The organism is Rhodanobacter glycinis (assembly GCF_006438785.1).
GTDB lineage: Bacteria > Pseudomonadota > Gammaproteobacteria > Xanthomonadales > Rhodanobacteraceae > Rhodanobacter > Rhodanobacter glycinis_A.
Genome location: NZ_RCZB01000006.1, coordinates 113,376 through 171,046, shown reverse-complemented (window position 1 = coordinate 171,046; position 57,671 = coordinate 113,376). Strand labels below are relative to the sequence as shown.

General features: G+C 65.7%; 49 protein-coding genes (2 of these 49 cut by a window edge). 24 read left to right on the top strand and 25 right to left on the bottom strand.

The features are described 5' to 3' along the window. Positions 1-195, top strand: the 3' end of a protein-coding gene (locus EAH75_RS17860; RefSeq protein WP_140653910.1) for a GatB/YqeY domain-containing protein. 252 nt of this gene lie to the left of the window's left edge; only the last 195 of its 447 coding nucleotides appear in the window; the start codon falls outside the window, past its left edge; it ends in the stop codon at positions 193-195. A gap of 4 nt (positions 196-199) precedes the next feature. On the opposite strand, the gene EAH75_RS17855 is transcribed toward EAH75_RS17860, so the two are convergent. Further along, positions 200-502 carry a hypothetical protein gene (locus tag EAH75_RS17855; RefSeq protein WP_140653908.1) on the bottom strand — a complete coding sequence of 101 codons (303 nt, stop codon included), beginning with the start codon at positions 500-502 and terminating at the stop codon, positions 200-202. A 156-nt stretch (positions 503-658) separates the two neighbouring features. Between EAH75_RS17855 and EAH75_RS17850 the strand changes: the two genes are divergently transcribed. After that, the gene (locus tag EAH75_RS17850) at positions 659-829 is read left to right on the top strand and encodes a DUF1328 domain-containing protein (protein WP_140653906.1); all 171 of its coding nucleotides are present in this window, start codon (positions 659-661) and stop codon (positions 827-829) included. A gap of 1 nt (position 830) precedes the next feature. Here EAH75_RS17850 and EAH75_RS17845 read toward each other — a convergent pair whose 3' ends face one another. Beyond that, complete coding sequence (locus EAH75_RS17845; protein WP_170212242.1) at positions 831-1,466, bottom strand: GNAT family N-acetyltransferase; 636 nt, start codon at positions 1,464-1,466, stop codon at positions 831-833. Between the two features lie 85 nt (positions 1,467-1,551). On the opposite strand from EAH75_RS17845, the gene dnaG reads away from it, so the two are divergent. The 3 genes from dnaG (at position 1,552) to EAH75_RS17830 (ending at position 4,594) form a co-directional block, all read left to right on the top strand. Further along, the gene (dnaG, locus tag EAH75_RS17840; RefSeq protein WP_140653904.1) at positions 1,552-3,291 is read left to right on the top strand and encodes a DNA primase; all 1,740 of its coding nucleotides are present in this window, start codon (positions 1,552-1,554) and stop codon (positions 3,289-3,291) included. A gap of 71 nt (positions 3,292-3,362) precedes the next feature. Further along, positions 3,363-3,983, top strand: a complete 621-nt coding sequence (locus EAH75_RS17835) for a DedA family protein (RefSeq protein WP_140653902.1) — start codon at positions 3,363-3,365, stop codon at positions 3,981-3,983. 8 nt (positions 3,984-3,991) lie between these two features. Next, positions 3,992-4,594: a bile acid:sodium symporter gene (locus EAH75_RS17830; protein ID WP_140653900.1), complete on the top strand. Its 603-nt coding sequence runs from the start codon at positions 3,992-3,994 to the stop codon at positions 4,592-4,594. On the opposite strand, the gene mgtA is transcribed toward EAH75_RS17830, so the two are convergent. The 6 genes from mgtA to EAH75_RS17800 form a co-directional block, all read right to left on the bottom strand. Then, positions 4,576-7,233, bottom strand: a complete 2,658-nt coding sequence (gene mgtA / locus EAH75_RS17825; RefSeq protein ID WP_140653898.1) for a magnesium-translocating P-type ATPase — start codon at positions 7,231-7,233, stop codon at positions 4,576-4,578. The genes EAH75_RS17830 and mgtA overlap by 19 nt on opposite strands. A gap of 151 nt (positions 7,234-7,384) precedes the next feature. Further along, positions 7,385-7,630 carry a hypothetical protein gene (locus EAH75_RS17820; RefSeq protein ID WP_140653896.1) on the bottom strand — a complete coding sequence of 82 codons (246 nt, stop codon included), beginning with the start codon at positions 7,628-7,630 and terminating at the stop codon, positions 7,385-7,387. Positions 7,631-7,937: 307 nt separating this feature from the next. Then, positions 7,938-8,840, bottom strand: coding sequence for a heme o synthase (gene cyoE / locus EAH75_RS17815; protein ID WP_140653894.1), 903 nt, complete (start codon positions 8,838-8,840; stop codon positions 7,938-7,940). A 2-nt stretch (positions 8,841-8,842) separates the two neighbouring features. Further along, a complete protein-coding gene (locus EAH75_RS17810) occupies positions 8,843-10,018 on the bottom strand; it encodes a COX15/CtaA family protein (RefSeq protein WP_140653891.1) in 1,176 nt (391 codons plus the stop codon). Further along, positions 10,018-10,590 carry a hypothetical protein gene (locus tag EAH75_RS17805; RefSeq protein WP_140653889.1) on the bottom strand — a complete coding sequence of 191 codons (573 nt, stop codon included), beginning with the start codon at positions 10,588-10,590 and terminating at the stop codon, positions 10,018-10,020. Before EAH75_RS17805 ends, EAH75_RS17810 begins: the two co-directional genes overlap by 1 nt. Then, complete coding sequence (locus EAH75_RS17800; protein WP_140653887.1) at positions 10,587-11,348, bottom strand: SURF1 family protein; 762 nt, start codon at positions 11,346-11,348, stop codon at positions 10,587-10,589. Before EAH75_RS17800 ends, EAH75_RS17805 begins: the two co-directional genes overlap by 4 nt. Positions 11,349-11,407: 59 nt before the next feature. Between EAH75_RS17800 and EAH75_RS17795 the strand changes: the two genes are divergently transcribed. Next, the gene (locus EAH75_RS17795; RefSeq protein WP_140653885.1) at positions 11,408-11,623 is read left to right on the top strand and encodes a twin transmembrane helix small protein; all 216 of its coding nucleotides are present in this window, start codon (positions 11,408-11,410) and stop codon (positions 11,621-11,623) included. Positions 11,624-11,830: 207 nt separating this feature from the next. On the opposite strand, the gene EAH75_RS17790 is transcribed toward EAH75_RS17795, so the two are convergent. The 4 genes from EAH75_RS17790 to EAH75_RS17775 form a co-directional block, all read right to left on the bottom strand. Next, positions 11,831-12,718, bottom strand: a complete 888-nt coding sequence (locus EAH75_RS17790; RefSeq protein WP_140653883.1) for a cytochrome c oxidase subunit 3 — start codon at positions 12,716-12,718, stop codon at positions 11,831-11,833. Positions 12,719-12,985: 267 nt separating this feature from the next. Further along, the gene (ctaD, locus tag EAH75_RS17785; protein ID WP_140653881.1) at positions 12,986-14,602 is read right to left on the bottom strand and encodes a cytochrome c oxidase subunit I; all 1,617 of its coding nucleotides are present in this window, start codon (positions 14,600-14,602) and stop codon (positions 12,986-12,988) included. A gap of 78 nt (positions 14,603-14,680) precedes the next feature. Then, positions 14,681-15,619, bottom strand: coding sequence for a cytochrome c oxidase subunit II (gene coxB / locus EAH75_RS17780; protein WP_140653879.1), 939 nt, complete (start codon positions 15,617-15,619; stop codon positions 14,681-14,683). 20 nt (positions 15,620-15,639) lie between these two features. Continuing rightward, entirely contained in the window at positions 15,640-16,080 is a 441-nt protein-coding gene (locus EAH75_RS17775) for a DUF2244 domain-containing protein (protein ID WP_140806412.1), read from the bottom strand. 292 nt (positions 16,081-16,372) lie between these two features. On the opposite strand from EAH75_RS17775, the gene putA reads away from it, so the two are divergent. Further along, on the top strand, positions 16,373-19,528 hold the full coding sequence (putA, locus tag EAH75_RS17770) for a bifunctional proline dehydrogenase/L-glutamate gamma-semialdehyde dehydrogenase PutA (protein WP_140806396.1): 3,156 nt from the start codon (positions 16,373-16,375) through the stop codon (positions 19,526-19,528). Positions 19,529-19,651: 123 nt separating this feature from the next. On the opposite strand, the gene EAH75_RS19665 is transcribed toward putA, so the two are convergent. Next, positions 19,652-19,837, bottom strand: coding sequence for a hypothetical protein (locus EAH75_RS19665; RefSeq protein ID WP_161596316.1), 186 nt, complete (start codon positions 19,835-19,837; stop codon positions 19,652-19,654). A 60-nt stretch (positions 19,838-19,897) separates the two neighbouring features. Here EAH75_RS19665 and EAH75_RS17760 point away from each other — a divergent pair, with 60 nt between their 5' ends. The 5 genes from EAH75_RS17760 to EAH75_RS17740 all read left to right on the top strand — a co-directional run bounded on the left by EAH75_RS17760 (position 19,898) and on the right by EAH75_RS17740 (position 27,494). After that, on the top strand, positions 19,898-20,983 hold the full coding sequence (locus EAH75_RS17760; RefSeq protein WP_140806395.1) for an AraC family transcriptional regulator: 1,086 nt from the start codon (positions 19,898-19,900) through the stop codon (positions 20,981-20,983). A gap of 148 nt (positions 20,984-21,131) precedes the next feature. After that, positions 21,132-22,367, top strand: a complete 1,236-nt coding sequence (locus tag EAH75_RS17755; RefSeq protein ID WP_140806394.1) for a parallel beta-helix domain-containing protein — start codon at positions 21,132-21,134, stop codon at positions 22,365-22,367. A 1-nt stretch (position 22,368) separates the two neighbouring features. Then, on the top strand, positions 22,369-23,550 hold the full coding sequence (locus tag EAH75_RS17750) for an SO2930 family diheme c-type cytochrome (RefSeq protein ID WP_140806393.1): 1,182 nt from the start codon (positions 22,369-22,371) through the stop codon (positions 23,548-23,550). A gap of 67 nt (positions 23,551-23,617) precedes the next feature. Next, the gene (locus EAH75_RS17745) at positions 23,618-26,077 is read left to right on the top strand and encodes a TonB-dependent receptor (protein WP_140653868.1); all 2,460 of its coding nucleotides are present in this window, start codon (positions 23,618-23,620) and stop codon (positions 26,075-26,077) included. 7 nt (positions 26,078-26,084) lie between these two features. Then, positions 26,085-27,494: a coniferyl aldehyde dehydrogenase gene (locus EAH75_RS17740; RefSeq protein ID WP_140653866.1), complete on the top strand. Its 1,410-nt coding sequence runs from the start codon at positions 26,085-26,087 to the stop codon at positions 27,492-27,494. 81 nt (positions 27,495-27,575) lie between these two features. On the opposite strand, the gene EAH75_RS17735 is transcribed toward EAH75_RS17740, so the two are convergent. After that, entirely contained in the window at positions 27,576-29,072 is a 1,497-nt protein-coding gene (locus tag EAH75_RS17735) for an OmpP1/FadL family transporter (protein WP_140806392.1), read from the bottom strand. 321 nt (positions 29,073-29,393) lie between these two features. Between EAH75_RS17735 and EAH75_RS17730 the strand changes: the two genes are divergently transcribed. Then, entirely contained in the window at positions 29,394-29,687 is a 294-nt protein-coding gene (locus tag EAH75_RS17730) for a YcgL domain-containing protein (RefSeq protein ID WP_140653862.1), read from the top strand. A gap of 82 nt (positions 29,688-29,769) precedes the next feature. Then, the gene (locus tag EAH75_RS17725) at positions 29,770-33,222 is read left to right on the top strand and encodes an ankyrin repeat domain-containing protein (RefSeq protein WP_140653860.1); all 3,453 of its coding nucleotides are present in this window, start codon (positions 29,770-29,772) and stop codon (positions 33,220-33,222) included. Here the strand turns inward: EAH75_RS17725 and EAH75_RS17720 are convergent. The 7 genes from EAH75_RS17720 to EAH75_RS17690 all read right to left on the bottom strand — a co-directional run bounded on the left by EAH75_RS17720 (position 33,198) and on the right by EAH75_RS17690 (position 41,767). After that, entirely contained in the window at positions 33,198-34,325 is a 1,128-nt protein-coding gene (locus EAH75_RS17720) for a glycosyltransferase family 9 protein (protein ID WP_140653857.1), read from the bottom strand. The genes EAH75_RS17725 and EAH75_RS17720 overlap by 25 nt on opposite strands. 96 nt (positions 34,326-34,421) lie before the next feature. Further along, positions 34,422-36,251, bottom strand: a complete 1,830-nt coding sequence (locus tag EAH75_RS17715) for a monovalent cation:proton antiporter-2 (CPA2) family protein (protein ID WP_140653855.1) — start codon at positions 36,249-36,251, stop codon at positions 34,422-34,424. A gap of 75 nt (positions 36,252-36,326) precedes the next feature. Further along, positions 36,327-37,583: a hypothetical protein gene (locus EAH75_RS17710; protein ID WP_140806390.1), complete on the bottom strand. Its 1,257-nt coding sequence runs from the start codon at positions 37,581-37,583 to the stop codon at positions 36,327-36,329. A 90-nt stretch (positions 37,584-37,673) separates the two neighbouring features. Then, positions 37,674-39,878, bottom strand: coding sequence for a peptidyl-dipeptidase Dcp (gene dcp, locus EAH75_RS17705; protein ID WP_140653850.1), 2,205 nt, complete (start codon positions 39,876-39,878; stop codon positions 37,674-37,676). Positions 39,879-40,004: 126 nt separating this feature from the next. After that, the gene (locus tag EAH75_RS17700) at positions 40,005-40,352 is read right to left on the bottom strand and encodes a hypothetical protein (RefSeq protein WP_140653848.1); all 348 of its coding nucleotides are present in this window, start codon (positions 40,350-40,352) and stop codon (positions 40,005-40,007) included. Between the two features lie 54 nt (positions 40,353-40,406). After that, positions 40,407-41,084: a dethiobiotin synthase gene (gene bioD / locus EAH75_RS17695; protein WP_140653847.1), complete on the bottom strand. Its 678-nt coding sequence runs from the start codon at positions 41,082-41,084 to the stop codon at positions 40,407-40,409. Continuing rightward, complete coding sequence (locus EAH75_RS17690) at positions 41,081-41,767, bottom strand: TMEM175 family protein (protein WP_140653844.1); 687 nt, start codon at positions 41,765-41,767, stop codon at positions 41,081-41,083. The genes bioD and EAH75_RS17690 overlap by 4 nt, the downstream gene beginning before the upstream one ends. A gap of 59 nt (positions 41,768-41,826) precedes the next feature. Between EAH75_RS17690 and EAH75_RS17685 the strand changes: the two genes are divergently transcribed. Beyond that, complete coding sequence (locus EAH75_RS17685) at positions 41,827-42,318, top strand: GAF domain-containing protein (RefSeq protein ID WP_140653842.1); 492 nt, start codon at positions 41,827-41,829, stop codon at positions 42,316-42,318. 93 nt (positions 42,319-42,411) lie between these two features. On the opposite strand, the gene yihA is transcribed toward EAH75_RS17685, so the two are convergent. After that, positions 42,412-43,071, bottom strand: coding sequence for a ribosome biogenesis GTP-binding protein YihA/YsxC (yihA, locus tag EAH75_RS17680; RefSeq protein WP_140653840.1), 660 nt, complete (start codon positions 43,069-43,071; stop codon positions 42,412-42,414). Between the two features lie 116 nt (positions 43,072-43,187). On the opposite strand from yihA, the gene EAH75_RS17675 reads away from it, so the two are divergent. The 5 genes from EAH75_RS17675 (at position 43,188) to EAH75_RS17655 (ending at position 46,984) form a co-directional block, all read left to right on the top strand. Next, positions 43,188-43,970, top strand: a complete 783-nt coding sequence (locus EAH75_RS17675; protein WP_140653837.1) for a c-type cytochrome — start codon at positions 43,188-43,190, stop codon at positions 43,968-43,970. Between the two features lie 64 nt (positions 43,971-44,034). Continuing rightward, on the top strand, positions 44,035-44,916 hold the full coding sequence (locus tag EAH75_RS17670) for a thiol:disulfide interchange protein DsbA/DsbL (protein ID WP_140653835.1): 882 nt from the start codon (positions 44,035-44,037) through the stop codon (positions 44,914-44,916). A 69-nt stretch (positions 44,917-44,985) separates the two neighbouring features. Beyond that, positions 44,986-45,636 (top strand): thiol:disulfide interchange protein DsbA/DsbL, encoded by a 651-nt coding sequence (locus EAH75_RS17665; RefSeq protein ID WP_140653833.1) that lies wholly within the window; start codon positions 44,986-44,988, stop codon positions 45,634-45,636. Between the two features lie 125 nt (positions 45,637-45,761). After that, positions 45,762-46,574, top strand: a complete 813-nt coding sequence (locus EAH75_RS17660) for an endonuclease/exonuclease/phosphatase family protein (protein ID WP_140653831.1) — start codon at positions 45,762-45,764, stop codon at positions 46,572-46,574. Further along, positions 46,571-46,984 carry a hypothetical protein gene (locus tag EAH75_RS17655; RefSeq protein WP_140806389.1) on the top strand — a complete coding sequence of 138 codons (414 nt, stop codon included), beginning with the start codon at positions 46,571-46,573 and terminating at the stop codon, positions 46,982-46,984. Before EAH75_RS17660 ends, EAH75_RS17655 begins: the two co-directional genes overlap by 4 nt. Here the strand turns inward: EAH75_RS17655 and EAH75_RS17650 are convergent. Further along, a complete protein-coding gene (locus EAH75_RS17650) occupies positions 46,901-48,445 on the bottom strand; it encodes a glycoside hydrolase family 17 (RefSeq protein ID WP_241668987.1) in 1,545 nt (514 codons plus the stop codon). The two genes, EAH75_RS17655 and EAH75_RS17650, sit on opposite strands and share 84 nt — an antisense overlap. A gap of 177 nt (positions 48,446-48,622) precedes the next feature. Between EAH75_RS17650 and EAH75_RS17645 the strand changes: the two genes are divergently transcribed. Together EAH75_RS17645 and EAH75_RS17640 are read left to right on the top strand one after the other, a co-directional pair. Then, positions 48,623-50,668, top strand: coding sequence for a transglycosylase SLT domain-containing protein (locus tag EAH75_RS17645; RefSeq protein WP_140806387.1), 2,046 nt, complete (start codon positions 48,623-48,625; stop codon positions 50,666-50,668). Between the two features lie 28 nt (positions 50,669-50,696). Next, positions 50,697-51,635 carry a complex I NDUFA9 subunit family protein gene (locus tag EAH75_RS17640; protein ID WP_140806386.1) on the top strand — a complete coding sequence of 313 codons (939 nt, stop codon included), beginning with the start codon at positions 50,697-50,699 and terminating at the stop codon, positions 51,633-51,635. A 15-nt stretch (positions 51,636-51,650) separates the two neighbouring features. Here EAH75_RS17640 and EAH75_RS17635 read toward each other — a convergent pair whose 3' ends face one another. Next, on the bottom strand, positions 51,651-53,255 hold the full coding sequence (locus EAH75_RS17635) for a tetratricopeptide repeat-containing sulfotransferase family protein (RefSeq protein ID WP_140806385.1): 1,605 nt from the start codon (positions 53,253-53,255) through the stop codon (positions 51,651-51,653). Between the two features lie 121 nt (positions 53,256-53,376). On the opposite strand from EAH75_RS17635, the gene EAH75_RS17630 reads away from it, so the two are divergent. Both EAH75_RS17630 and EAH75_RS17625 read left to right on the top strand, forming a co-directional pair. Further along, the gene (locus tag EAH75_RS17630; protein WP_140806384.1) at positions 53,377-54,606 is read left to right on the top strand and encodes a multifunctional CCA addition/repair protein; all 1,230 of its coding nucleotides are present in this window, start codon (positions 53,377-53,379) and stop codon (positions 54,604-54,606) included. 67 nt (positions 54,607-54,673) lie between these two features. After that, complete coding sequence (locus EAH75_RS17625) at positions 54,674-56,902, top strand: LTA synthase family protein (protein ID WP_140806382.1); 2,229 nt, start codon at positions 54,674-54,676, stop codon at positions 56,900-56,902. A 76-nt stretch (positions 56,903-56,978) separates the two neighbouring features. On the opposite strand, the gene EAH75_RS17620 is transcribed toward EAH75_RS17625, so the two are convergent. Next, positions 56,979-57,671 carry the 3' portion of a class I SAM-dependent methyltransferase gene (locus tag EAH75_RS17620; protein WP_140806381.1) on the bottom strand. It continues 501 nt past the right edge of the window, so the window shows 693 of its 1,194 coding nt (coding positions 502-1,194); the start codon falls outside the window, past its right edge; the stop codon is at positions 56,979-56,981.

Here is a 57,671-nt window from a genome sequence, read left to right as displayed (position 1 = left end):
GTGATCGAGACCTACCTGCCGGCCAAGCTGGACGAGGCCGAGATCGACGCACTGATCGCCGCAGCGATTAGCGACACCGGCGCCAGCTCGGCCCGCGACATGGGCAAGGTGGTGGCTGCGGTGAAGGAAAAGGCCGCCGGCCGCGCCGACATGGCCGTGGTCTCGGGCAAGATCAAGGCACGTCTGGCCGGCTGAGGCCTCAGCCCGCCCGCGCCGTCAGCAACAGGATCAGCGCCAGCAGCACCAGCAGGCCGGCGATCACGGCCAGCGCGATGACACGGCGGCGCCGACGCAGGCGCTGCCAGTTCGCCAGATCCAGGAAGTAACGCCCCTCGCCCGGACAGCGCAATACCGCGTGGCCGACCAGCTGATGCCAGGCCATGCCCGGCTTCAGCCCCAGTTGCTCCGAGCTGCGCGCCTGCGCTGCGCCGGTGGCCCCGGCATGCTCGAACGCGCGCACCAGCGCCCGCTGCTTGTGCGCCATGATTGCCGTGATCACCATGCCTGCCGTTCCTGTCCGCGTGGCCGCGCAGCTTGCCGGCCTGTGCGCCGGCTGACAAGCCGGCCATGCGCCGCGTTCACGCCCACTTCGTTACAAAACGCCGACGACCCGCCGGACATCCCGCCGCGCGGCCGATCACCGTAACCGGAGAAGCACATGCTGAAGTGGGCCATCATTTTCGCCATCATCTCCCTGATCACCGGCTGGCTCGGCTTCGGCGGGGTTGCCGGCGCCACTGCCACCATCGCCAAGGTGCTGTTTGCATGCTTCGTGATCCTGTTCCTGCTGGCCGTGCTGGCGGTGATCGGCGTCTTCCACATCCTCTGACTCAAGCCGGCGCATGCCACTGCATGCGCCGCTGGTCCGGCACCCGACCCTGTGCATTCGCCAGGGTCGAGCGGCGTTCGCCGACAACCGCAAAGCCCAGCCGCTGATACAGCCGCTGGGCGGCCGGGTTGGTCGCCGCCACATCCAGCACCACCGGCCCGCTGGCAGTGATCGGCCGTGCAGCCAGCAGGTGCTCGACCAGGACCGTACCCGCGCCCTGCCCGCGCGCAGACTCGCTCACGCCCAGGTGCCCGAGGTAATACATGGCGCCGGCCGGTGGCGGGATCACCGATTCCACCTTCAGCCCCCTCACGACCACCCCGGCCGCATGGCGCCAGCCGTAATGGCCGAGAATCTGCCGCGCCGCGGCCAGCATGAACGACCACTTCGTGTCCCCGCCAAAACCCGCCCCGGCCGCCACCACCACACCATCGAGCACACCGACCACATGGTTGCGCCAGCCGAATTCGCCCGCCCCATCGGCAAACGCCCGCCGCAGGAACGCCTGCGCATCGCCCACCCCCGACACCGAGAACACGTAGTCGAACGCGGCCGGGCCGGAACTGTGGATCAGCGGCACCGCGGCCGCCACATCGGCCGCTGCGGCCGGGCGGAAAGTCAGTCCAGCCAGCGTCATCGAACATTCCCCTGCGACATTCCGTCCGAGGTTAACGCAATCCGGCCGAACCTCCCCGCTGGCAACCGACTAAACTAGGTCGCTTATGCGTGGCCTGATTCCCGACAGCTTCATCGATGAACTGCTTGCCCGCGTCGACATCGTCGACGTGATCGAGCGGCGGGTGCCGTTGAAGAAGGCCGGACGCGAGTGGACGGCGTGCTGTCCGTTCCACAACGAGCGCACGCCGTCGTTCTACGTCAGCCCGGCCAAGCAGTTCTTCCACTGCTTCGGCTGCGGGGTCAGCGGCAGCGCGATCAAGTTCCTGATGGACTTCGATCGGCTGGAGTTTCCCGACGCGGTCGAGGAACTGGCGCAGACAGTCGGCCTGACCGTGCCGCGCGAAGGCGGCCGCGACGCCGTGCCGCGCGAGGACAAGACCGACCTGTATACGCTGCTCGACGACGCCGCCAGCTGGTACGAGCGCGAGCTGCCACGCAGTGCCGAAGCCCAGGCTTATTGCAAGAAACGCGGGCTGGACGCCGACACCATCAAGCGCTTTCGCATCGGCTGGGCGCCGGCCGGCTACGACGGCGTGATGAAATCGCTGGGCAACAGCGACCGACGACGCGAATTGCTCGATGAAGCCGGCATGCTCGCCACCGGCGAGCGTGGCAAATACGACCGTTTCCGCGAGCGGCTGATGTTCCCGATCCTGGACCGCCGCGGTCGCGTGATCGCGTTTGGCGGACGCGTGGTGCAGGTCGCGCCGTCATCGGGGCAGGCACCGCCGAAATACCTCAACTCGCCCGAGACGCCACTGTTCCACAAGGGTCGCGAGCTGTTCGCGCTGTGGCAGGTGAAGCAGGCCAACGCGAACCTGCTGCGGATCGTGGTGGTCGAAGGCTACATGGACGTGATCGCGCTGCACCAAGCCGGGCTGCCGATCGCGGTGGCCACGCTGGGCACGGCGACCACGCCGGAACACACCGAGGTGCTGTTCCGTGCCGCGCCGGACGTGGTGTTCTGCTTCGACGGCGACCGCGCCGGCCGCGCCGCCGCGTGGAAGGCGCTGGAATCGGCGCTGCCGCGCCTGCGCGACGGGCGCCAGGCGTACTTCCTGTTTCTGCCTGATGGCGAGGATCCGGATTCGCTGGTGCGCAAGGAGGGCAAGGACGGCTTCGAGAAACGCATCAGGGAAGCGATGCCGCTGTCGGAATATTTCTTCAACGAACTCTCGCACGACGTCGAGATGGGTAGCCTGGACGGTCGCGCGCGGCTCGCCGAGCGCGCCCGCCCGCTGATCGCGAAACTCCCCGACGGCGCGTTCCGCGACCTGATGGCGCAGGAGCTGGAAAAGCGCAGCGGCGCCCGCGCGATGCTGCAGGCCGACCCGGCCGCACACCGCGCCGTGCAGCGGCCCACGGCAGTGCAGCGCAGCCTGGTGCGCAGCGCGATCTCGTTGCTGCTGGCGCAGCCGGGCCTGGCCGATCAGGTCGAGAAGCCCTATCGCTTCCTGCGCCTGGACAAGCCCGGCGTGGAACTGCTCGCCGAATTGCTCGACATCGCACGCTCGCGACCGGGCATCAACTCCGCGATGCTGGTCGAACATTTTGCCGAGCGACCGGAATATCCCTCGCTGCAGAAACTGATGGCGACGCTGTCCGTGGGCGAACCGGAGAGCCAGCGCATGGAATTCATCGAGGCACTGGAGCGCATGGAACACCAGTCGCTGATCCAGCGCCGCGATTTCCTGAGTGCGCGACGCGGTGAACTCAGCGATGCCGAGAAGGCGGAATTGCGGACGCTTCTGCCATTGCGCGAACAAACGAGCACCAAGGCATGATGGTGCGCATCGCCACGATGGTCCCTGCGTCGGACAGCACATGGAACTGCGCACAAAAGGCCGGGGTATAGATGGACCTGCTGCAGCAACTGATCAGGATCTTCGCCGAGAACGGCTATGTCGCGGTGTTCATCGCGTTGATGATCTGTGGCGCCGGCCTGCCGTTGCCGGAGGACATCACCCTGGTTGCCGGCGGCGTGATCGCCGGGCTCGGCTACGCGAACGTGCACGCGATGTTCGCGCTGGCCATGTTCGGCGTGCTGTTGGGCGACGCGGCCATCTTCATGCTGGGCCATCATTACGGCGCACGCATCCTGCAATGGCGCTTCGTGGCGCGCGTGCTGACGCCGGCACGCTACGCCACGGTGCAGGAGAAGTTCGACCGCTACGGCAATCGTATGCTGTTCTTCGCGCGTTTCCTGCCCGGCATGCGCACCACCGTCTACCTCACCGCCGGCACCACCCATCGGGTGTCGTTCCTGCGCTTCCTGCTGATCGACACGCTGGCCGCACTGATCAGCGTGCCGTTCTGGGTGTACCTGGGTTTCTTCGGCGCCGACAACCACGAGTGGCTGGTGAAGTGGATGCATCGCGGCCAGAGCAGCCTGTGGGTGCTGGTCGGCATCGTGGTGCTGATCGGGCTGGTGCTGTGGTGGCGGCATCGCCGTCGCGTGCGTTGCGGGCTGGATTGAGTCGCCGCATGTCGTTGCGTCGTCTTCGCCCCGACAACTTCACCCTCATTTTGCTTGGCACTGTGCTGCTGGCCTCGCTGCTGCCGTGCCGGGGACAGACGGCGCGGATATACGATGGCGCGACAGACGGCGCGATCGCGCCGCTGTTTTTTCTGCACGGCGCCAGGCTGCCGCTGCTCGGCCTCACCGACCAGGGCACGATCCTGCTGGTGGTGTACACCGCGTTCAGTGCCGCGGTAGTCGGAGGATTGTGGCGTGATACCCCGATCTCCGCGCTGCTGTCCACGCTGGCCGCGTGCGCGTTGCTGCTGGCGCTGGTGATGCTCACATTGACCTGGGCCGCGCGCCGGCTTGGCTTTTTGCGCGAGGATGAAGTCACCATCGTGTTCTGCGGTTCCAAGAAGAGCATGGCCAGCGGCATCCCGATGGCGAAGATCCTGTTCGCCGGCCAGCTCGGCGGCCTCGGCGCGCTGGTGCTGCCGCTGATGATCTTCCACCAGCTGCAGTTGATGGTGCGCGCGGTAGTGGCGCGGCACTATGCCGCGCGAGGTTCGGCACCGGCCACGCAGGACGATCGCGAAGCCGATCGACGCTACAGCCAGCGCCCGTAACGGCGGATGTAGATCACCTTCATCAGCTGGGTCAGTACGCAATAGCTCACCAGGGTCAGCGCCAGCCATGCGAAGTACACGGGCGGCAGCGGCACCATGCCGATCTTCGCGCCCAGCGCGCTGAACGGAATCAGCATGCCGATCACGATGATCGCGAGGGTGAGACCGAGCACCGGCGCGGCCGCCACACTCTGCAGGAACGGGATGCGGCGAGTGCGGATCATGTGCACCACCAGCGTCTGCGACAGCAGACCCTCGATGAACCAGCCGGACTGGAACAGCGACTGATGCGCCGGCGAGTTGGCACCGAAGTAGTGCCACATCAGCCAGAACGTGGTGAGGTCGAAGATCGAGCTGACCGGGCCGATCCACGCCATGAAGCGGCCGATGTCGCCGGCGTCCCACTTGCGCGGCTTGCTCAGGTATTCCTCGTCCATGCGATCGAACGGGATCGACAGCTGCGAGATGTCATACAGCAGGTTCTGCACCAGGATCTGCAGCGGCAGCATCGGCAGGAACGGCAGGAACGCGCTGGCCACCAGCACGCTGAACACGTTGCCGAAGTTCGAGCTGGCGGTCATCTTGATGTACTTCATGATGTTGCCGAAGGTGATCCGCCCCTCGATCACGCCTTCCTCCAGCACCATCAGGTTTTTTTCCAGCAGGATGATGTCCGCGGACTCCTTGGCGATGTCGGTGGCGGTGTCCACCGAGATGCCGACATCGGCATCGTGCAGTGCCGGCGCGTCGTTGATGCCGTCGCCGAGGAAACCCACGGTATGGCCCAGCCGTTGCAGCGCGCGCACCACCCGCGCCTTCTGCAGCGGCGACATCTTGGCGAACACGGTGACGCGCGCCACCAGTGCATCCAGCGCGGGGTCATCCAGCGCCTCGATATCCTTGCCCTGCACGGAGTGGGTGACATCCAGGCCGACTTCGCGACAGATCTTGCGCGTCACCGCCTCGTTGTCGCCGGTGATCACCTTCACCTCGACGCCATGACTGTGCAGCGCGCGGATCGCAGTGGCCGCGGAATCCTTCGGCGGGTCGAGGAACGCCAGGCAACCGACCGCGATGAGCTCGCTCTCATCGGCTACGCCGTAGGCGCGCTGATGCGCCGGCTGCCGCCGCACCGCAACCACCAGCACGCGCAGGCCGTCTTCGTTAAGCCGGTGCGTCATCGCCTTGATCTCCTGGCGGCGCGCGTCGGTCATCGGCTCGGTGACGTCGCCGGTTCTCGCGTACGCGCAGATCGACAGCATTTCCTCGACCGCACCCTTGCAGATCAGCAAGTGTTCGCCGTTGCCGCTGGTCACCACCACCGACATGCGCCGGCGCTGAAAGTCGAAGGGAATCTCGTCCACCACCCGGTAGCTCATCGCCGCCGCTTCCAGATCGCGATGTTCCAGCACCGCCTTGTCCATCAGATTTTTCAGGCCGGTCTGGAAACGGCTGTTGAGATAGCCGTATTCGAGTGCCTCGTCCGATTCCTCGCCGTCGAGATCGAGGTGCCGTTCGAGCACGATCTTGTCCAGCGTCAGCGTGCCGGTCTTGTCGGTGCACAGCACATCCATGGCGCCGAAGTTCTGGATCGCGTTGAGCCGCTTCACCACGACCTTGCGCCTGGACATCGCCAGCGCACCCTTGGCCAGGTTCGCGGTGACGATCAGCGGCAGCATCTCCGGAGTCAGCCCGACCGCGATCGACAGCGCGAACAGGAACGCCTCGGTCCAGTTGTGCTTGTCCAGCCCGTTGATCAGGAACACCACCGGCACCATCACCGCCATGAAACGCAGCAGCAGCCAGCTCACACTGCTCACGCCGCGATCGAAGCTGGTCTGCACGCGCTGCCCGCTCATGCTGTGCGCCAGCGAGCCGAGATGGCTGCGCGCGCCGGTCGCCACCACCACGGCACTGGCGGTGCCGCTGACCACGTTGGTGCCCATGTAGCAGACGCTGATCAGATCCAGCGGATTGCTGTCGCTGCCGCCGTCGACACGTGCACGCGTGGGCACGGGCGCAGACTTCTCCACCGGCAAAGATTCGCCGGTGAGGATCGCCTGGCTGATGAACAGATCCTTCGCTCCCAGCAGGCGCAGATCGGCCGGCACCATGTCGCCGGCGGCGAGGTGCACGATGTCGCCAGTGACCAGCTCGACCACCGGCACCTCGATCTGCTCGCTGTGGCCGTCGGAGGCGCGCCGCGTCACCGTGGCCGTGTTGCGCACCATGGCCTTCAGCTTTTCGGCGGCGCGCGAGGAACGGTATTCCTGGGTGAAACTCAGCACCACACTGATGCCGACCATCACCGCAATGATGATCGGTCCGGTCAGATCGTTGCCGTCGGTGAACAGCTGCACGCCAGCCAGCACCAGCAGCACCACGATGAACGGGTTCTTGAACGCGCGCAGCAATTGCAGCGACCAGTGCGGCGGCTTCTCGTGCGCCACCTCGTTGAGGCCATCGCGATGCAGTCGCGCACCGATCTGCTCCGCGTCGAGACCCGCCAGCGTGGTGCCCAGCTTCTGCAGCAATGCTTCGGCGTCACAAAACGCCTGCTCTGCCGCGACTGCGGCCGATGGTCTGGGTGCGCCCTTGCCCGCCATCCTGGTGGCGGATGGGTTGGAAATCCTGCTCATGATTCGTTGCCGTAGGTCGGAATGCCGATGTCGCGAAGCGCCGCCGGACTCAGCCCGCCGTCACGCTACGATCCGTGGCCGCGCGCGCGGCCCACACCAAATCACCCCGTTGAAACTGGGGGAGGCCAGCCCTTGCGGTGGACGACGGCGATCATCCGCGTCCTGCGCCGAGGCGCCGATGACGCGGTGCCTTCAGAAACGACGCAGGCTCGCGCCGCGACGCCAGCGGCCGTGCGACGACACGCATCAGATCGACCACCACAGCGCCATCGCCAGCCGGATGGGACAGCGGTGCCGGCACAGTCACGCTGAATCCGTGCGACGCGGCGGCGCCGCGACCGGTTACGGTACGAAGGCCTGCAACACACAGGCGGAAAAAATCGCGAAGGAGCTTCATCGGCCCATCTCCTCGTAACGACGCCAACGGCGTCGTCAGGGATGGGCCAGGCTTTCCCTAGTGGAAAGCACCAGCCGACCGCAGGCGGTCGCCGCAGGTGTTCAATTTGTTATGCGGCGCCGGCACCCGAAGCGAGCGGATGTCGACGTTGCGACTAGGGTAAACGTCCATATGCCTTGTTTTGTCAGGACTGGGAACCGACCGACGCAGCGCGCCGGAGGGCGCGCGCATTGTCGTGCTGCGCTGCGCAAGTGTCAATGAGCAAGTTGTTGTTTTCCTCACGTCGGTGTGGATGGCGTGAGGCACGTCAGATGACCTGCTGCAGCACCAAACCCTGCCGCACGATCGGTTCGGCCAGCCAATGATCGGCCAGCAGGAACGCGAACAGCGCCATCAGGTAGACGATGGAATAGTTGAACACCTTCATCGCGTACAACTCGTCAGGCGGATTCAGCAGGCGCACTGCGTAACACAGGAACGCCATACCCAGCACCGCAGCGCCGCCCAGATAGATCAGGCCGCTCATGCCGGTCAGTGCGGGTAACAGGGTCACCAGCACCAGCAGCACGGTGTAGAACAGGATGTGCCAACGCGTGAAGACGACGCCGTGGGTGACCGGCAGCATCGGCACCTGCGCCCGCGAATAATCATCGCGACGGAAAATCGCCAGCGCCCAGAAATGCGGTGGCGTCCACACGAAGATGATCAGGCACAGCTGCAGCGCATACGGATGCAATGCCCCGGTCACTGCAGTCCAGCCCAGCACCGGCGGGATCGCGCCGGCGAGACCACCGATCACGATGTTCTGCGGGGTGGCGCGCTTGAGGAACGCGGTGTAGATCACCGCGTAGCCGATCAAGCCGGCAAACGTCAGCACCGCGGTCAGCGTGTTGACCAGCAGTATCAGCACCAGCATCGAGGCAATACCAAGCCCCATGGCAAACACGAATACCTGGCGCGCATTGAGATGCCCGGTAGCCAACGGTCGATGTGCCGTACGCACCATCACCTTGTCGATGCGCTGGTCGATCAGCTGGTTGAATGCCGCTGCCGAGGAGGACGCCAGCCAGATCCCCAGCGTGCCAAACACCAGCGCACGCCACGACGGCATCCCGGGCACGGCGAGGAACATGCCGATGACCGCGCAGAACACCAGCAAGGCGACGATGCGCGGCTTGGTCAGTTGCAGATACTCGCGAAAAACGCTCATTTTCAGTGTCGCCCCAACGACAGGAACATCGATTCGTCATGCCGGCGTTGCGTACTCGCCAGCGTGGCCAGCAAGGTGAACAGCAGCAACGCCGCGACGCCATTGTGCGCGGTGGCCACGGCCAGTGGCAGCCCCAAATACACATTGCTGATGCCGAGCAGCACCTGGCTCACCAGCGCCAGCGCAATCGCGATGCCGCACAGACGCAGGCCGCGCTGCACCAGTTTGATCGACAGCCAGCCGAGATAGCAGAACACCACCAGCGCGCCGAGCCGGTGCACCAGCTGGATCGCGCTGCGCGCGGCCATGTCGAGCACGCCGCCTTCGTAGTTGACGCCGATCCCGCGCCACAGCACGAAACCCTGGTGGAAGTCCGTCGGCGGCGCCCATTGACCGAGGCACTGCGGGAACGAGCCGGGACCGTAGCCGCAGGCGAGCGCTGCGTAGTTGGCCGAGGTCCAGCCGCCCAGGGCAATCTGGCAGAACAGCAGCGCGATGCCGATCACCACCCAGCGACGCAACCCGGCCGTGTCGTCATCCAGCGCCGCCACGCCAGCAAAACGCAGCGCGGCGTAAGCCAGCAGCGCGAACGTGGTCATGCCACCGAGCAGGTGACCCATCACCACGATCGGCTTCAGCAGCAGCGTCACTGTCCACATGCCGAGCATCGCCTGGAAGATGATCACCGCCAGCGCCAGCACGCTGATCCTCCATGCGCTGGGTCGTTGCAGCCGGGCCGCCGCAAACAGTGGCAGCGCGATCGCGCAGCCCGCCAGCAGCGACGACCACAAGTGTTCGCCAAGCATGTACAAGCCCACCCCGATGGCCGCGAACGCGGCACCGACGAGCACCGCCAGTAGCGCGCTGCGCCGGCGCCAGCTTGCAAGCACCGCCAGCAGTAGCACCATCACCCCGAGGGTGCCGGCAAGGAAGCGGTGCACCTGCTCACGCCAGGCCTTGTGCGCCTCGTACGGGCGGTCCGGAAACGCCGCATCGGCGTGTGCCACCGCCTGCGCATGCTGCGGCCAGGTTGCCTGGCCGTAGCAGGTCGGCCAGTCCGGACAGGACAGGCCGGCATTGGACAGCCGCACGAACGCGCCGAACATCACCAGCCCGAACGCGAATACCGCGGCAAGCACGGACAATCCGCGCAGGACTTTCACGATACGCAGTGACATCACTTGATCACCTTCTGCATGTCGCGCAGCAGGCCGGGACCATCGAAACCGGCCGGATAGAACGACAGCGCGGTACCGTTGGATTCCACCAGGAGCGCGCTGACGCTATCCGGCGTGGTCGGCCGGTATTCGGCCAGCTTGCCGTCGACATCGCTGCCCAGCGACCAGTAGGCCTGCATGGCGGCGCGGCGAGTCGCATCCGCCGGCGGCGCACCAAGGTAGAGCAGACGCAGCCGCGACTGGTTGCGATTGAGCATGACGCGCGCCTTCGCCAGCCCGGTCAGCACCTCGAAACAGTGCGCGGCGCAGTCCGGGCCAGCCAACACCACCAAAGTCAGCCGCGGCTCGCTGTCGCGCCACGCATAGGGCTGGCCATCGGTCAGTTGCACCGGCAGTTTCTCGTCGACAAAATTGCGCTGCGGCTGGATCGGCTGACCGTTCCCCTTGACGCCCGGCTGCCAGCCGCTCCAGCTGAGCAGGCCGGCGACGATCATCGGCGCGGCGAACACCAGCGCGATCAGAAGCAGAAACATGCGGCTGCGGCGCAACGCAGCGGGATCAATTGGTTTCATCGGACTTCATCATCATTCGGATAGCGGGATTCGCGCGGTTTGCGCTTGCGATTGAGCACCAGCAGGATCACCACCGCCGCAAGGGCGAACGAGAACCACTGAAAGGCATAGGCGCGGTGCCGCGCCGGTGGCATCGAGGAAAGGTCGAGCGTGTGCACGCGCACGTAGATCGAGGCCGGATCGGCATCCAGCGCCAGCATCCGCGGATACAGCGGCTGGCCGAGATCGCGGGCAATTTCCGCCGGGTCCAGGAAGATGCTTTCCTTGGGCCATTGGAGCTGCCGCGCCAGCGCATCACCACCCATCTCGAAACCAACCGGCGGCGGCGGCACGTAGAGCCCCTGCAACGTGACATCGGTGCGTGGCAGCGGCGGCAGATCAGGTATCTGCCGGGTGCCGTTGCCAGTCAGAAAGCCCATATCCACCAGCAGCAGTGTGTGCGGCTGATCGCGCACGACGAATGGCGCGAAAACTTCCACGCCACCACGGCCATCATGCCTGGGATTGTCCAGCAGGTAGATCCGGTCAGGGAGATAGTGGCCGGTTACCCGTACCCGTGGAAAACCGTCGGCCGGCGGCGTCGCCGCCACCGTGGCGAAATCCTGCCATGGCGCCGTGGCCGATGCGGCATACCGCCGCAGAAGTGCTTCCTTGAAGTCTGCGCGATGCAGCTGCCAGATGCCCAAACGCATGAACAGCAAGGCGCCAGCCGCCGTCAGCAGCAAGGCCCACCACGGTGGCCGCCGAAAATGGATCACGCGGCGAGCCCGCCGGTGGTCGCTATACTGCCCAGGTCGAAATGGATCGGATCAATCACGTGGAAACCGTCTACAAAAGTGCGCTGGTGGTTCTGCTGCTGGTGGTGATCTTCAGCCTCGGCCAGGCGCTGTACTTCATGATGACCGACAAGGACGACGACAAGCGCACGGTGTGGGCATTGACCCGTCGCATCGGACTGTCGCTGCTGCTGATCGGCATGGTCGCGCTCGGCATCTGGATGGGTTGGCTGCATCCGCACGATGTCGGCCAGTGATTGTAGCGGCTGCGCCTTCAATGCGCCCTGTTCGCGACAAATTGCGCACCGCGGTTCGGAGCTGCGACAACGGCTGAACTGCCGCATCGTCAAACAAAAAAACCCGCCATTGGCGGGTTTTTTTGTGGCGCGGTGTATCTGCCGCTCTTTTTTGAAGAGCCTGGCCGCGACTGGCCGGTTTTCACCCTTCGTGAAACGGACTTCGCGTCAAAGAATGTAGACGAACATGAACAGGCCGAGCCAGACCACATCGACGAAATGCCAATACCAGGCGACCGCCTCGAAGCCGAAGTGGTGCTCCTTGTTGAAGTGACCCTTCAGCACACGCAGCCAGATCACTGCCAGCATGATCGTGCCCAACGTCACGTGCAGGCCGTGGAAGCCGGTCAGCAGGAAGAAGGTCGAGCCGTAGACGCCGCTGTGCAGGGTCAGGTTGAGCTCCTTGTACGCCTCCATGTACTCGTGCGCCTGGAAATACAGGAAGGTCGCGCCAAGCAGGACAGTCAGGCCGAGGAACAACAGGATCTTGCCGCGATGCCCGGCGCGCAGCGCGTGGTGCGCGATCGTCACGGTGACGCTGGAGGTCAGCAGGATCAGCGTGTTCAGCAGGGGCAGGCCCCAGGCCGGCACGGTGCTGAACGTGCCACCGACGTGCTCGGGGCCGTTGCCGCCATTCATGCCCCACGATGCCGCGTAGTCGCTCCACAGGAACTGGTGGGTCAGCGCGCCGTGACCGTGGCCGCCGAGCCATGGCACCGAAAACATGCGGATGTAGAACAGCGCACCGAAGAACGCGCCGAAGAACATCACCTCGGAGAAGATGAACCACATCATGCCCATGCGGAACGAGGTATCGACCTGGTGGTTGTAGTCGCCCGCCAGCGATTCGTTGATCACCGAGCGGAACCAGCCGAAGAACATACCCAGCACGCCGATCACGCCGACGGTCAGCACGGTCTTGCCAAAGCCGGCATCGCCAGGCTCGGCATTCAGCCAGTGCGCGGCGCCGAACACGGTGGTGAACATGACCACTGCGGCCACGAACGGCCAGTAGCTCTTGGCCGGAACAAAATAAGCGTCGTGCTGCTGACCCATGGTGAGACCCCGTGGATTTCTCTTGATGACTTTTGCCCCGCCATGCCGGCCGGGGAACTGCATGCCGGTCGTCAAACCCGACCGGTTGAAAGAAAACATATCGCGCCGCGGTACCGCTATTTCATCAGCACGATCTGCACGAACGAGACCAGGAAGAACGCAGCCACGATCAGCACGAGTATCGTCACAGTGCGTCGCACGCCCTTGCGCCGCTCTTCGGTTGTCTGATCCATCTTCGGCTGCGTCATGTGATCGGTTTCGGCAACGTCAGTCGTTGACGTGACCATGTGCCAGTTCGTCGTCATGAATCACCGGCGGCATTTCAAAGGTATGGTGCGGCGCCGGCGACGGCACCGTCCATTCCAGGCCCTTGGCACCTTCCCACACGCGATCGGTTGCCTTCTTCTTCGAGAAGAACGCGCAATGGATCAGCACGCCCAGGAAGATCAGCTGCGAGGCGCCGAACAGGAAGCCGCCGATCGAACTGATCATGTTGAAGTTGGCAAATGCCACGTTGTAATCCGGGATGCGGCGCGGCATGCCGGCCAGGCCCAGGAAGTGCTGCGGGAAGAACAGCACGTTCACCCAGATCACGCTGTTCCAGAAATGCACCTTGCCCCAGAACTCGTTGTACATGTTGCCGGTCCACTTCGGCATCCAGTAGTACGCGGCAGCGATGATCGCGAACAGAGCGCCGGTCACCAGCACATAGTGGAAATGCGCCACCACGAAGTAGGTGTCGTGATACTGGAAGTCGGCCGGCACCAGCGCCAGCATCAGGCCGGAGAACCCGCCGATGGTGAACAGGATGATGAAGGCGATGGCGAACAGCATCGGCGTCTCGAACGTCATCGAGCCGCCCCACATGGTCGCCACCCAGTTGAACACCTTCACCCCGGTCGGCACCGAGATCAGCATGGTGGCGTACATGAAGAAGATCTCGGCACCCAGCGGCAGGCCTACCGCGAACATGTGGTGCGCCCATACGATGAACGACAGGAACGCGATGCAGGCGATCGCGAACACCATCGCCTTGTAGCCGAAGATCGGCTTGCGCGCGAACGTCGGCACGATTTCCGAGATGATCCCGAACGCCGGCAGGATCATGATGTAGACCTCGGGATGGCCGAAGAACCAGAAGATGTGCTGGTACAGCACCGGATCGCCGCCGCCGCCCGGGTTGAAGAAGTTGGTGCCGAAGTACTTGTCGGTGAGCAACATGGTCACCGCACCGGCCAGCACCGGCATCACCGCGATCAGCAGGAACGCGGTGATCAGCCAGCTCCACACGAACACCGGCATCTTCAGCAGATCCATGCCGGGCGCACGCATGTTGAGGATGGTCGCGATGATGTTGATCGCGCCCATGATCGAGCTGATGCCCATCAGGTGGACCGCAAACACCACGTAGGCCAGCGAATCGCTCTGCAATGACAGCGGCGGATACATCGTCCAGCCGCCGGCCGGGCCACCGCCGGGCAGGAACAGCGTGGACAGCAGCAGCACAAATGCGAACGGCAGGATCCAGAACGACAGGTTGTTCATGCGCGGCAGCGCCATGTCCGGCGCACCGACCATCAGCGGGATCATCCAGTTACCCAGGCCGACGAAGGCCGGCATGATCGCGCCGAAGATCATCACCAGCGCGTGCATGGTGGTCAGCTGGTTGAAGAAGTACGGCTGCATCAGCTGCAGGCCGGGCTTGAACAGCTCGGCACGGATCAGCATCGCGAAGCTGCCGCCGATGAAGAACATCGTCAGCGCGAAGATCAGATACAGCGTGCCGATGTCCTTGTGGTTGGTGGACATGCACCAGCGCTGGAAGAAACCTTTCGGCGCGCCGTGGTGATCGTCGTGCTGATCATGGGTGGCTGCGTAGGACATGGCCTTGCACCTCTAACCTGGAATATTGAATGCGACTGCGTAAAAACGTGTGCGAAAACTGCGCGAGAGGCGAAGGCCTCAGCCCTGCTTGCCGCTGACCGGAACCGTGGCGACCTGGGCGGACTGCGGTGCGGCAGCAGTGGAAGCGCCCGCCGGTGCCGCAGGAGCCGCGGACTGCGCCTCCTGTCCGGCCAGCCACGTGGCGAAATCCGCCTTGGACTTGACCACCACCACGATCGGCATGAAACCGTGATCCTGGCCACACAGCTCGGCGCACTGGCCGCGATAGGTACCCGGCGTCTGGAAGTTGGCCCAGGCGGCATTGATGATTCCGGGAATCGCGTCGATCTTCCAGCCCGTCGCCGGCACCCACCAGGAGTGGATCACGTCGCCGCTGGTGATCACGAAGCGGATCTTGGTGTCGACCGGCACCACCAGCGGCTTGTCGACATCCAGCAGGTAGGTGCTTTCGTCGCCAACCTTGACCGCATACGGATCCATGCCCGAATCGAGCTGGCGGGTCTGGTTGCTCTGCGAATCGAGCTTGGACATGAAGCTGACCTTGTCGATCGACTTGCCCATGTAGTCGACATAGTCGTAGCGCCACTTCCACTGGAAGCCGGTGACCTTGACGGTCATCTGCGAACCGGTGGTGTCGGCCCACGAGGTGAGGCCGCCGGTGGCCAGATAGGCCAGCACCACCAGGATGATCACCGGAATGGTGGTCCAGACGACTTCCACCATGGTGTTGTGCGACCACTTCTCGGCCACCGCGCCGCGCGATTTGCGGAAGCGGAACATCGCGATGAACATCGCGCCGAACACCAAGATGCCGATCACCGTGCACACGGCGAGCGAAATGTTGTTCAGGTGGTACGGCACCTGCGACCAGGTGCTCGCGCCGCGCTCCATGTTCAGCTGCCACGGGCCGGGGGCGGCATGGACCACGCTGCCGAACGACGCAAGGGCGAGGGTCGCCGCTGCCGTGAATGATCGCCTGATGCCGCCAGATGTCATGTCTTGCACCTTTGTTGAACCTATTTGCGTGGCTGGTCATGGAAATCGGCCAGCAACACCATGAGTTTCTTCGACAGCTCGGCACGTTCCTGTTCCGCCAGGAAAGCACCAATTTCCAGCTCGCGACCGTGCGATGACAGCAACAGACGCTGACGCCCGTTGCCCGGCTCCAGCAACACGCGAACCCAGTACACCTGGAAACGCATGCGGCGCCGGCCCGGCAGCGACTGCACCTCCAGCGACGACGCGTCGAGGGTGATGCGCTCACTGCGATCGCCGGCCCGCCAGGCCACGCTCAAGGCGACAGCCACGGCGGCGGATTCAACCAGGGCAAACAGCGGAGCAAATACATTCCCCTGCCACGCACCCAGTCCAGCCGTCATCAGCACCAGCGCTACCAGAACCACGATCAGTCGACGCAAACCGCGTCGGCTGAGCGCGCGATTGGGCTTGAGCCACATCGTCACGCACGGCAAGCCGGCGGTAGCTGGTCGAAGCACGATCATGATGATCCGGCGTGCCTGGAACGCCGGAATGATAGGCCGCGGCGAGGCAGCGGGCAAGAATGTCGCACCCACTTGACCTGGATCAGGCCCGCGGCGATGGCCCGCAAGCAGCCCCACAAGGCGGGAAACGCACCGTCCGGACACCGGCCTGACCCCGCGCGGACGCGCTTGTGGTCCTGCCCCAATCCGCCCGTGCAGCGTACAATCCCGCGCTCCCCTCCGCAGCGGCGGATCCTCTGACAAGCCCGTGACCCAGCCCATACTCAGCCCCGAACTTCCCGTCGCCAGCACTCCGGCGCGCGCGCGCATCACCGCAGCATGGCTGCGCGATGAAACCGAAGCGGTCAACGACCTGCTCGCCCAAGCCACCCTGCCGCCCACCGAACGCGAACAGGTGATCGACCTCGCCGCCGGGCTCGTTTCGCGCGTGCGGGCGCGTGCGAAGGACCAGAGCGCGGTCGAATCCTTCATGCGCCAGTACGACCTGTCCAGCGAGGAAGGCGTGCTGCTGATGTGCGTGGCCGAAGCGCTGCTGCGTATTCCGGACAAGGCCACCGCGGACAAGCTGATCCGCGACAAGCTCGGCGAGGCGGACTGGAAGAAACACCTGGGCCAGAGCGAGTCGCTGTTCGTCAACGCATCCACCTGGGGCCTGATGCTGACCGGCCACCTGGTCAATCTGAGCGAGAACACGCGGCATGACTTCGCCGGCTCGCTGAAACGACTGGTCGGTCGTGCCGGCGAGCCAGCCATCCGTCTCGCCGTGCGCCAGGCGATGCGCATCATGGGCCACCAGTTCGTGATGGGCCGCACCATCGACGAGGCGCTGGACCGCTGCGCGAAGAAGGAATACGCGGTGTACCGCTATTCCTACGACATGCTGGGCGAGTCCGCGTTGACCTCTGAAACGGCCGAGCGCTACCAGCAGGATTACCGCAACGCGATTGCCGCCATCGGCGCACGCGGCCCGTTCGCGAACCACACCGACGCGCCGTCGATCTCGGTGAAACTGTCCGCATTGCACCCGCGTTACGAAGTGGCCAAGCGCGAGCTGGCGCACCGCCAGCTCAGCGAAAAGCTGCTGGAACTGTCGCAGCTGGCGATGAAGTACGGCATCGCGTTGTCGGTCGATGCCGAAGAGGCCGAACGGCTCGAACTGTCGCTGGACATCATCGGCGACGTGTTCGCGCATCCCTCGCTGGAAGGCTGGAACGGTCTCGGCATCGTGGTGCAGGCGTACGCCAAACGCACCCCGTTCGTGATCGACTGGCTGATCGAGACCGCGCGCGCCGCGAACCGCCGCTGGTACGTTCGGCTGGTCAAGGGCGCCTACTGGGACGCGGAGATCAAGCGCGCCCAGGAGAATGGTCTTGCCGGTTATCCGGTCTACACGCGCAAGCCGAATACCGACGTGTCGTACCTGGCCTGCGCGCGGCGCCTGTTCAACGCGGGCAGCGAGTTGATCTACCCGCAGTTCGCCACCCACAACGCGCACTCGATCGCCGCCGTGCACCACATCGCGCAGGGCCGCCCCTACGAGTACCAGCGCCTGCATGGCATGGGCACCGACCTGTATGCCGAGGTGATTGGCAAGGACAGCCTCAACGTGCCCTGTCGCGTCTACGCGCCGGTCGGCACGCACGAGGATCTGCTGCCCTACCTGGTGCGCCGCCTGCTCGAGAACGGCGCCAATACCAGCTTCGTCAATCGCGTGGTGGACGAGAGCGTGCCGGTGCGCGAACTGGTCGCCGATCCATGCGAGACGGTGCGCGCCTTCGTCTCGATTCCACACCCGCGCATCCCGCTGCCGGTCAACCTCTACGGTGAACTTCGGAAGAATTCCATGGGCGTCAACTTCTCCAACGACAACGAACTGAAGACGATGGCCGACGCGGTCAACGCCAACGCGGGCCCGTGGAACGCCGGCCCGCTGGTGCCCGGCGCGACTGCCAGCGGCCCGACCGTGCAGGTCACCAATCCGGCTGATCGTCGCCAGACCGTGGGCAGCTACGTCAGCGCCGACACCACCACCGTCGACAAGGCGCTGAGCAATGCTGTCCGCGCACAGTTCGGCTGGGACCGTCTGCCTGCAGCCAGCCGCGCCGCAATCCTCGAACATGCCGCCGAGCAGCTCGAAGCGCATCGCGGCGAATTCATCGCGTTGTGCGTGCGCGAGGCCGGCAAGAGCCTGCCCGACGCGATCGCCGAGATCCGCGAGGCGGCCGATTTCCTGCGCTACTACGCCACTATGGCGCGCCGATTGTTTGGTCAACCGGAGCAGCTTCCTGGCCCGACCGGCGAAACCAATCAACTGTTCCTCAACGGCCGCGGCGTATTCGTCTGCATCAGTCCGTGGAATTTCCCGCTGGCGATCTTCCTCGGTCAGGTCAGCGCCGCACTGGCCGCCGGCAACGCGGTGATCGCCAAGCCGGCCGAGCAGACCTCTCTGATTGGCCATCTGGCCGTCCAGTTGCTGCACGCCGCCGGCGTACCCACCGACGTGCTGCAATACCTTCCGGGCGATGGCGCCACGGTCGGCGCGGCGTTGACGAAGGATCCGCGCGTCTCCGGTGTGGCCTTCACCGGTTCCACCGACACCGCCTGGGCAATCAACCGCGCACTGGCCGCACGCAACGCACCGATCGCCGCGCTGATCGCCGAGACCGGCGGCCAGAACGCGATGATCGCCGACTCCTCCGCCCTGCCCGAGCAGATCGTCAAGGACGTGATCGCCTCCGCGTTCCAGTCCGCCGGCCAGCGCTGTTCGGCCGCGCGCGTGCTGTTCGTGCAGGAAGACATCGCCGACAAGGTCTGCGCCATGCTCACCGGTGCGATGGCCGAGCTGAAGGTCGGTGATCCCGGCCAGCTGTCGACCGACGTCGGCCCGGTGATCGACGAGGACGCGCTGAAGATCCTGGTCGACCATGCCGCACGCATGGACAGCGAAGCGAAGAAGATCGGCGAAGTGACGCTCGATCCTGCGACCACCGCACACGGCACCTTCTTCGCCCCGCGCGCCTACGAAATTGGCTCGCTTGATGTACTGCAACGCGAAGTGTTCGGCCCGGTGCTGCACGTGATCCGCTGGAAGGGCAGCGAGCTGGCCCAGGTCGTCGACCAGATCAACGCCACCGGCTACGGCCTCACGCTGGGCATCCACAGCCGCATCAACGACACCGTCGACTACATCGCCAGCCATGCCCGCGTCGGCAACTGCTACGTCAACCGCAACCAGATCGGCGCGGTGGTCGGCGTGCAGCCATTCGGCGGCGAAAACCTGTCCGGCACCGGCCCCAAGGCCGGCGGCCCGCATTACCTGCTGCGTTTCGCCGGCGAACGCACGCTCACCATCAATACCACCGCCGCCGGCGGCAACGCCTCGTTGCTGACGATCGGGGAATAAGCGAGCTTCTGCGCATCGGCTCATGACCATGGAGCCGATGCCGTGGGTAAGTTGCATGCAATTGCATGGGATGCTGGATCGCGCGCAAGCAGAAATCGCCACCCGCGATAACTGAGGCGACGCTCAACCCGGCGGACCGGAAGGCATGCTCATCTCGATGGCGAACGTCTGGTCGAGCTTTTTCGGGATGCCAGCATCGGCGTCAAGCCGAAGACGATCCACGAGATCGATCACGCGTTCTTCGACGAATTCCGGCGCGAGTCCTGAACACCGCTTGTGCATCGCGCAAGCGGCTGGCGGCGCACGCATGGTAGAAAGAGGACCGAACGCCGGGCATGACCGGCTTGCACGCGTCGGAGCGACAACCCCATGGCACGTCCCGCCGGCATGATCGGCCTGATCCCGTCGACCCACGATGCGTCCGTGAATGACGACCCGCGCTATACCGCGGCGGAGTTTCCGTCGAACAAGCTGCTGTACCTGACCCAGCTGGCGGACGAGCGCGGCATCGACAGCCGCGCGTGGTTCGCCGGGCTGGCCTTGAACCGCGCACAGATCGCCGACCCCGCGCTGCGCGTGTCGTACCGGCAAGCCAGCACCTTCATCCGGCGCGCGCTGCGGGCGCTTGACGTGCCCGATGCCGGGCTGCGCATCGGCCGCGAGGGCACCATCGGCGGCTTCGGCCTGCTCGGGCTGGCGATGATGACCTCTCGCACGTTCGGCGAGGCGATGCAGTCGGGCATCCACTACCACAAGATCTGCGGCTGCCTGCTCGATCTTTCGTTCGCGGCGGTCAGCGAGCAGGCGGTGGCGCTGGTCGCCGCGCCGCAGTTTGGCGACCACGAACTGTTGCCGTTCTTCTGTGAGGAGCTGTTCGCCAGCTCGATGATGATCTCGCGCGAACTGGTCGGACCCGAGCTGCGTCCGCTGCGGGTGGAACTGAGCTATCCGCGACCGGACTATGCCGCTGGCTACGCCGAGCTGTTCCAGTGCGAACTGCAATTCGGCGCGGCGCAGAACCGGCTCATACTCGATACCCGCTGGCTGTCCCATCCGCTACCGGGCTACAACCCGTTGACCGCGAAACAGGCGCTCGCGCTGTGCGCACAGCAACGCACGCCGGACGGTGGCGAGCCGCATCAGGAGATCGTCGCCGCGGTCGAGCGATTGTTGCGCAGCCAGCTACGCGAACAGCCGAAGCTCAACGATGTGGCGCGCACGCTCAACCTCAGCGAGCGTTCGTTGCGGCGCAAGCTGGCCGAGAGCGGACGCATCTTCCGTGAGATCCACGACCGCGTGCGCGCCGAGCGCGCGCTGCAATTGCTGCAGGCTGGCACACTGAGCGTGGCCGAGATCGGCGGCGAAGTGGGTTTTGACGATCCGCGCGAGTTCCGTCGCGCGTTCAAGCGCTGGACCGGCATGGCGCCGCTGGAAGCACGCCGCGCCGCTGCCTAAGCGGATTGTCCCCCCTAGACTGGCCGGCTTGCCCCCCATCGCGTGGCCGTTTTGCCCTCCCCCTTGCCGCTGGATTGCGCGACAGTCAGGTTCGGGCTGCGCCAGGCGCGGCATCCGCCGATTTCGTTCGAATGGGGAGTTCACGATCATGCGCAAGCTGTTCATCACCGTCGCGCTGGGCGCGGCGCTCGCTGGTTGCGGCAAGCACGAGGCGCCGCCGCAGAACGCCGCCGACGCCAGCTTCGAGGCAAAATTGCAGGAGCAACTGCTGGATGCCAAGCCCGGCAGCGTGATCGAGATCCCGGCCGGTCACTACGCGCTCAAGCGCGGCCTCAGCCTGCGCACCGACGGCGTCACCATCCGCGGCGCCGGCATGGACAAGACGGTGCTGTCGTTCAAGGGCCAGCTGGTCGGGCCGGAGGGCCTGCTGGTCAACGCCAATGACTTCACCATCGCGAACCTGGCGATCGAGGATACCAAGGGCGACGCGCTGAAGATCAACCAGGGCAGGAACATCACCATCCACGGCGTGCGCATCGAGTGGACCGACGGCCCGAAGACCACCAACGGCGCCTACGGCCTGTACCCGGTGAAGACGCAGAACGTGCTGGTCGAGGATTCAGTGGTGATCGGCGCTTCCGATGCCGGCATCTACGTCGGCCAGTCGAACAACATCGTCGTGCGGCGCAACCGCGCCGAGCAGAACGTGGCCGGGATCGAAATCGAGAACTCGGTGAACGCCGACGTCTACGAGAACACCGCGACGAAAAACACCGGCGGCATCCTGGTATTCAACATGCCGAACCTGTCGCAGGCCGGGCATGCCACCCGCGTGTTCAAGAACAAGGTGTACGCGAACAACCTCGGCAACTTCGCCGCCAAGGGTGCCGCGGTGGCCAGCGTGCCGGCCGGCTCGGGCGTGGTGGTGAACTCCAACGACAAGGTGGAGATCTTCGACAACGACATCAGCGACAACCAGACCGCCAACATCATCATCGCCAGCTACTTCTCCACCAACTATTACAACACGCGCGGCGTCGCCGCCGACTACAACCCGTATCCGAAGGGCATCTTCGTCTACGGCAACCGGCTCAAGAACGGCGGCGATTCGCCGGACGGGATCAAGCTGAAAACCCTCAAGACGGCCGTATACGGCCTCACCGGAAGCTTCCCCGACGTGCTGTGGGACGGCTATGTCGACCCCAAGGACCTGGTGAACGACCTGCCGCCGGCGAACGACCGCATCTGCATCCAGGACGTCAACGGCGTGCTCAATGCCGACGGCCCGCACGACTACAAGAATCCAAGCAACGATATGAAACCGTACCAGTGCACGCTGCCGAAGCTGCCGCCGGTTGTGTTGAACCCCGAACCGAAGGTCTGACATGTCGGCAGCGAAATTCGCGAAATGCGCCTCGGTGCTGCTGGCGCTGATGCTGCTGGCCGGGTGCCAGCGCGACATGCCGCCGGTGGCGTTCCACGCCGACGGCCGTCCGCCGAAGCTCAGCGACTGGCATGTGGTCGAGGTGCGCGACGGCACGTTGCAACTCAACGACGGCGTGGTGCCGTACGACCTCAACACACCGCTGTTCACCGACTACGCGCACAAGCTGCGCACAATCTGGATGCCGAAGGGCAGCTCGGCGAAATACCGCCCGACCGACACCTTCGACTTTCCGGTCGGCACGGTGATCAGCAAGACGTTCTATTACCCCAAGCCTGACCAGAACCGGGCCGGCAAGAGCAAGGCCACCGACGTGGCGCGCAACGACAATTACGCGCACGACTTCGCCGGCCAGGGTCTCGACATGGCGCACGTGCACCTGATCGAGACGCGCATCCTGGTGCGTCGCACGGACGGCTGGGCCGCAATGCCGTACGTGTGGAACGAGGCGCAAACCGAAGCCACGCTGGCGCGCACCGGAGCGGTGCTGCCGCTGACCCTGGTCGACGCGCAGCCTGCCGTTGGACAGCCCGCCCGCGAGGATTTCAACTACGTGGTGCCGGACGAGAGCCAGTGCGCTAGCTGCCACGCGCAGGATTGGGTCAGTCGCAAGATCCATCCGATCGGACCGAAGGCACGCCATCTCAACAAGGACTATCACTACGCCGACGGCGCGCAGAACCAGCTCGCGCACCTGGTCGCACTCGGCTACCTCAGCGACCTGCCAACGTCGACCGAAGTGCCGCGCGACGCGAACTGGAAGGACACGCACGCCACGCTGGACGCGCGTGCACGCGCCTACCTCGACATCAACTGCGGGCATTGCCACAACGGCAACGGCGCGGCCAACACCACCGGCCTCACGCTGACCAGCGACACGCCGGAGGATCGTCACCTCGGCATCTGCAAACCGCCGACCGCGGCCGGCCAGGGCACCGGCGACCACTTCTTCGACATCGTGCCGGGCCAGCCGGACGAATCGATCCTGCCGTACCGCCTGTCCTCGAAAGAGCCCGGCGTGATGATGCCGGAGATTGGCCGCAGCACCGTGCACCGCGAAGGCGTGGCACTGATCAAGGCGTGGATCGCGGCGCAGTCGGGGAGCTGCGTGCCGATCCACTGAGCCCACCATTCCGAACCGTGCGCAGCAGCCTATCGCCGCGCGATCCGATGCAAGGGGAGAGCACCGAATGAGCATTCGTCAACGTCCAATTTCAACCGCACTGCATCGTCTGTTGTTTGGCGGCAGTGTGCTGCTGTGCGGCCCGTTGCTCGCGCAGACGGCCGCGCCGTCGCCGGACAACGGCCAAGACAACGCAGGTCAGCCGGTCACGTCGATCAAAGCCACCCAGCTCGGCAACGTCACCGTCACCGCGCAGAGCCGCAATCAGGAAATGCAGTCGGTACCGATTCCGCTGCAGATCGTCACCGCCAAACAGGTAGACATGCTGGCCGCCACCGATCTCAGCAAGATGAGCCTGTTCGTGCCCGGCCTGGTGGTCGGCGGTGATCAACCGACCCAGCCCAGTTATCAATTGCGCGGCATCTCCACCGACGACTTCGGCATCGGCACCGAGTCGGCGGTCGGCGTGTACGTGGATGGCGTGTATGCAGCACGCTCCGGCGCTGCCCTGCTCGCGTTCAACGACGTGCAGCGGATCGAGGTACTGAAGGGTCCGCAAGGTACGTTGTTCGGCCGCAATGCCGCCGCCGGCGCGATCTCGATCATCACCAACGAACCCAGCGACCGGTTCGAGGGCCGCGTGCGTGCACGCTTCGGTGACTACGGACGGCAGTACCTCGACGGCCTGCTCAACGTGCCGCTCAACCACGACATGGCGCTGCGCTTCAGCAGCTACAGCAATCGCAGCGATGGCTGGATCACCGACGCCGCCAGCGGCAAACGCTACGGTGGCGATCGCGACTTCGGCACCCGTACGGCATGGCGCTGGAATGTCTCCGACGACACCCGCGTACTGCTGTCGTGGGATCACGAGAATCTCAAGCAGCTGCCGAAGCCGGCAATCGGCCTGATCGCACTGTCGAACGATACGCAGCAGCGCCCGCCGTATCCACCCGACCCGGCGACCTATCTCAACCCGCTGCACGCACCGCTCTACAACGATGCCGTCGGCGCAGTGGAGAAGCGCAAGTTCGATGGCGCCACGCTTAGCGTGGATCACTCGTTTGCCTGGGGCAGCCTGGTCTCGACCACCGCGTGGCGGCGTTTCAACACCGAGAACCGCGGCGACTATGACGGTACCAACCACATCGTCAGCTACCTCGACACCGCCAACCTGGAAAACAACCGCAGCTGGTACCAGGAGTTCAAGCTGAGCGGCAACAACAGCCTGATCGACTGGGTCAGCGGCGTCAGCTACTACGACGAGCGCGCGCGCCAGACCAGCCAGACCAACGTGTTCACCGACAGCATCGACACCCTGGCCGGCAACGTGATGGGCGTGGGTAATCCGCTGACCGACATCAGCAACGGGCTGGCCGCGATGGGCCTGCCGTACACCCTGCTCGGTGACCCATGGCACGAGGCGATCAGCAATGTCGGCCATTTCAAGGCCTACGCGGCGTTCGGCGACGTGATCTGGCATCTCAACGACAGGCTCAACCTCACCACCGGCATCCGCTACACGCGCGACCAGAAGCGCTTCTCTTGGTACAACATGCCGCGCCGCGCCGACAAGTTCGACGCCACCGTCGCGGCGCTTGGCCAGGCCGGCGTGATCGACATGCTGCCGCCGGAGGCGCAGTACGCGCTGGCCGCGTTCGGCAACAACATCATCTTCACCGACGCGGTCGGGGTGCCAGTGCAGTTCAGCAACAGCTGGAGCGACTTCAGCCCGCGCGCGGTGCTGGACTACAAGTTCAACCCGAACGTGATGGGATACATGTCGGTCACCAAGGGTTACAAAGCCGGCGGCTACAACAGCGTGCAGGTGGGTTCGCGGTTCCAGCCGGAAAAGGTGTGGAACTACGAGGCCGGCATCAAGACCGTGTTCCCCGAGCAGAATCTCCTGCTCAACAGCTCGGTCTACTACTACAAGTACAGCAACCGCCAGTCGCTGACGCTGGACCCGAACACCGCCGGCTCCGGCGTGCCGCGCTACCTGGTCAACAGCACCGACCAGGAGGCGCGGGGACTGGAGCTGGAGGCGCAGTGGCAGCCGGTGGACGACCTGCGGCTGAGTTTCACCGGCGCCTACATCGACGCCACCTACAGCAAGGCGGTGGCACCGTCCGGTGTCAGCCTGTCGGGCCAACCCACCGGCGAACCGAAGTTTTCGTTCGCCGCGGCGCTCGGCTATACCTGGCACGCGGTGGCAGGCGGCAAGCTGGAGGCCAACCTCAACCATGCGTTCCGCGGCGAGTCGCGCTGCAACCGCGACTCGCAACTGCAGGGCACCTGCCAGGTCAGCCCGAACTTCAGCACCGGTGCCAGCCAGCAACGCACCGACGCACGGCTGGACTGGAGTTCGGCGAACAATCACTGGGGTGTGGCGGTCTACGTCAACAACCTGTTCGACAAACGCTACGTCACGGGTGTAAGCAACATTTCCGCCAGTGTATTCGGCACGCCGTACGCCTCGATCACGCCGCCGCGCATGTGGGGTATGGAATGGCGCGCCAAGTTCTGAGAAACCAATGACCGATCACGCCGCATTGAATGAACAACTGCAACGCCTGCGCACTGCGCATGCAGGCGACCCGTTACCGGCGTGGTCGCTGCGTGCCGCCCGGCTGCGGACGCTGCAGGCCTTGCTGCAGGAGCACCGCGTCGAGCTTGCCGCTGCCATCAACGCCGATTTCGGTCAGCGTCCGGCGGAAGAGACCGACCTGCTGGAGATCTTTCCCAGCCTGTCGGCGATCCGTCATGCGCTGCGTCATGGCCGGCGCTGGATGAAGCCACGGCGGCGACTGGCCGACCTGCTGTTCCTGCCCGCGCGGACCGAACTGCGGCCACAGCCGCGCGGTGTGATCGGCATCATCGTGCCGTGGAACTATCCGCTGTACCTCGCCGTCGGCCCGCTGGTCGACGCGCTGGTCGCCGGCAATCGCGCGATGCTGAAGATGAGCGAGTTCACGCCGCGCTTCTCGGCGCTGTTCGCCGAACAGGTGGCGCGCCATTTTCGGCCTGACGAAGTGGTGGTGGTGAATGGCGATGCCGAGGTCGCACAGGCGTTCTCCGCACTGCCGTTCGACCACCTGCTGTTCACCGGCTCCACTGCGGTCGGCCATCACGTGATGCGCGCGGCCGCCGCCAATCTCACACCGGTGACGCTGGAACTGGGCGGCAAGTCGCCGGCGATCATCGGCCCCGGTGCGCGTTTCGAGCATGCGGTGGAACGCATCGTTTTCGGCAAGCTGGTCAACGCCGGGCAAACCTGCATCGCGCCGGATTATGTGCTGCTGCCGCGCGCACGCATACCGGATTTCGTCGATGCCGCGACGCGCGCCATGAGCCGCATGTATCCCCAGCTGGCACAGAGCACGCAGTACGCCAGCATCGTGTCCGATCGCCAGTATCAGCGACTGGTCGCGCTGCGCGATGACGCGTTGGCGGCCGGGGCACGCATGCATCCGCTGAGCGAGGCCGTCGAGGATCCGGCGCGCCGGCTGTTGCCACCGCAGCTGCTGACGGAAGTCGGCGACGGCATGATGGTGATGCGCGAGGAGATCTTCGGCCCGCTGTTGCCACTGGTGCCCTACGACACCCTGGACGAGGCCATCGCCTATGTCGGCGCCCGCGCGCACCCGCTGGCTCTATATCTGTTCGAGCAGGATCAAGGCCGCATCGACAAGGTGCTGGCGCACACGCAGGCGGGCGGTGTCAGCGTCAACGACACGCTGTATCACATCGCCCAGCATGGCCTGCCGTTCGGCGGCGTGGGCGCCTCCGGCATGGGCGGCTATCACGGCGAGGCCGGCTTCCGCACGTTCTCGCACCTGAAACCGGTGTTCCGGCAGGCGCGCTTCAACGGCACTGGCCTGCTCAATCCGCCGTATGGCGCACGCTTCAGGCGCATGCTGGAGCTGCTGTTGAAACGCGGCTGAGCCACACCTGCAACCATGAAAAAAGCCTCCCCGTCTGCACGGGAAGGCTTTTGTTTAGACGTCTGTTTCGTTTTGTCGCTATCAGAACTTGTACTGCGCCGAAAAACTCAGCAGGTTGCCGTAGTCGTCGAAATTGCCGGTCACAGTGTCATTCGTGCCGCTGGTCGAGTTGACGTGCGCCTGGTTGACGAAGATATGCGCGTAGGACGCATTGATCTCGAAGTGCTCGCTGGCCTTGTAGCCGACGCCGAACGAGGCCATCTGACGGGTCGAGTCAGGCACGCGCGGATCGCGGGTGGAGAGGTGGGTCGGCGTGCTGTCGACCGCGATACCTGCGCGCAAGGTGAACTTGTCGGTGAGGTAGTAATCGCCGCCGATCGAGGCATAGACGGTGTTGCGCCAGTCGAACACTTCCGTGGTCGGCGGCTGCGAATTGCCGTAGTTGACCGTCAGGTTCTTGAACACGTCCCACTTGGTGTAGGACACGTCGATGCCCAGACCAAACTTCTCCGCCTGGTGCCAGTAGCTCGCGCTGAGCACGGCCGGCGTGGTGAAGTCGGCAGTGCCGGTGGTGTGTGCAAACGGAGGAATCGAAGCAGCCAGCGCGGGATTCGCCAGCAGCACGTTGTATCCCGGCGTGGTGGTGAAATTGCCGGTGCCTTCCAGACGATGGCTGATCTTGGAACGGTAGTTGAGCGCCAGCTTGTCGTTCGGGGTCAGCTTCCAGTAACCACCCAACTGCCAGCCGTAACCCCAGTCATCGCCCTTGATGCGGGCAAAGCCGTCGACGCCCGCCGGTGTCATGGCAGCAACGCCGGCCGCGGCGGCCTGGCCCTGCTGCACGGCCGCCTGGATCATGGCGGCAGCCTGCGCCGGCGGGATCTGCCCGGCCGCGGCCGCGGCCTGGATCTGTGCCACGCCGACCGCCGTCTGCGCGCCGATGCCCTGCTGGATACCGAGGCCCACCGCGTTGTAGTTGATCGCGCTGGTCAGCTCGGCGCTGGTCTTCTGCGCAATCACGCTGGCGCCGAGACTGAAGGTGTCGGTGACATCGAACGAAGCTGAAAGCGTGGCATCCAGCGATTCGAACTTGGACTTGATGGCGTTGTAGCGGCCTACCCAGTTCTTGTCGTACTCGGTCTGGAAGCCGAACGGCACGGAGAACCCGGCACCCACGTGCAAGCGGTCGCTGAGCTGGGTGGCAAAGAACAATGCCGGCACCGGCAAGGTGGTACCGCCGTCACCGCCATTGCCGCCACTGATCGGTCGGCCCAGCGCGTCATGCGCGGAACCGGTGAATTTGGTGCTGAAGTTGATGCCCGTGACGTCGGCCTGCAGGTAGGTGCCCTTGAGGTCGGTCATCGCGGCAGGGTTGTTGACCACCACCGAGACATCACCACCGGCGGTGGCGGAACCGGCGTAGGCACGACCCAGGCCCTTGGCGCTGTTTTCCTTCAACTGGAAGGCGCTGGCGCTGGCAGTGCTCGGTGCAAACAAGGCCCCGACAATGGCCACGCTCAATCCAGCGAGTGCGAGCGGACGGGTGGCGCTCTTGAGGGAACGGAAAGTGTTGTGCATCACTTGCTCCTGCTTATCGTTGTGCGACTCGGTGAGTTGTTGTGGCAGCGCCAAATGCGAAATTCATACGGACGTTTGAAGCCGCTGGGCCGCACTTTGCCCGCTCGGACAAGGTGTTGCAAGTGCGATCGCAACATTTAACTAACGAACGGCGCAAATACCGCAGACGTCGCCTGACCGCCGTCGATCTCCGCGTGGACTCTTGCCGCCTTCCCTTACTGGTACAGCCTGGCGGGCGAGCGACCAGCCGCGCTGCTACCCTGCACAGTCCCTCCGGACGAGGGCTTTCCGTTGTTCACACGTCCTCCCGCTGGAGTTGTCATGCAATGTTTTGTCTACGCCAGCCTGCGCAAGGTCGACAGCTACCTGTGGCTGGCGCAACGCGATGCGTTCGACCAACTGCCCGAGTCGATGCTGTTGCTGCTGGGCGAGATGCGTTTCGTGATGGAGGTGCAACTGGACGAGCAGCGCAGGCTGCCGATCGAGGACACCGCACAGGTGCTCGCCCACTTGCATACACAGGGCTGGCATCTGCAGCTGCCGCCGCAAGAAACCCTGGCCACGGCCAACCACCCCGACTACACCCATTCCCCGCGGAGTGAACGGGACGATTGATCGCCGGTCCCCGCGTGCAACATGTCGCTGGCGTTAACACTCGGTTACCGTCTGCACATCCAACGATTTCTATACTGTCTCCATGACCCAGCCCAAATCGCGTCGCCGCCCCCCTCTCATGCAAGCTCTCGCCTGGTTCATTCCGGGCCTGCTTGCCGTCGCGGTCGCCGGACTGGCTACCCATCCATTGACCCTGATCCCGCTGCTGCTGGCGAACGCGCTGACCATGGCGGCGATCTGCCATGCGATCGGTTTCGACCCCGAGCCACACTTCGGCCGCACCGTGCTGCGCCGTGGCGCGGCGCATCTGGTGATGTTCACCGGCTACAGCGTGCTGGTGTTCGTGCTGGTTGCCTGGCCGATGCTGCAGCTGAGTCAGACGCCGAGCCTCAGTGCAGCGCTGATCCTGGCGGCGGCACTGGTGCTGGCATTGACTGCGTTGTGGCGACTGTGGCCGGCGTTCGGCCTGGTGTTCGTGTGGGACGACGCGTATCCGAGCCAGCGCGACGGCTCCTGGATCTTCACCGCCACCTTGCGCAGCATTGCGTTCGGTCGCCACCTGTCGCATGAGGAACGTTTCTTCAGCCATTTCCTGCCTGCCGCGTTCTCCTTGCTGGTGCTGGCGTTCGGCGCGATCGCGCTGACCGGCCTGTATGGCGTGCTGCCGCCCGAACCACGCATCGCCGCACTGGCGATCTATGGCGTGGTGCTGCTGCCATTGGGGTGTCTGGTGATCGCCAACCGAACACTGCGTGCCCTGCTGTGCGAGCGGCACCAGCCACGTCGACGCAGCGACCACGTGCCGCCGTCCGCGACGAGCCGTGCAGCGGCGCCGCGCCCGGTGCTGACCGAGCAGGAACGTACCGCGGGCACGCCCGAACAGGCTGAAGCGTTGCTGGCTGCCACCCGCAGCGGCGACATCGAGCGCGCGCTGGCGTTGGTCGAGGCCGGCGCCGATCCCGACACCGCACCGACTGCCGATGACCGTGACCAGCGCCCGGTGCTGATGCTGGCCGCCTTGCTGCCGGACACCCGCCTGCTGCGTGCACTGATCGCCAAGGGCGCCGACGTGAATCGCGCCAGCGGCGGTATCACCCCGCTACTCGCCGCCACCCGCGACAGCTGGCACGGCCGTGCCGAGGCGGTGCTGACCCTGCTCACCAATGGCGCCAGTCCGCTGGTCGCCGATGCCGAGGGCAATACGGCGCTGCATGGCGCCGTGCTCAGCGCCGAACCAGGCGTGGCGGCGATGCTGCTGGACGCGGCCGCGCCGATCAACGCGCTGAACAAGGCCGGCATCAGCCCGCTGGCCGCCGCTTGTCGCGCCGCCAACTGGCCGTTGGCGAAATTCCTGTTGGAGCATGGCGCCAAGCCGGCGCCGGCCGACGGCGAACCGGCGCTGGTCGCCGCGGCCGGCATTGCCGACGACGATGCCGAAGGGGTCAAGCTGCTGCTCAAGCATCGCGCTGCGGTCAACGCGGTCGATGCGCGTCATCGGCATGCGCTGCTGAGCGCCGCCGCCGAAGGGCACGAACAGATCGCCCGTGCGCTATGCGCAGCCGGTGCCGATATCAACCTGGCCGACCAGCGTGGCAGCACTGCCCTGATGGAAGCGGCCCGCGCCGGTGCCGGCGGCATCGTGCAGCTGCTGGCCGAGGCACAGCCGGATGCACGCGTGCGCGACCAGCACGGCCGTGACGCCTTGACTCTGGCTTGCCAGTCGCCGCATGCGCATGGCGAAACCGTGCGTGCATTGCTGGCGCTGGGTGCCGAACCGAAGGCACCCGGCGGCGATGGCCGTAGCGCGCTCGATCACGCCGCCGCCGCCGGTCGCTGGGATCTGGTTGCTCTGCTCGATCCGGACACGCCACTGCCGGCCAGCCTCAGCCAGGACCTGCTGGCCGAAGGCGCCGACACGCCGGCGCACCTGCTCGACGCGTTGCGCTTCGGTCATTGGGCGATCGTGTCGGGCTTTGCCGAACGCGTGCGCGAATGGCCGCAGGCGCAACTGGCGCAGCTGTATCTGGACCTGGCCACGCCGGGTCTCGCCGCCGGCCGCCGCTGGCTGCTCGATCACGGCCTCGACGCCGAAGCCCGCTTCGAAGCGCCGCGCATCGACGACGCGGAAACCACCGACGCACCCACCCTGCCGCCGCTGGGCCGGCGTCTGTTCGACGCCTTGCTGCAGCAGTTGCCGAATTCGACCGAAGCGCTGGACGATCTGCTGCAGGCTGGTGCCAGCCCGGCCGGCGCCGGCTTGCTGGCGCAGGCGTTGTCGCGCCTGAGCGGCGTGGCGCAAGCCGCCGCGCTGCCACTCAACCTGCTTGAACGCGGTGCCGATCCGTTCGGCCCCGACGCGCGCGAACGCACCCCGCTGCATCTGGCGGTGGTCAATGCGCAGTCCGAGCTGCTGCAGGTCCTGCTGGCGCGTGGCTGCGATCCGAACACGCGCGACCGCGACGGCCGCACGCCGCTGTTCGCCGCGCTCGAACATGGTGCGCAGGCACTGCCGCTGGTACGCGCGCTGATCGCCCACGGCGCGAATCCCGAAGCCGCCGACACGAACGGCGAGACGCCGCTGGGACTGGCACTGGAACATCCGGCGGTGGAACGCTGGCTGGACTGGCGCGACTGGTCGCGACCGAACCGCCCGCTGCGCCCCGCCGATCTGCCGGCCGCCGCTGCCGCTGGCGCGCTGGCCACCGTGCAGCGCCTGCTCGAACTGGGCTTCGCCGTCGACACCCAGGACGACCAGGGCGCCTCGGCCCTGCTGCGCGCCTGTGGTGCCGGCCATCGCGAGATCGCCGCCTGCCTGCTCGACGCCGGTGCCGATCCGGCGCTGGCCGCGCGCAGTGGCGTGACTCCGCTGGCTGCTGCAGTCGCCGCACGCCGCGAGGCACTGGTCGCCCTACTGCTGCAATATAAAGTGAGCACCGACCAGCGCCTGCCGAACGAGGCCACCGCGCTGATGGTGGCCGCCGCGATGGGCTATCCGGAAATCGCCGAGCAGTTGCTCGACGCCAGTGCCGAGGTCAACGCGGTCGATGCCGGCGGGCGCAGCGCACTGCATGCCGCCGCGCAGTTCGGCTTCGAACACAACGACAGTCTGCGCGCACGTCGCCTGTTCGACGGCCTGCTCAAGCGCGGTGCCGACATCAATCACGCGGACAGCGAAGGCAAGACGCCGCTGCTGTTGTTGCTCGGTGCGCAACTGCGTCCCGACAGCGAGTGCGATGCCACCCACATCGGCGCGCTGGTGCCACTGCTGCTGGAAGCCGGTGCCAAGGTCGAGCATGCCGACCAGCGTGGCGTCACCGCATTGCACGCCTGCGCCATGCATGCGCTGCTGCCGCCGGCACGCGTGCTGCTGGCGCGCGGTGCCGATCGCAATGCGACCGATGCGTTTGGCCGCACCGCTGCGGATGTGGCGCGGCAACTCGGCTACGTCGATATCGCGCACGAATTGGCCGCCCGCAGCGGCGCGATCCCGAGCGTGCGACAAACACTGCGTCAACCGGCGCAGCCGGCCGAGTAGGCGATCGTCTCGGCGCCGTTTTTGGCGGTCGCCACCACGATGCGCCAGCGCAACGCGCGCCATGCGTTCACCACCTGCACCGTCTCGATCTCGTCCACCCGTCGAATCCCCGGCAAGCCGCCGAGAACGATCACCTCACTTCCGGATCCACTGCGCGGAGTCCACAACTGCGGTGAGCGGTTCCCCATCAGCACCACCAGCGGACAGCCCATGGCAGCGGCAAGGTGGGCCGGCCCGGTATCTACCGAGACCATGCTGTGGGCGATCTCCAACAGCGCCTTCAGCCGACCGAGCGGCAATACCGCAACGTCAATTCTGGGTGACGCCGCATCAGTAACCGCCAACAAGGTATCGAGATAGCCGGCCTCGGCAGCCGAACCGCAAAACAACACCTGTGCCTGCGGCAGGCGGTAGCTGATCGCACGCGCCAATGCGGCCCAGCGCTCCACCGGCCAGGACTTGTCGTCATCCTCGGCGGCGCGCACCCCGTTCCAGCGCATGGTGCGCTTGTTGGCTGGCTGCAGCAGCACCAGGGGGCGCCCGCTCAGACCTTGCGCATGCAGCCATGCCTCGCGGTCGGCACGCTCGGCCGCACTGACATGCAACTGCGGAGCGGCATGAACACGGGGCGGCGTCGACTCGCTACTTGCGCGAAACGCGGCCGGCGTGGTGTCGCCGAAGCGCAGCAGCCAGTCGACCCAGTGCTCGTGTTCGATCGACGGGATGTCTTCGATGAACGTGCAATGCTCGGCCGGCACGCCAGCCAACGCCAGCATCGGGCGTATCTTGGTCCGTGTGCGGAACTCGGGTTCGCAGATGTAGAACGGCGACGCGCGCCGGCGACGCAGTGCCAGCGCCGCACGCCAACGTTGCGGGTGCAGCCACATCGGTCCGGACTGCGAACGCAGGGGAATGCACCCGGCCACCTCCGGTTGCGCCGAATATAGCGCCGGCGACCAATCCCCCAGCGTCAGCAACTGGCAAGGCCGGCCATAGCGCAGGTGCAGCTTGTGCAATAGCGGCTGCAGCAGGATGGTGTCGCCGAGCCGGCCAAAGCGGATCACGACGGGGCCGGTCAAGGCGGGGAGCTGAGTCGTAGGCATGCTGCTAGGCAACGTCGGGACCGGCAGCCGGTTGACGCAACCTACTCCAGTCCGTGCGAATTTTCGCCACTCGATCCGGGTGACCCCAGGGTTCAGTCAGTCGTCGCCGGTCAGCGGCACCGCCGGGTCGCGTCGGCGTTCACGCTCTGCACTCGGCTCGGCGTCCGCCTCGAACAGCCGCTGCAGGTCGACCAGTGCATCGCGCGTGCTTTGCATCAGCTTGGTCTCGTCGTCGTAGACCAGCGCCTGCTTCTTCAGCAGGTCCTCGTCGTGGCGACGGAACCGCTCGACCCGATCGACCGCAAGCTCATGCGACAGACCGAGTGCCTCCAGCGTCTTGCGGGTTATCTTGAGGCTGGAGTGGAATGTCTCACGCACCGGCTCGTCCACGCCCAGGTCCATCAGGCGGAACACGTGCTGGCGGTTGCGTGCGCGCGCGATGATTTTCAGATGCGGATACTGCCGTCGCACCAGCCGCGCGGTGCGCAGGTTCGCCTCCGGATCGTCGGTGGCCAGCACGAACACTTCGGCCTTGTCGGCCTGCGCCGCGCGCAACAACTCCGGCCGTGCCGGATCGCCGAAGAACAGGTTGATGGTGCCGAAGCGGCGCGAGAAATCGACCTGCTCGGCCGAGTGTTCCAGCGCCACGAACGGAATGCCCTGCGCGCGCAGCACGCGGGCGATGATCTGCCCGACCCGGCCGAAGCCGGCGATGATCACCCGCGGCGGCGCCGTGTCGATGCTGTCGAACTCACGTAGCGGCTTCTTCGGCATCACGTTCAGCACCTTCGCCGCCAGCACCACCAGCAACGGCGTCAGCGCCATCGTCAGGGTGATCGTCAGCACCAGCGCATCGCGTTGACCGATATCGATCAGCTGCTGCTCGGCCGCCTGCCGCAGCACCACGAAGGCAAACTCGCCGCCGCAGGCCAGCAGCACCAGCATGCGCAAGGTATCGGAACGATTGAGCCCACCCAGCAACCGCCCCAGCGGCCACAGCAGCACGCTCTTCAGCAGCAGCAACCCCGCTACCAGACCGAAGATCAGCCCCGGCCGATGCAGCAGCAGCGAGATATCCATCGACATGCCGACACTGATGAAGAACAGCCCCAGCAGCAGGCCTTTGAACGGTTCGATGTTCGATTCCATCTCGTGCCGGTATTCCGAGTCGGCCAGCAGCATGCCGGCGAGGAACGCGCCCAGCGTGGCGGAAACCCCGGCCAGTTCCATCAGCAGCGCGACGCCCATCACCACCAGTAACGCGGTGGCAGTGAACACCTCCACCGAATCCGCACGTGCCACAAAACGGAACACCGGCCGCAACAGGTAACGACCACCGACCACCACCGCCAGGATTACCCCGATCGTGCGCAGCACCGCGAACAGGTCGAAGCTCTGCGCGGTCGATGAAGCCAGCAACGGCACCGCGGCAATCAGCGGGATCGCCGCCAGATCCTGGAACAGCAACACCGCGAATACCTGGCGCCCGTAGGCCGCGCCGGCCTCCTTGCGCTCGGCCAGGATCTGCAGGCCGAACGCGGTGGACGACAGCGCCAGACTGCCACCGACGATCGCCGCTGCCCTGCCGCTGAGGCCGAACAGGAAATATGCCGCTGCGCCGATCGCCATGCTGCTGGCCAGCACCTGCAGCAGACCCGTACCGAACACCGAGCGGCGCATCACCCACAATCGCTGTGGCGACAGCTCCAGGCCGATCACGAACAGCATCAGCACCACGCCGAACTCGGAGATCGTGGCGACCCCCTCGGTGTCGCTGACCAGGCCCAGCAGCTGCGGTCCGATGGCCACGCCGGCCAGCAGGTAGCCGAGCACCGCCCCAAGCCGGAAGCGCTTGGTCAGCGGCACCGCGATCACCGTGGCGAGCAGGAACACCACCGCGGTCCGCAGGAAATGATGGCTGTCCATGTGCAGGCCACTCCGATCGAGGAGCCTCGATTATTCCACGTGGGTTCTAACTGTGCCGCCTTGCAGCACTCGAAATCAGTGGCTGAGAATTCCGCCGCGAGTGGTCATGACATCGGTGCGCTTCAACACGCCGCTTGCATTGCGGTAGGTCACCACATATCGACCATCGCGCAAATAAAGATCCGCGAAATGCTCCGTGCCAGATACGAGATAGCGATCGGCTGGCACCGCATTTTCCGGCTCGCTGGCATATCGCGCCTCAACCAGACAGACCTTGCCCGATTCTCCGCATGCGTTGTCTGTGCTGAATCGGTAGTGCCGACGAGCACCCCCGAGCGATAGCCATTCGCTGCCTGGACCTACCTCGCGATCAAGTGCATATGCGCCGGTACGCCATGCGGTAATGTCCGTTCCACGACCACCGGACCGCCAGCGCATGGAAGACAGTGTGCCCGCAGCCCGATCGTCTGCAGATGAACCGCTCAGGTGGCAGGTGCTGTTCATCACATCGTTCGTATTGCCCAGTTGGTCGATGCTGAGAAACGGTTTGGCATAAAGCTTGGGCAAAAGCTTCGCCATCCGGCCATCGATCCGCTTGATATGGTCGTAACCCGCCACAACGAAGACCTTCTTGCCAGGATGCTGTTTCAAAATCCGTACAAGATTACGGGCTTCATCCTGTTCGCGATGTGCCGAAAAATTATCGTAATCGACCAACGTGAATCCCAACCGCTTCGCCTGCCTGACAATCTCACTCTCAATCGGCTCACGCAGATAGAAGCCGTAGCTCTTTTCGTCCAGGGCGTAGCCATTTTGATTGATCCACTTCGTCGTGACTGGGTCAGGCAATGCCTCCAGCGCAAGAATCGAAAACCCTTGCTGGCGCATGATCGGAAGCATTTGATAAATCGCCGATCGGCTCATGGGCTGGTTGTGCGCCTCGTTCACCATGACCAGATCGAACTTGCCGACATGCGTCCTCAGCCATTGATCAAAAGTGCCGGCTCCGAGATCAGCCGAACAGGCTGGCGTCGGTGACGGGACGTGCTTGAAGGCGCTGTCCATTTCTTGCTGGGCCTGCTCGTATCGGCCCAACATGGCATCCGTCATCGACAGCATTTGCTCATTATTGGAAGCGGCGCCATCCCAATGCGTCGAGTGCAGACGCTGGTAGGCATCGACCATGTCTATCTTGCTTCCGGCGAAACGGCCAAGCTCATCCCATAAGCTATTGGAAACAGACGGCTTGGTGCTTTGGACTTCGGCTCCATGGGCCGATGTGACCAACAGCGAAAGCAGCATCCAGCAGAAGACACGCGCACTTGTGCTCATGTGAACCCCAACGTCCTGAACGAGGACGCATCAATTCCATTGATTTCAAACGCTCGGGCCGGCAGATAGCCGGCCCGATCTTTTCACTTGTTACTTGCTGGACGTCTTCGGTGCATCCTTCAGACCACGATTCTCCAGCATCGGCTCGATGCTCGGATCCTGGCCGCGCCAGTCCTTGTACAGCTTCGCCAGCTCTTCGGTGTTGCCACGCGACAGGATCATCGCGCGGAAGCGATCACCATTCTCGCGGGTCAGGCCACCGTGGTCCTTGAAGCCCACGAAGGCATCGTCGGCCAGCATCTGGGTCCACAGATAGGCGTAGTAGCCGGCGGCGTAACCGTTGCCCCAGATGTGCTGGAAGTAGCTGGAGCGATAGCGCGGCGGCACATAGCTGAGGTCGATGTTGTCCTTCTTCAGCGCGGCGGCTTCGAACTGGTCGGCATCCTGCAGCGGCGCATCGGCACTGAGCATATGCCAGTTCATGTCGAGCAGCGCGGCGGCGACCAGCTCGGTCATGCCGTAGCCCGAGTTGAACTTGCCGGCCTTGGTCATCTTGTCGACCAGCGCCTGCGGCATCGGCTCGCCGCTCTTGTAGTTCTTCGCGTAGTTGGCGAAGACCTTCGGATCGGTCGCCCAGTGCTCGTTGAACTGCGACGGGAACTCGACGAAATCGCGCGCGGTGTTGGTACCGGACAAGGTCGGATATTGCCCGTCGGCGAACAGACCGTGCAGCGCATGGCCGAACTCGTGGAACATGGTGGTCACGTCATCGAACGACAGCAGCGCCGGCTGGCCGGCGGCCGGCTTGCTGAAGTTGGCGACGTTGTAGATCACCGGTTTGGTACCGAGCAGCTTCGACTGGGTGACCAGGTTGTCCATCCAGGCGCCGCCGTTCTTGTTGTCGCGTTTGAAGTAGTCGCAGTAGAACAGCGCCATCGAGCTGCCGTCCTTGTCGAACACCTCGAACACGCGCACGTCCGGCTGGTACACCGGGATGTCGTGGCGCTCCTTGAAGGTCAGCCCGTACAGCTGGTTGGCGGCGTAGAACACGCCGTTCTGCAATACGTTGTCGAGTTCGAAATATGGCTTGATCTGGCTTTCATCGAGGTCGAATTTCGCCTTGCGCACCTGCTCGGCGTAGAAGTTCCAGTCCCACGGCGCGAGCTTGAAGCCGCCGTGCTGCTGGTCGATCAGCGCCTGGATGTCCTTCGCCTCGACGTTGGCGCGGGTGGTGACGGCGGGCACCAGCTCCTGCATGAACTTCAGTGCCGTTTCCGGCGTCTTCGCCATCTGGTCGTCCAGCTTCCACGCCGCATAGTTCGGGAAACCGATCAGCTTGGCCTGCTCGGCACGGATCTGTGCCAGCCGCTCGATGGTCTTGCGGGCGTCGCTGGCATCATCCTTCTCGGCGCGGTTCCACGAGGCCTCGAACAATGCTTTGCGGGTGTCGCGGTCGCTCAGGTCCTGCAGCTCAGGCTGCTGGGTGGTGTTCTGCAGGGACAGCACGTATTTGCCGTCCAGCTTGCGGTCCTTCGCGGCCTGCGCAGCGGCGGCAAGCTCGGCATCGGACAGGCCGACCAGCTTCGCCTTGTCGGCAACCACCAGCGCGGCCTCCTTGGTGGCGGCCAGCAGCTTGTTGGTGAACGCGGTGCTCAGCGTCGACTCTTCCTTGTTGAGATCCTTCAGCTTCGCCTTGTCGGCGTCGGAAAGTTTCGCGCCTGCATGCACGAAGTCCTTGTAGACCACCTCGACCAGCCGCGCCGATTCCGGATCGAGCTTGAGCGTGTCGCGCTGGTTGTAGATCGTCTCGACACGCTGGAACAGGCGGCTGTCGAGATGGATCGCGTCCGAATGCGCAGCCAGCCTGGGCGCCTCGTCCTCCTGCACTTTCTGCAGCGTGTCGTTGGTATTGGCGCCGGTCACCGCATTGAACGCGGCCATCACGCGATTCAGCATCGCGCCGGATTTCTCCATCGCCACGTAAGTGTTCTCGAACGTCGGCGCCTCCGGGTTGGCGGCGATCTTCTCGATCTCGGCCATATGCTGGCGCATGCCTTCCTCCAGCGCTGGCTGGTAGTCCGTGTCCTTGATCCGGTCGAACGGCGGGGCCTGGAACGGCAGGGTGCTGGCGCTGGAGAACGGATTGCTGGTCATGTCGGTAGTGGCCGCTGCGGCGTTGCTGGCGGCAGCCGCCGAGGCGGTTGTCGCGGGTGAGTTGGTGACACCGTTCGGCTGCTGCGAGCAGGCGGCCAGGGCCATCGTGGTGGCAATTGCAATCGTGCGCAGACGAAACATCTGGTTTCCCCGAATAGTGTGCCCTTGCCGGGCACGGAGTTGGCAATCGCCGACTGTACCCACACCGCAGCCACTTTCCAAACCTCGACGGCAGCCGCGCAGCGAACGGGAAACCGACCTGCTCAGTCAGACGGCGCGCATGTCGCGCAACTGCCACGCCGCACCGATCAGCAGGTACAGCCGATGGCGCACCACGCTCATCGGCAGGTCGGTGATCAGGTCGACATCGGTGTGCAGGTCAGTCACCTGCGCGGTCACCTGCGCGCCAGGGTCGGTGCTGCCCAGGCTGCTGTCCACCGCGTCCGGGTCCGGCTGCGCCGCACGCCAGCGCTGGAACAGCGCGTCGTCGCGCAATGCCTGCTGCAGCGTCGCGGCAAAATCGTTCGGTCCGGCACCCTCGTAGGCAAACCGCGGATCGTCGCCGCGCGCACGGGCCAGGTCGGCGATCGAAAGGTAATAGTGGTTGCGGGCCATGCGTGCCTCCAGCGGTGGGTATCGACGCTTATCCAAACATGACCGATGTGAAGCTCAGCCCAAGGCCGACACCGCTGGCGCCAACTCGCTGGCCGCCTGCACCGGCGCCACCCCATAGGGCAACACGCCCAGGCAGGGCGCCGGTAACAGTTCGCGCAGCGTGGCCAGATTTTCCTCGAGCGCGTCCATCGCCGGGTCGATGCAGTTGCCGATCCAGCCCAGCAGGCGGCAACCGTCGGCGCTGATCGCCTGCGCGCTGAGCAAGGCATGATTGAGACAACCCAGCCGCAACCCGACCACCAGGATCACCGGCAGCTGCCACTGCTTCGCAATGTCCGCCGCGAACAGCTGTGGCGCCAGCGGCACCAGCCAGCCACCGACGCCTTCGACCACCACACGCTGGTAACCGCCGAGCAGCTGATCGAATGCCACCCGCATCGGTGCCAGGGAAATCTGCACGCCATCGTGCGCCGCCGCCAAGTGCGGCGAGAGCGGATCACGCAGCGCCACCGGATTGATCGCCGCATACGGTGGCGCCGTGCTGCTTGCCGCCTGCAACGCCAGCGCATCGTCGTTGCGCAGGCCATCGGCGGTCATCGCACAGCCGCTGGCAACCGGCTTCATGCCGCAGGCCTGATGCCCGGCCGCACGCAACGCGTGCAGCAGCGTGCACGCCGCATGCGTCTTGCCGATGCCGGTATCGGTGCCGGCGATGAACACGGCAGCCGTCACGCTCGCGCGTAACGCCGGTTGAAACGGTTCACCACCGGTCCGATCAGGAACAGCAGCGAATACATGAACCCGGGAATCGACCACACCCACGCCGGCGCCGACAACGGCAATCCCAACGCGGTCAATGCGGAGGCCAGGCCGATCGTCGCCGGCACGCTCCAGATGCGCATCTCGCGGCGCGCATCGAGGTTGCTGAAGCCACGCTTCGCCGCACTCTTTGCTGCGTGCAGGAACAGCAGCGTCAGCGTGCCTGCCATGCAGGCATAGGCAAAGCCAAAACAGGCGAACAGGGCACGTATGTCAGCTGGCCCGCCAGTCAAGTGGAAATCGCTCGGCAACGCGCCGCCGCTCAAGCTGTTGAACACGCCTGAGTACACCATGTGCAAGGGATAGACGAAGATCATCGCGAAAAACACCAGCAGCAGCGACAGCCAGCGACCGGTGCTGTCGGCGCTGTGACAACGCTTGCGCCAACGCACATGGCCATGCCAGAAGAACGCGATCTGGAAGAAGCACACGGCGAACGCCGGCACGCCGCCGAGCATGTACAGCAGCTTGTCGGTGCTGTCGGGAATCTTGTCGCCGCCGATCAGCAGCAAAGTCAGGATGAACGCGAACGCGCCATCCACGAACATGTCCAGCCGCCCCGCCTCGATCCCCTCGCGCTGCTCGGTCAGGCTCATGCTGCATCCTCGTCAAATGGCTCGGCGCATAATACGGGCTTTGCCGCCGGACGCACCGCATGTTCGAACTGAAATCCCACACGTACGCCAGCAAGCGCGAGCATTACGAGGACCTTGCGCAACAGGCGCGCGGCCTGCTCAGCGGCGAGCGCGACCTGATCGCCAACGCGGCGAATTTCAGCGCGTTGATCTACCACAGCTTGCCCGAACTCAACTGGGCCGGGTTCTACCTGTACGACGGCCATGAGCTTGTGGTCGGCCCGTTCCAGGGCAAGCCTGCCTGCATCCGCATCGCGATCGGTCGCGGCGTCTGCGGCACCGCCGCCCAGACGCGTGAAACGCAGCTGGTGCGCGACGTGAATGCGTTCGATGGCCACATCGCCTGCGACGCTGCCTCGCAATCGGAAATCGTGGTGCCGTTGATCAAGGCCGACGGCAGCCTGCTCGGTGTGTGGGATGTCGACAGTCCGCTGATCAACCGCTTCGACGACGACGACCGCGCCGGCATGCAGGCGCTGTGCGCGGTGTTCATGCAATCCGTGCGCGGCTGATCTGGTTCGATTTGTGGGAGCGACTTCAGTCGCGATGCTCTTGACCGACCACCAGGGGAGGTATCGCGACTGAAGTCGCCCCCACGGCAATCATCAGCGCTCGCGTCCTTGATGCGCGCCCTCGCGCGGCTGCCGCAGCAGGGTCATCACGGCCTGCCGTGCTTCCTCCACGCCAGTGCCGGCGGACGACGAAAAGATCTGCGCGGTAGCGTGCAGGCCTTCGGCGGCAAACTGCTTGCGCAACGCGGCCAGCGCCTGGGTGGCCTGGCCACGCGAGAGTTTGTCGGCCTTGGTCAACAGCAGGTGACACGGCAGCTGGGTGGCGAAGCAGAACTCCAGCATCATCCGGTCGAACTCCTTCAGCGGATGGCGGATATCCACGATCAACACCAGTCCGCGCAGACTGCGCCGCTGATGCAGATACGCATCGATCTCCAGCTTCCAGTGCTCGCGCATCTCCAGCGGCACCTTGGCGTAGCCGTAACCCGGCAAGTCGATCAGACGCACATCCGACGGCGGCTGACCATCCACCTGGGTCGGCGGCGGCAGGCTGAAGGCGACCATCTGCTGGGTACGGCCAGGGGTCTTGGACGTTCGCGCCAGCCCTTTGTGGTTGGTCAGCGCATTCAGCGCGCTGGACTTGCCGGCATTGGAGCGGCCGGCAAACGCCACCTCGGCGCCGTGATCGGCGGGAAGCTGGCTGATGCGATGGGCGGCCAGCACGAACTGGGCACCCTGAAGCGGATTCGACATGGGAATGGTTTGACCAAGCTATGGTGGCACAGGGATAATTCTGCGGTTTCTGCCTGTTGCAAGCCTTGTGGCCGCAATCATTGGCAGTGTTCGCAAGTCTCTCGGGAGTCAAGTGTATGAGTTTTCGGTCCGCTGGTTTTCGGCCCGCTGTTCTCGGGTCCGCCATAGCCCTCGTGTTTGCACTGTCCGCCAGTGCGCTGATGGCACAGGACGCCCAGCCGAAAACTGCCGCGCCGGCCGCAGCGGCCACGGCAGCTGTGCCGGCCAGCGCCACCACGGCAGCAGCGCCTGCGACCCCGGTTGTCGAAGCCGCAGCCAAGCCGGGTGACGCCACCGCCGGCCAGGCCAAGGCCGCCGTCTGCGGCGCCTGCCACGGCATGGACGGCAATTCCAGCGACGCGCAATACCCGAAGCTGGCCGGCCAGAGCGAGCAGTACATCGTGCGCCAGCTGACCGATTTCAAAGCCGCCAAACGGCAGAATCCGATCATGATGGGCATGGCTGCGCCACTGTCCCAGCAGGACATGCACGACGTCGGCGCCTACTTCGCCAGCAAGACGCCACTGCCCGGCGTGGCCGATCAGGCGCTGGTCGAGCACGGCCAGACGCTGTTCCGTCAGGGTGACGCCACGCGTGGCATTCCCGCCTGCATGGCCTGCCACAGCATCGATGGCCGCGGCAATCCGGGCGCCAAGTATCCGCAGCTGACCAGCCAGCACGCGCAGTACATCCAGGCCACGCTGAAGTCGTGGCACGACGGCACTACCTGGGGCGATGACGCGCAGTCGCAGATCATGCCGGCGATCGCCAAGCAGCTGAGCGCCGACGATATTGCCGCGCTGGCCAGCTACATCGAGGGCCTGCACAGCGCCGATGCCCAGCCTGCCGCCACGCCCTGATTGACCATGCGCCGACCGAAGTGTCGGCGCTGTCGGTTTTACGCCCCACTTCCCGAGGTTTGCCATGTTGAAGCGTCTGCCGTTCCTGTGTGCCGCCCTGCTTGCGCTTGCCGCCTGCAGCCATGACAGCGGCACCAGCGGCCCCGCCCAGCCGGCAGTTACCGCCAGCACCGCAGGTACGCCAGCCGCGGCCACCACCACGGCACCGGCCAGCGCGATGACGGCTGTCACGCCGGCCAGCGCCGGCAGCGCGGCACCGGCTGCCTCCGACACTGCCGCCAACCCGGCCGAACCTGCGCCTGCGGTAGCGGCGGCGCCGTTCGTGGACAACGGCAAGTGGGTCGAAGGCAAGAACTACTTCCTGATCGAGCCGGCGCAGCCGACCAGCCACCCGGGCAAGATTGAAGTAACCGAGGTGTTCTCCTACGGTTGCCCGGCCTGCAACAGCTTCCACTCCACCGTCGACCAGATCGCCCGCAGTCTCCCGGCGAATGCGGTGATGAACTATCTGGCCGCCTCGTTCCGCCCGGACGAGAACTGGCCGATGTACCAGCGCGCGTTCTACGCGGCGCAGGCGCTGGATCTGGTCGGCAAGACCCACGACGCGATGTTCGATGCGGTATGGAAGACCGGCGAGCTGTCCACCTACAACCTCGATGCGGGCAACCCGAAGCCGAAAGCCGCGTGGCCCACGATCGACGACGCCGCGAAGTTCTACGCCAAATATGGCGTGACCGCAGAGGAATTTACCGGTGTCGCGAACTCGTTCTCGGTCAACACGCGGATGAAGCGCGCCGACGACCTGATGAAGGCCTATGGCGTGGAAAGCACGCCGACCATGGTCATCAACGGGAAATACCGCTTTACCGCCAGCTCTGCCGGCGGTTTCGCCCAGTCGATCGAACTGACCCAGTGGCTGGTGGCGAAGGAAGCGGCCGGCAAGTAGACGGTTTACCCGCGGCGGTCAATCCGCCCTACCCGCGGCCGCACGGCCGCGCTGCGAAGAGTAGCTCCCATGTCCAAGCGATTCGCCCGTCTGCACGTCCTCGCCCTGTCCGCCGGCCTGTTGCTGGCCAGCGCCTGCACCGCGCAGTCCAGCGCGCCGGCGCCCTATACCGAGGGCAGCGAGTACGTGACCCTGCCCGGCCCGCATCAGCGCTACAGCAGCGAGGGCAAGGTGGAGGTGACCGAGGTGTTTTCCTACGGTTGCATCCACTGCGCCCAGTTCGCGCCGATCGCCGAGAAACTGCGCAAGCAGCTGCCTGCGGGGGTGACGTTCAAGCTGTTGCCGGCGCCATTCAGCGCCGAGTGGCTGCCGTTTGCGCGCGCGTATTATGCGGCGAAGCAGCTCGGCGTGATCGATCGCACCCACCTGGCATTGTTCGCCGCCAAGTTTGGCCAGAACTATCCGATCAACTCGATGGACGAACTGGCCGATTTCTACGCCCGCGAAGGTGTCGACCGGGCGGAGTTCATGCGCATCGCCACGTCTGCCGAAACGACCGCGAAGCTGAAGAGCGATCTCGAGTTGATCCGCAAATGGCAGGTCGACGGCACCCCGACCATCGTGGTCAACGGCAAATATCGCGTGGCCGGCGTTCACTCGTATGACGAGATGGCCGCGGTGGCGCAATGGCTGGCCAATCGCGAGCTGAGCGGCAAATAGACCGCTCGTGCCACGCCGCCGATGGCGTGGCTGGCGTGTCGTTCACATCCGGTGGATCATGCTCAATGCAGTGTCCGGCGCATGAGCGTGAGCGCCTGCATCCCTTCTCCCTGTAGTGTGTTGCGATGACCGGCGCCGCCATTCTTCAACCCGCACCCGCCGAGCGCCACCTGCGCCTGCTGAGCTGCAACATCCTGGCCGGCGCCAGCGTGCAGCGTTACAGCGAGTACGTCACCCGCAGCCTCAACGCGGTGCTGCCGGGGCGCAACAAGATGGACAACCTCGACCGGCTTGCCGAGGTGCTGCCGCAGTTCGACGTGATCGGCCTGCAGGAGGCCGATGCCGGCAGCCTGCGCTCGGGCTTCCTCAATCAGACCCGCTACCTCGCCGAAACCGCCGGCATGCCGTTCTGGAGTCATCAGCCGAACCGGGCGATGGCGCGACTGGCGCATTCGGCAAACGGGCTGATCAGCCGGCTGGAGCCGCATTCGGTGCTGGACTACCCGTTGCCCAGCCGGATCCCCGGCCGCGGTGCGCTGCTGGCCCAGTTCGGCGAAGGCGACAACGCACTGGCGGTGATGATCGCGCACCTGTCGCTGAGCGCGCCGGCGCGCGCGCGTCAGCTCGGCTTCATCGCCGAGCTGCTGCATGACTTTCCGCATGCGGTGCTGATGGGCGACCTGAACACCGAACCGCACAGCGTCGAGATGACTCAGCTGTTTGCCAAATGCAATCTGCAACCGCCGGCGCAGTCGACCCTGACGTTTCCCAGCTGGAAGCCGCGACGGGCGCTGGATCACATCCTCACCTCATCGGCGATCCAGTTGGACAAGATGTGGGCGCTGCCGCAGGCGTTTTCCGATCACCTGCCACTGGCCGCGGAAATCCGGCTTCCGGCACACGTGGGCGGCAAGGCAACGCAGAGGCGTCGCCGATGAGTTCGAGGCTGGCGCGGCTGGCCCTGCCATGGTTGTTGCTGCTGGTGGTGGCGCTGGTTGCGGCGTGGCTGCGCTATGGGCTGATCGAGTCCAGCGCGATCGGCCAGCAATGCGGCGCCGGCAACGTTCCCGCATGGTGCGACTGGCGGCAGGCACTGGTGCTGGGCTTCCTGCACAACGCCTACGGTATGGCTGCACTGGTGGCCGCAGCGCTGGCGCTGTGGCGTCAGCGCCTGTGGCTGGCCTGGCTCGCGGCTGCGCTCGGTATCTTTGCGCTGGAGCTGTATTGCTTCGAAGCCGGCGCGCTGGCGCTGTTGCTCGGCAGCCTACGCCTGCTGCGGCTGCAGGCGCGCCCGACGCCAGTCGACGAACACCGGCATGGCCAGCAACAGGTTCACTCCCAGCCATAGCCACGCCACCGGCGTGAGACCGTTTTCCTGCATCAGCACGATCGCCGCCAGCAATGGCAGCCAGACCGCAAGGAAACGTTCCTCCAGCAACGGCTTCGCCAGCTGGCGCCGATCGGACAGCCAGCCGAGCAGCGCATATCCGACGCAGGGCAGCAGGAACAGGCCCAACGGGAAATCCCGATAGCGTCCGTCGAACACCAGCAGCAATCCATAGAATGCCAGCACGAAAAGCCAGCCCGCGCGCAACCAGCCAGGCGGCGCGGGTGGCATCACCCCGGCCAACCGTGCCGCGATCCAGCGCGCCAGCAGCAACGCGGTGAGCAAGGCCAGCGCGCAGGCAACCGACGACACCGTCCACTCCCAGCCATCGCGACAGGCGAACCACATCTGCCGGTACTGCCAGGCCAGCGCACAACCGCTGGCGACACCGGCCAGCGCCAGTGCCGCCCAGCCGCGCCATCCCTGCCAGCGCCGCCGCCATGCACCGACCAGTGCAAACACGGCAGCACCCGCCGCGCCGGCGAGCCAGCCGGCCCACCAGAGCGATTCCTCGATCACCGGGCCCTGCATCGCAAACTTGGGCCGTGCCTGCGCGTCGAAGATGCCCCAGTAGCCGCCGGCGGTGCCTTCCTGCGCGCGCTTCCACGGCTGGTCGAACGCCTCGATCACGTTGTAGGGCATGTGCACGGTCGCCGCGTAGTGCAGGAATTCGCGCAGGTAGCGCGCCTCGTTGACCACGCTGGCGCTGGTCGCCTGGCGCGGCCGACCGGCGCTGGGCCAGCCGGTCTCGCCGATCATCACGCGCCGCCCGGGGAACGCCTGCTGCACTTGCGCATACACCGTCGCCACATGTTGCACGGCACGCTCCGGTGATACTGGTCGATCTTCCCAGTAAGGCAGGATGTGGATGGTGAGGTAGTCCACCGAGCCGGCCAGTTCCGGATGGCGCAACCAGAACTCCCACACGTCGGCGTAGGTCACCGGCACGTTGACCGCCGTGCGCACCTGCTGCAGATAGCCGGCCAGAACCGGCGCCGACAGCTCGCCGCGCAGCAACACCTCGTTGCCCACGATCACCCCACGCAACGCCTGCGGATGTGCCTGCGCGGTGGCAATGCCCCACTGGATCTGCTGCTCGTTCGCCTTCGGGTCGCTGCCCAGCCAGATCCCCATCAGCACTTTCATGCCGTAGCGTTCGGCGATCTGCGGCACCGCACTCAGGCCCTGGCCCTGCGAATAGGTGCGTACACAGTCGAATCGCTGCGACAGCGCACGCAGGTCCTCGTCGATGCGTTCGGGACTGATGAAGGCCTTCGCGTCCAGCGGCGTTTCGCCAGCCCGGCGGAACGGCGCGTACGACACGCAGGCGATCCGCGCCGACGGCGCATCCGGCAGCGTCACCGGCCGCCCGATCGCCCACCACCAGTACAAGCCGGCCAGTGCCAGCAATACCAGCACCATCCACGCCCATCCGTTTTTTTGACGAAAAGCGGACGAAGGTGCTGACGACATGCCGATCCCGGAGATGCTGAAGATGAAGCGTGCCAGCTTAGCAGGCGCGCCCACACTCACCGTTTCGCGACAAGCCACCCGGGGCCATCGACTACACTGGTCAGTGGATCGACCGCAGGAGTTTCCATGTTTGTTTCCACCCCATCGCGGTGCGTCTCGCTGAGCTGGCTGTTGCTGGCCACCGCCTGGTTGCTGATCGGCACGATCGCGCAGGCCGCCGAACCCGACGCCAGCCAGCGCGCCGCCTTCAGGCAGGCGTATGCCGCCGCCCGGCAAGGTGGCGATGGCTGGCAGACGCTGGCGACCGGGCTGCGCGACTATCCGCTCTATCCGTATCTGCAGGCGGCCGCCCTCGAGCACGACATCCAGCAGGTCGACCGCGCCACGGTGGAGTCGTATCTGACGCACTATCCTGACTGGATTCCCGCGGCCGACCTGCGCCGCAGCTTTCTGCTGGAACTGGCGCGCCGCCAGGACTGGACCGGTTTCCTCGCGCTATACCAGCCCGGCCTCGGCGACACGCTCAGTTGCGATGCCCTGCAGGCGCGGCTCGCCGGTGGCGGCACGCTGGATTTCGACAAGGATCTGGCCGCGCTGTGGGCCAAGCCGAACCTGCCGGATGCATGCGACCCGGTACTCGGTGCGGCGCATGATCAGGGCCTGCTGACCAGCGCACGCCTGTGGACCCGCATCGATCGCGCGGCCGACGCCGGCCAGGCCGGCACCATCGCCAGCCTGACCGGCTGGCTGCCCGACGCCGACCGCCCCAGCGCGCAGCAACTTGCCCAGGCGCTGCGCGATCCGGCCGGTGCGCTGGCGAGCGCGACCAGCTGGTCGGATACCCCGCGCGGCCGGCAAGCCGCCACCCTGGCGTTGACCCGGCTGGCCCGTCGCCAATCCGCCAGCGCCGACGCCGCATGGCAACAATTGCAAGCGCACTTCAGCTTCAGCGAACAGCAGCGCAACCAGATCCTGTACGCGCTGGCGCTGTTCCATGCCACCGATTTCGATGACAGCGCACTGGCCCGCCTGATCGCCCTGCCGGCCGTCGTGCAGACCGACGCCTCGCGCGAATGGCGGGTGCGGGTGGCGCTGGCGCAGCAGAACTGGACGGCCGTGCTGGCCGGCATCGACGCCATGCCCGCCAGCCAGCAGCAGGATGGCGAGTGGCAATATTTCCGCGCCCGCGCGCTGGCCGCACTGGGCCGCGGCGACGAAGCACGCCGGCAGCTTGCGGCGCAGGCCGGCAGCCCCACGTTCTTCGGCTTTCTCGCCGCCGACAGGCTCGACCAGCCGTATGCGATCTGTCCGCTGAGCCTCGCCGATGACCCGCAACGCGAACAGGCCCTGCTGGCCAAACCCGGCCTGCTGCGCGCGTTCGAGCTGTACGCCGTCGACCTGCCCAGACTGGCCCGGCGTGAGTGGGCGCGGGCGCTGCAGGACGCCGATCAGTCCACCCTGCGGGTGGCCGCCGACCTCGCCAACCAGCGCGGCTGGTACGACCGCGCCGTGTTCACCCTGAGCAGCGGCGACGCGCTGCAGCTGTACGACCTGCGCTTTCCGCTGGCCAGCCAGGACGGACTGGTGCCGCAAGCCGAGCAGGCCGGCATCGAACCTGCGTGGGCCTACGGCATCCTGCGCGCCGAAAGTGCCTGGACGAGTGACGCCCGTTCCGGCGCCGATGCGCGCGGCCTGATGCAGCTGCTGCCGGACACCGGCGCGGCGGTAGCTCGACGCCACGGACTCGACTGGGGTGGCGGCGACACGCTATACGATCCGGCCATCAACATCGCGCTGGGCACGCGTTACCTGGCCGAGCTGGCCGCGCGTTTCAGTGGCTCGCCGTGGCTGGCCAGCGCCGCCTACAACGCCGGTCCGAACCGGGTCGACCAGTGGCTGGCCGCGCGCGGCGCGCTGGCACCGGATCTGTTCGTGGCCACCATCCCGTTCAAGGAAACCCGCGAATACGTGGCCCGGGTGATGGCGTTCAGCGTGATCTACGACTGGCGCCTGCACGGCAACGCCGTGCCGCTGGCCACCCGCATGGGCGCGATCGGTCAGCCGTATGGACTGCCAAACGCCACCACGCAGCGCCGCGTCGTCGACTGCCCCGCCAGCGCGCCATCCGGCGCGCCAGCCACCACCTCCAGCACGCTCAGCGCCTCGCCCTGAACACTGGCTCACCCGAGGATTGATCCCCATGGCCGCAAAGCATCTCGTCATTCTTGGCGGCACCGGTTTCGTCGGCAGCCACCTGGTGCCGCGGCTGGCCGCCGACGGCCACCGCATCGTGCTGCTCTCGCGCAATCGCGAACAGCATCGCGAACTGGGCGTGTTGCCCGGGGTGAGCGTCCGCAGCGCCGATGTCTACGATGACGACGCGCTGCGCCGGCAACTCGCGGGCGCCGACGCGGTGATCAACCTGATCGGCATCCTCAATGCCGGCGGCAAGCACACCTTCCAGCGCGCACACGTGGAACTGACCCGTCGACTGATCGCCGCCTGCCACGCGGCGGGTGTGCAGCGACTGCACCAGATGAGTTCACTGAAGGCGGGCCAGGGCCTGTCGCAGTACCTGAAGACCCGCGGCGAAGCCGAGGCGCTGGTCAGGGCATCGACGCTGGACTGGACGATCTACCAGCCCAGCGTGATCTTCGGCGCGGGCGATGGGCTGGTCAGCCGCTTCGCCGCACTGCTGCGACGCATGCCGGTGTTGCCGCTGGCGCGCGCGAAAGCACGGATGGCACCGACCTTCGTCGGCGACGTGGCCGAGGCGATCGCACGTTGCGTCGACAGCGAGCAGCCCGATCAGCGGCGCAGCTTCGAGCTGTACGGCCCGGAAGTGCTCAGCCTGGGCGAGATCGTGCACAAGATCCGCGATGCGGCCGGCCTGCGCACGCCGATCATCGCGCTGCCCGACAGTCTCGGTCGGCTGCAGGCGCAGTTCGCCGAACTGCTGCCCGGCAAACCTTTCTCGCTGGACAACTTCCGCTCGCTGCGCACCGATTCGGTCGGCAAGGTCGACGGCTACGCCGCGCTCGGCATCGTGCCGCAACCGTTCACACCGTGGCTGTCGGTACTGCTCAACGAACCGGCGCGGCAGCGCCGGCTGACCACGGCGCGTTCACTGCGGCGGTGAACCGCCTGGCTCCGCTCAGGGCGATGTGACCGACGCCAGCAAGGCACGCAGCCGCTGCAGGCTACCTCCATACCATGCGCTGCGTGCGCTGTCCCGGCGCAGCAGCTGCTCGGCCGGCAGGTTGCCGGGCGCATGCGCACCACCCGCTGTTCGCGCAAGTCGGACGCATGCCGGATCGAAAGGGAGACCGCAGAATTCGAGCAGCCGCCGCACCCGCGCTGCAGGGTCGGCCAGCCATGACTCGTAGTCGTGTTCAAGAAAGCGCGCGGGGAACAACTGCTGCCAGTGCCGGCTGAGCCGATCGTAATCACGCCAGTAGCTGACCATGTGGTCGAGGTCGTAACTGAAGTCGTTGCCACTGATGAACAACTGTCGGTAGCAGGCGAAGCAGCTTTCGAACGCCTCGCGCCGGCTGTTCACCACGCGCGCGCCCGGCAACATCGCCAGCGCCGCGCCCACCAGTCGCCAGTTGAGCAGGTTGCGGTCGATGAAACACGGCTGATGTCCACGCCAGCGTTCGATGCGCGCCAGGTAGTCCTGCCCCAGTCGCGACCAGTCGGCCGCCGTCGCCGAACTCGCCCACTGCGGAAACGATTGGCGACGGCGCGCCGATTCGGCGTCGAGAATCTGCTGCAGGTCGATCACCTCGTCAGCGGCAACCGCCTGCGGATGCGCGGCAAGGATCTGCTCGGTCAACAGGGAGCCCGATTGCGGCAACGCCACGATGAAGATCACCCCGTCGCCCAGCGTCGCATCCGCCGCGCCCTGCATGGGTTCAGGGAAGGCCCTGACCAGCGCATCGACCTGCGCACTCGCCAGCGTGGCGTTCCAGTTCAACTGTCGCTGCTGCAGGGCATTGGCCTTGTGCAACGCACGCAACGCCGCCGGCGGCTCGGCCTGATCCTCCAGCGCCCGGACCAGCGCAAAACCCAGCGCGACGCGTGCGGCGACGGTCGCCTGCTGCAGCCCCAATGTCTGCTGCAGCTGCGCGACATCGTCCGCGCTGAAGCGCTCGCCGTCGAGACTGGCCAGCCCGAACCATGCCTGTGGCTGGCCAGGCTGGCGACGCAGCACCTCGCGGTAGTTCACGCGCGCCAGTGCCACCATGCCGAGACTGGCCTCGGCCTGCGCCAGCACGATCCGCGCCGGCACATGTTCCGGGTCGAGATCCAGCGTCCGTTGCAGGGCGGTGATGGCTCCGGCGGGACGTCCCTGCAACATGTACATCTTGCCGAGGTTGAACCAGGTCGGCGCAAAATCCGGCACCATCGCGCAGGCCCGCCGCAGGCATGCCACGGCCGCCTCGGCATCGCCACTGGCATACAGAGACGTGGCCAGATTCATCCGGATCAATGCGTCCCCAGGCCGCAGGTCGTGCGCCTGCTGCAGCGACGCCAACGCTCGCGGGTAATCGCCACGCAGATGATGCAGCAGACCGCGCATGCGCAGTGCCTCCGCACTGTCGGGTTCCAGTGCCAGCACGCGGGCCAGTGCCGCGTCGGCCGCTTCCGGATCCTGACGATCCAGCGCCGCCGCAGCCGCTTCCAGCAATGCGGCCGCCGCCGGCGACAGCCCCACGGCACGACCCTGCATCAACGGATGAGCATGCCTTGCCGTCATGATCAAAACTTTCCCCGCCCGCCGGTAATCCGCGCGCCAGCTTACGTGAGGGCGATGGCCGCATAAAGCGCATTCTGGCTTCGCACACAGCTGCCCGGGCGCGCGTGGCAGAATCCAGCTCATGCACATCTATCTGGTCGGCGGCGCGGTCCGTGACACATTGCTGGGGCGGCCGGTGGTCGATCACGATCGCGTGGTGGTCGGCGCGCTGCCGGAGGAGTTGCTGGCGCTGGGCTACAAGCCAGTGGGCAAGGACTTCCCGGTGTTCCTGCACCCGCAGACCGGCGAGGAATACGCGCTGGCGCGCACCGAGCGCAAGACCGGGCGCGGTTATCACGGCTTCGTGTTCCAGGCCGATGCGACGGTGACGCTGGAGCAGGATCTGGCCCGGCGCGACCTCACCATCAACGCGATCGCGCAGGACGAGCACGGCGCGTTGACCGACCCGTACCACGGTGTGCGCGATATCGAGGCGCGCGTGTTGCGGCATGTGTCGCCGGCGTTCGTCGAGGATCCGGTACGCGTGCTGCGGGTGGCGCGCTTCGCCGCGCGCTTCGCGCCGCTGGGTTTCTCGGTGGCGCCGGAAACCATGGCACTGATGCAGCAGATGGTGCGCGATGGCGAGGTGGATCACCTGGTGCCCGAACGGGTGTGGGCCGAGACGCGCAAGGCGCTGGGCGAGCCGCAGCCGTCCGCGTTCCTGCGCGTGCTGCGCGAGGCCGGCGCGCTGGCGGTGCTGTTTCCCGAAATCGATGCGCTGTACGGCGTGCCGCAGCGGGCGGAGTTTCATCCGGAAATCGATACCGGCACGCACATGGAATTGGTGCTGGATGCCGCCGCCGCACTGGCTCCGAGCGACGATCTGGTGGGCTACTGCGCGCTGTGCCACGACCTCGGCAAGGCGCTTACGCCCGCCGACATGCTGCCTCGCCACATCGGCCACGAGCACGCCGGGGTGCCGCGCGTGCGCGCGCTGTCCGCGCGCCTGAAAGTGCCGACCGATCACGCCACGCTGGCCGAACTGGTCTGCCGCGAACACCTCAATGCGCACCGCGCGCTGGAGCTCAAGCCGGCCACCGTGCTCAAGCTGCTCACCGCGCTGGACGCGCTGCGCCGGCCGTCGCGGCTGGACACTTTTCTGGCCGCCTGCGCCGCCGACAAGCGCGGCCGGCTCGGCCACGCCGACGACGATTACCCCAGCGCCGACTATCTGCGCCGCGCCTGTGCCGCCGCCGCCGCGGTGCAGTCCGCGCCGTTCGTCGCGCAGGGCCTGCAGGGGCCGGCGGTGGGCGCGGCGATGGAGGCGGCGCGCAGCAAAGCCATTGCTAACATGAAACTCGGTAGCATTTGAGCACTCGAACTGCCATGACGCGCTCGCTGCCGCGACTGCGTCCTTGACCGCCCTGCCGGAGCCTCCCTTGTCCCTCACCTTTCAAACGCCCTCGCCGCTGCGCCAGCGCCTGCGTCCCCTCGTCTGGCTGGCCGTCAGCTACCTGCTGATTGGCGTGGCCACGCGCATTGCACTGCTGGTGATGACCGGCAGCGGGGTAGCGCCCAAGCCGCTGCACTGGCTGTATGCATTCGGCGCGGGCGCGCTGTTCGACCTGGCCACCTTCGTCTACGTGGCCTGGCCGATGGTGCTGTTTCTGTGGCTCGTGCCGACCCATCGGCCCGCCGTGCGCAACGCCGGGCGCTGGCTGGCATGGATCGCTGCGCTGCTGGGCGGCTTTGCGCTGTGCTGGGGCGTGCTGCACTGGATCTGGCAGGCCAGCCTGCACGAGGTGTGGCCACTGGCGATCGTGGTGCTGTACCTGCTGCCGCTGCCCGCGCTGGCCTACAACCGCCGCAGCGGCCGCGCCTATCTGCTCGGGCTGTCGCTGGCGCTGCTGTTCGGCCTGCTGTTCGTGGCCGCCTCGGAGCTGGTGTTCTGGGAAGAGTTCGGCGTGCGCTTCAACTTCATCGCGGTGGACTACCTCGTGTACACCACCGAGGTGATCGGCAATATCCGCGAGTCGTATCCGATCGGTACCTGGCTGGCCCTGCTGGCGGCGCTGACGGTGCTGCTGGTATGGCTCAGTCGCCGCTACCTGCGCGGCAACGACGGCGGCACCGGTTTCGGCCAGCGCAGCATGCTGGCGCTGGCATGGCTGGTGCTCACCGTGGCGGTAACCGCCGGCGTCACCGGCGACATGAAGGAGCGCACCAGCAACAACTACGTCAACGAGCTGGCCGGCAACGGCATCTTCCAGTTCTTTGCCGCGTTCCGCTCCGGCCACCTGGACTACGCCAAGTTCTACCGCACCCTGCCCGAGGCCGAGGCCTATGCCCGCGTGCGCACGCTGCTGAAGACGCCCGACGCCACCTATGTGAGCGACGATCCGCGCGACCTCACCCGCGCGATCCGCCACCCCGGCCCGGAGCAGCACCTCAACGTGGTGCTGATCAGCGTGGAGAGCCTGTCGGCCGACTATCTTGGCGTATTCGGCAACCGCGAAAAGCTCACCCCGCAGCTCGATGCGCTGTCGGACCAGAGCCTGTTTTTCGAGAACACGTATGCCAACGGGACGCGCACCGTGCGCGGCCTGGAAGCACTTTCGCTGTCGATCCCACCGACGCCGGGCGACTCGGTGCTGAAGATGCAGAACAACGAGAACCTGTTCTCGCTGGCCAGCATTTTCAACGACCGTGGCTACGCCTCGGAGTTTGTCTACGGCGGCTACGGCTACTTCGACAACATGAATTACTTCTTCAGCCACAACGGCTATGCCGCGGTGGACCGCAAGGACATCCCCAAGAGCGCCACCATCCACCACGAGAACGTATGGGGCGTGGCGGACGAGGACCTGTACACGCTGGCGCTGGGCCAGATGGACGCGATCCATGCCCAGGGCAAGCCGTTCTTCCTGCATATCATGACCACCTCCAACCACCGCCCGTACACCTTCCCGGAAGGGCGGGTGGCGTTCCCGCAGGGCTCGCGTGCCGGCGCGGTGGCGTACACGGACTGGTCGATCGGCGACTTCCTGAAGCGCGCCAGCGCCAAGCCGTACTTCAGGGACACCGTCTTCGTGATCACCGCCGACCACGATGCCGCCAGCGCGGGCAAGGCGAGCATCCCGATCAACCGCTACCACATCCCGCTGTGGATCTATGCCCCGGCACACTTCAAGCCGCAGAAGGTCGAGCGGCTGACCGCCCAGATCGACATCCCTCCGACCCTGCTGGGCCTGCTCAACTTCAGCTATCGCAGCCGCTTCTTCGGCTATGACGTGTTCCAGCTCGAGCCCGGTCGCGAGCGCGCGTTTCCGGCGACCTACGAGAAGCTCGGCTACCTGCGCGGCAACGTGCTCACGGCGCTGGAACCGCAGCAGAAGCTGGAGCAGCTCACGCCCAATTTCGTCACCGGTGATGCCGCCGCGGTGAAGACGGTGGACCAGTCGCTGGTGGACGATGCGGTGGCCTATTACCAGGTGGCCGCCAACCTGTTCAAGCACGGCGAGCTGGCCCGTCGCAAGGACGACAGCACGCCAGTATCGCCGCTGCCGGCCACCGACCCGACCCCGGCCGGTTCCGCCGCGGCGCCGGCCGACAGCGGCCCGGTCGCAGCTCCGGCAACATCGGCGCCAACCCCCGCGCGCCTGCCATAGACCGACCTCGTCGCCAGGCCCGGGCGGCGAGCGGCCGCCCGGTCGATGGATCAGAACAGACGTCTGGACGGCTGGATCAGAGCCTCCCACCCTGGTCGGCGGCGAGCAGGTCGGCCGGCAGGGCCAGCGCATCGAGACCACGCGCCAGCAGCATCGCCTGGAAGCGTTCGCCCATCTGATCGGGCAGCATCAGCTTCTTCACCTGTTGCGCCAGCCGATAGCGGCCGTGTTCGTCGGTGATCTTCGCCTGCTCGCTTTCGAAGATGTCCTGCAGGCCGGCGCCGATCAGGAACTGTGCCTGCGGCAGATAGGCCGCCACGCCGAAGCCGGCGCTGTTGCCCGCTTCGGCCAGCGCGGTGAAATCGACCGAGGCAGTGAGGTCGTTCAAGCCTGGCAGGTACAACGGATCGTTGTGCGCGTGATGCCGGTAATGCGCCATCAGCGTGCCATCGTCGCGCTCGGGCAGATAGAACTCGCGGCGCACATAGCCGTAGTCGACGAACAGCATCAGCCCGGCGGTCAGTGATCCAGCCACCGCCTGGATCCAGTACGGGAGCTGTGGCAGGACTTCCGAGCGATAGCCATCGGTAAAGTCGGTGCCGAGGTCGCGTTCGACATGACGCACCGCGCCGGCTACCAGCGCATCGGCCGGGCGATCGATGCGCATCAGGCGACCTTCGCCATCCAGCGCCACATACTCCTCGTAGACTTCGCCGGCGCGCATCGCGAAGCGCGTGGCCGGCAGCGCATCGATCACCTCGTTCGCGAA

What these genes read in the sequence shown, in the direction of transcription:
- EAH75_RS17855 (WP_140653908.1), bottom strand. Translation starts at nt 502, where the DNA reads ATGGTGATCACGGCAATCATGGCGCACAAGCAGCGGGCGCTGGTGCGC.
- EAH75_RS17850 (WP_140653906.1), top strand. Translation starts at nt 659, where the DNA reads ATGCTGAAGTGGGCCATCATTTTCGCCATCATCTCCCTGATCACCGGC.
- EAH75_RS17845 (WP_170212242.1), bottom strand. Translation starts at nt 1,466, where the DNA reads ATGACGCTGGCTGGACTGACTTTCCGCCCGGCCGCAGCGGCCGATGTG.
- dnaG (WP_140653904.1), top strand. Translation starts at nt 1,552, where the DNA reads ATGCGTGGCCTGATTCCCGACAGCTTCATCGATGAACTGCTTGCCCGC.
- EAH75_RS17835 (WP_140653902.1), top strand. Translation starts at nt 3,363, where the DNA reads ATGGACCTGCTGCAGCAACTGATCAGGATCTTCGCCGAGAACGGCTAT.
- EAH75_RS17830 (WP_140653900.1), top strand. Translation starts at nt 3,992, where the DNA reads ATGTCGTTGCGTCGTCTTCGCCCCGACAACTTCACCCTCATTTTGCTT.
- mgtA (WP_140653898.1), bottom strand. Translation starts at nt 7,233, where the DNA reads ATGAGCAGGATTTCCAACCCATCCGCCACCAGGATGGCGGGCAAGGGC.
- EAH75_RS17820 (WP_140653896.1), bottom strand. Translation starts at nt 7,630, where the DNA reads ATGAAGCTCCTTCGCGATTTTTTCCGCCTGTGTGTTGCAGGCCTTCGT.
- cyoE (WP_140653894.1), bottom strand. Translation starts at nt 8,840, where the DNA reads ATGAGCGTTTTTCGCGAGTATCTGCAACTGACCAAGCCGCGCATCGTC.
- EAH75_RS17810 (WP_140653891.1), bottom strand. Translation starts at nt 10,018, where the DNA reads ATGTCACTGCGTATCGTGAAAGTCCTGCGCGGATTGTCCGTGCTTGCC.
- EAH75_RS17805 (WP_140653889.1), bottom strand. Translation starts at nt 10,590, where the DNA reads ATGAAACCAATTGATCCCGCTGCGTTGCGCCGCAGCCGCATGTTTCTG.
- EAH75_RS17790 (WP_140653883.1), bottom strand. Translation starts at nt 12,718, where the DNA reads ATGGGTCAGCAGCACGACGCTTATTTTGTTCCGGCCAAGAGCTACTGG.
- ctaD (WP_140653881.1), bottom strand. Translation starts at nt 14,602, where the DNA reads ATGTCCTACGCAGCCACCCATGATCAGCACGACGATCACCACGGCGCG.
- coxB (WP_140653879.1), bottom strand. Translation starts at nt 15,619, where the DNA reads ATGACATCTGGCGGCATCAGGCGATCATTCACGGCAGCGGCGACCCTC.
- EAH75_RS17775 (WP_140806412.1), bottom strand. Translation starts at nt 16,080, where the DNA reads ATGTGGCTCAAGCCCAATCGCGCGCTCAGCCGACGCGGTTTGCGTCGA.
- EAH75_RS19665 (WP_161596316.1), bottom strand. Translation starts at nt 19,837, where the DNA reads ATGCGTGCGCCGCCAGCCGCTTGCGCGATGCACAAGCGGTGTTCAGGA.
- EAH75_RS17760 (WP_140806395.1), top strand. Translation starts at nt 19,898, where the DNA reads ATGGCACGTCCCGCCGGCATGATCGGCCTGATCCCGTCGACCCACGAT.
- EAH75_RS17755 (WP_140806394.1), top strand. Translation starts at nt 21,132, where the DNA reads ATGCGCAAGCTGTTCATCACCGTCGCGCTGGGCGCGGCGCTCGCTGGT.
- EAH75_RS17750 (WP_140806393.1), top strand. Translation starts at nt 22,369, where the DNA reads ATGTCGGCAGCGAAATTCGCGAAATGCGCCTCGGTGCTGCTGGCGCTG.
- EAH75_RS17745 (WP_140653868.1), top strand. Translation starts at nt 23,618, where the DNA reads ATGAGCATTCGTCAACGTCCAATTTCAACCGCACTGCATCGTCTGTTG.
- EAH75_RS17740 (WP_140653866.1), top strand. Translation starts at nt 26,085, where the DNA reads ATGACCGATCACGCCGCATTGAATGAACAACTGCAACGCCTGCGCACT.
- EAH75_RS17735 (WP_140806392.1), bottom strand. Translation starts at nt 29,072, where the DNA reads ATGCACAACACTTTCCGTTCCCTCAAGAGCGCCACCCGTCCGCTCGCA.
- EAH75_RS17730 (WP_140653862.1), top strand. Translation starts at nt 29,394, where the DNA reads ATGCAATGTTTTGTCTACGCCAGCCTGCGCAAGGTCGACAGCTACCTG.
- EAH75_RS17725 (WP_140653860.1), top strand. Translation starts at nt 29,770, where the DNA reads ATGACCCAGCCCAAATCGCGTCGCCGCCCCCCTCTCATGCAAGCTCTC.
- EAH75_RS17720 (WP_140653857.1), bottom strand. Translation starts at nt 34,325, where the DNA reads ATGCCTACGACTCAGCTCCCCGCCTTGACCGGCCCCGTCGTGATCCGC.
- EAH75_RS17715 (WP_140653855.1), bottom strand. Translation starts at nt 36,251, where the DNA reads ATGGACAGCCATCATTTCCTGCGGACCGCGGTGGTGTTCCTGCTCGCC.
- EAH75_RS17710 (WP_140806390.1), bottom strand. Translation starts at nt 37,583, where the DNA reads ATGAGCACAAGTGCGCGTGTCTTCTGCTGGATGCTGCTTTCGCTGTTG.
- dcp (WP_140653850.1), bottom strand. Translation starts at nt 39,878, where the DNA reads ATGTTTCGTCTGCGCACGATTGCAATTGCCACCACGATGGCCCTGGCC.
- EAH75_RS17700 (WP_140653848.1), bottom strand. Translation starts at nt 40,352, where the DNA reads ATGGCCCGCAACCACTATTACCTTTCGATCGCCGACCTGGCCCGTGCG.
- EAH75_RS17690 (WP_140653844.1), bottom strand. Translation starts at nt 41,767, where the DNA reads ATGAGCCTGACCGAGCAGCGCGAGGGGATCGAGGCGGGGCGGCTGGAC.
- EAH75_RS17685 (WP_140653842.1), top strand. Translation starts at nt 41,827, where the DNA reads ATGTTCGAACTGAAATCCCACACGTACGCCAGCAAGCGCGAGCATTAC.
- yihA (WP_140653840.1), bottom strand. Translation starts at nt 43,071, where the DNA reads ATGTCGAATCCGCTTCAGGGTGCCCAGTTCGTGCTGGCCGCCCATCGC.
- EAH75_RS17675 (WP_140653837.1), top strand. Translation starts at nt 43,188, where the DNA reads ATGAGTTTTCGGTCCGCTGGTTTTCGGCCCGCTGTTCTCGGGTCCGCC.
- EAH75_RS17670 (WP_140653835.1), top strand. Translation starts at nt 44,035, where the DNA reads ATGTTGAAGCGTCTGCCGTTCCTGTGTGCCGCCCTGCTTGCGCTTGCC.
- EAH75_RS17665 (WP_140653833.1), top strand. Translation starts at nt 44,986, where the DNA reads ATGTCCAAGCGATTCGCCCGTCTGCACGTCCTCGCCCTGTCCGCCGGC.
- EAH75_RS17660 (WP_140653831.1), top strand. Translation starts at nt 45,762, where the DNA reads ATGACCGGCGCCGCCATTCTTCAACCCGCACCCGCCGAGCGCCACCTG.
- EAH75_RS17655 (WP_140806389.1), top strand. Translation starts at nt 46,571, where the DNA reads ATGAGTTCGAGGCTGGCGCGGCTGGCCCTGCCATGGTTGTTGCTGCTG.
- EAH75_RS17650 (WP_241668987.1), bottom strand. Translation starts at nt 48,445, where the DNA reads ATGGTGCTGGTATTGCTGGCACTGGCCGGCTTGTACTGGTGGTGGGCG.
- EAH75_RS17645 (WP_140806387.1), top strand. Translation starts at nt 48,623, where the DNA reads ATGTTTGTTTCCACCCCATCGCGGTGCGTCTCGCTGAGCTGGCTGTTG.
- EAH75_RS17640 (WP_140806386.1), top strand. Translation starts at nt 50,697, where the DNA reads ATGGCCGCAAAGCATCTCGTCATTCTTGGCGGCACCGGTTTCGTCGGC.
- EAH75_RS17635 (WP_140806385.1), bottom strand. Translation starts at nt 53,255, where the DNA reads ATGACGGCAAGGCATGCTCATCCGTTGATGCAGGGTCGTGCCGTGGGG.
- EAH75_RS17630 (WP_140806384.1), top strand. Translation starts at nt 53,377, where the DNA reads ATGCACATCTATCTGGTCGGCGGCGCGGTCCGTGACACATTGCTGGGG.